Raw genomic sequence first — 55,031 nt, 5'->3', positions numbered from 1 at the left:
CCGGGATTGTTCGAAACGCCGCTTCTGAAAAGCCTGCCCGAAGACGTGCAGGCGGCCCTCGGTGCGTCGGTTCCCTTCCCGAGCCGGCTCGGCCATCCCTCGGAATACGCCGCTCTCGCGCGGCAGATCATGGAAAACCAGATGCTTAACGGCGAGGTCATCCGGCTTGACGGGGCGATCCGTATGGCCCCGAAATAGGGCTAAGCGGCAATTTTATTCATAAATGTCGCGAGGTCGATATCCTTGCCGCTCAGACCGTTGACGTCGTGGGTGGCAAGGGTGACATCGACGCGGTTATAGACATTGAACCATTCAGGGTGATGGTCCATTTTCTCGGCCTTGAGCGCGACCCGGGTCATAAAGGCGAAAGCCTGATTGAAATTGGCGAATTTGAAGGATTTCTGGATCGCTTCCCGCCCCGCGACAAGTGTCCAGCCATCCAGGGAGCCGATCGCCAGATTAATTTCTTGCTCGCTTAGTCTTTCAGTCATGGAAATTCTCCTTCTTTGGGGGTATGACCCCTGCTAACTATGTTGACGCAGACAGCCGTTGTCCAGAGTGAGAGCATATTTCCATGACGAAGATTAGCGAGATCAGCCGGAACTGGTGGCATGAGGAAACGGAAGGCATTGCCTTCACCCATGCCCTTGATATGAAGCTGCTGCATTCTGAGACAAGCCCATTCCAGAAAATAGAGATTTTCGAGCATCCGGTTTTCGGCCGCGTCCTCACGCTGGACGATCTGGTACAGGCCTCTCATGCGGATGAGTTCATGTATCACGAAATGGCGGTGCATGTGCCGCTTCTCGGTCGTGAGCGCGAAAAGGCGGAGGTGCTGATCGTCGGCGGGGGCGATGGCGGAATTTTGCGGGAAGTGCTGCGCCACGACTTTGTCACCCGCGTTGTCATGGTGGAAATCGATGTGCGGGTCGTCGAACTGTCGCGGGAATACCTGGCGATCAACGGAGATTACGACGATCCGCGTGTCGAGCTGATTATCGGCGATGCGGCGGATTACATGCGCAAAGCGCGGGCCGCGGCGGACAGGTTTGATCTGATCATCCTGGACCTGAGCGAGCCGGTCGGCCCGTCGTCAAGCGTCTTCACCTATGGCTTTTGTGAAGATTTTTCCGCCTGCATCAAGGATGACGGTGTTGTGCTGGACAGCGACAGCATATTTGTCGGGAAGGACCGGGCCTATTTTCTTCAGGAGCTTTGCGGTGACAAGGACCAGAACCTCGTCTCGATCATGCAGCGCGAAAAGCTGCTTCCGCATGTCGCCGCCTATCGCTCCATCGTGCAGCTCTATCCCGCCGCCGAGTTCGGCTTTTTTCTCTATAGTCGGGACGGCCATGATTATTCCAACCCGGTGGCATCGCTGACGGCCCGTCACTATAATCCGGAATTGCACAAGGCATCCTTCGCCCTGCCCACCTGGTGGCGGGAAAATCTGGGTTTCTGATGGAAGTCGCGGGATGACGGAAACGCCTCTCACGGTGGATTTTATTTCCGGCGCTATTGATTACCGGCGGCGCCACGGTGGCGGCCGTGGCCAGGCCCTGCCCAAGGCTCTCGGTTTTCGGCCGGGTGTCACGCCGGATATTGTCGACGCCACAGCCGGGCTTGGCCGGGATGCCTTCCTGCTCGCCTCCCTCGGTGCCAATGTCACCCTGATCGAGCGGAATAAGGAAATTCAGAAACTTCTGGAAGACGGAATGGCGCGCGCCGCCACGGCGAGCGACTCCCATGCCGAAATCATTTCCCGCATGATTCTGGTCAAGGGAGACGCCAGGGATATCCTGCCGGAATTACGGCCTGAAACCGTGTTGATTGATCCCATGCATCCGCCGCGCCGCAAATCGGCGCTGGTGAAAAACGAGATGCGGCAGTTGCGGGCCATCGTCGGCGCCGATCCCGATTGTGAAGAATTGATGCGGGTGGCGCTTTCCGCCGCGTCGAAACGGGTGGTTCTGAAATGGCCGCGCCGCGCCGCGCCGATGCCGGGAATGCGATCTCCGTCCCACCAGATTCTCGGAAAGTCGACGCGCTACGAGGTCTTTATGATGGCACCGGCGCGAGAAGATCAAAACTGATTTCTTCGCGATAGATGGCCGCCGACGAAGACAAATGGCTCGAAAACAGCGTGAAGTTTGTTACCGGCAGGGTGGCCGTCTTGAATAGCGCGTGATCGATCAGGAAATGCCGCACCTTCTCGTACGGTGACTTGTGAACCCGGGCAAGCGTGATATGCGGACGGAACCGCCGGTCATCAACAGAGGCGCCGACGGATTCGATAGCCGTGACGATTTTCTGGTGCAACAGGCTGATGGTGGGAGTTGGCCGAATGCCGGCCCAGAGCACTCTGGGGCGCTTGTTGCTGCCGAAGACGCCGACGCCTTCGATATCCATGTCAAAGGATGGAAATTTTATTCTGCCGAGCGCCAGCGAAATATCCATCATCATCGGGCTTTGCACTTCGCCAATGAAGGCGAGTGTCACATGCGCGTTTTCGGCGGTGATCCATCTTGCCTCCGGGATGCCGCCTCGCAGCGCACCGATATTCGCCTTGATGTCTTCCGGCAGCGCGATGGCGACGAAGAGTCGCATTGAACCTGTCCTTTGTGCAGCGGGACCGGTGGGCCCTATTGCTCTATAAATGCGGTCACGAAGGGCAGAATATTGCCAACTATGACGTTGACGCCCTCCGCATTCGGATGAATATAGTCATCCTGATTTAAATTGGGATCGGCAGCAACGCCGTCCAGAAAAAACGGGTAATAACCGGTTTTATAGCGGCTGGCAAGATCCGGAAATATCTTGTCGAACGCGGTGGTATATTCGGACCCCATATTTGGGGGCGCGCGCATTCCGGCGAGCAGAACCGGGATATCTTTTTCCTGAAGAATTTCGATAATCCGGCTCAGATTTCGACGGGTCTCCTCCGGCTCGATCCCGCGCAGGGCATCATTCGCGCCAAGCTCAAGAATGACATAGTCGGCGCCATTGCCGATCGCCCAGTCGAGACGCTGCAAGCCGCCAGCGGTCGTATCGCCCGATACGCCGGCATTCTCGACTGTAACGTCATATCCCTTTGCCTGAAGCGCAGCTTCAAGCCGGGTCACGAAATCCTCCCCGGCAGGCAGCCCATAACCGGCGGTCAGACTGTCACCTATGGCGACGATGCGTTTGGTTTCCTCTGCCATGGCAGAGGGTACGACAGCCAAAATAGTGAATATCAGCGCCAATATGTTGAATTTCATCAGTTACCCGCCATATCCAGACTTCAGGACCTGTTGTATGCCACATAGGAAATATCTTGTCACAAGAACCCATCATCAATTTAAAAGACATCCATCTCACACTTAAGTCAGATGCCGGCCCGGTCAATATCCTGCGTGGTATAGATTTGACTGTACAGCGGGGCGAAACCGTTGGAATTGTCGGTCCGTCCGGATCCGGGAAATCGACTTTGATGTCGATTATGGCGGGCCTAGAGCTGCCAAGCGCGGGCTCCGTCACGATCGCCGGTGAACATCTTGAAAAGCTCGATGAGGATGCGCTTGCACGGTTCCGCCGGGCCAATATCGGGATTGTTTTCCAGTCCTTTCATCTAATTCCAACGATGACTGCGCTAGAAAATGTGGCGATCCCGCTCGAACTCGCGGGGGAGAGGGCCGCCTTCTCCATCGCCGCCGCGCGGCTTTCGGCCGTCGGTCTCGCGGATCGTGCAAGTCACTATCCGGCGCAGCTTTCCGGCGGCGAGCAGCAGCGCGTCGCGCTGGCCCGCGCGCTGTCAACCAATCCGAAAATTCTTCTTGCCGATGAACCGACCGGCAATCTGGATGGGAAGACGGGCGAGCTAATCGTTGAGCTCATGTTCCGCCTCCATGCGGAGGAGGGAACGACCATGATCCTGATTACCCATGACGATACACTCGCCCGCAAATGCACACACCGGGTCCGGCTTGAGGATGGCCATGTGGTGTCCAATGACAAAGTTCGTGAAGAGGCGATCGCGGGTGACTAAAGGACGAAATCCGGAATCAATCGCGCTTGCCATGAAATTTGCCCGGCGGGACTTGCGGGGCAATTTGAAGGGCTTTCGCATCTTTCTGGCCTGCCTCGTGCTCGGAGTGGCGGCTATCGCAGGCGTGGGAACGCTATCGAATTCCATTACGGCCGGCCTGAGGGCAAACGGCCAGGTTATTCTCGGCGGCGATATTGATATCCGACTCACTCACCGTCCGGCGAGTGCGGAGGAACGCCAGTGGATCGGAGACCAAGGGAACGTCGCGGAAGTGCAGACCCTGCGCGCAATGGTCCGGGATTTGAACAGCGACAACAGGACGCTTTCGGAACTCAAGGCCGTGGATCGCGCCTATCCGCTTTTCGGCACATTGAAATTATCGCCTGAATCGGGCAGCGAGGCACCGGCGGACTTGCTGGCCAGCAAAAACGGCCGCTATGGCGCTCTTGTAGAGGCGAGCCTGAGTGAGCGGCTCGGACTTCCCATCGGCGGGCAGATCCGGGTGGGCGAACTCGACGTTGAGGTGCGCGGCATTATTATTTCCGAACCGGACAAGGCGTCGCAGGGGATGGCGCTTGGCCCGCGCACCATCATCTCCTCCGAGGCTCTTGGTAAAACCGGGCTTGTCCAGCCGGGAAGCCTTATCCGCTATCATTACCGCATCGCCCTTCACCCCGGACTGACCGTTCCCGATTTTTACGAAAATGCCAAAGTCGCCTTTCCCGATGCCGGATGGCGCATTCGCGACGCGTCAAATGGCGCGCCGGGAATCAAGCGGTTTGTCGACCGGGTGGCATTGTTTCTGACGCTTGTCGGGCTCACGGCGCTGGTTGTTGGCGGTGTGGGCGTCGGCAACGCTGTGCGCGCCTATCTTGATGGAAAGATCGAGACGATCGCGACCCTTAAATGCCTTGGCGCCAGCAGTTCCTTCATTTTCCGCGTCCATTATCTGCAGGTTCTGTTTCTTGCCATAGCCGGTTCTCTGGCGGGTCTGGTCATTGGCGTCGGCGGCTCCGTTATTGCCGCGCAGTTTCTCGCGAGCACACTGCCGGTACCGCCCAAAATAGTCATCTCTGCCGGACCGCTTCTCTTGGCGGCCGCCTATGGCCTTCTTACCGCGACCCTCTTTACAATCTGGCCCCTGGCGCGGGCGCGAGAGACGCCGGCGGCGGCGCTCTTTCGCGATGTCGTCTCCACCCATAAACGCCCGCGGCCGATCTACCTGGCGGCGCTTGGCCTATGTTTCCTGACCTTGGTCGCCCTTGCCGTGCTGACCAGTCAGGAAATCTGGTTCGCCTTCATCTTCATCGTTTCGATCATCGGTATTTTCGCCGTACTGATCCTTGTCGGTCATGGCGTTCAGCAAGTGGCGCGCAAGCTGCCGCGCTCGAAAATTCCGCCATTGCGGCTTGCTGTCGCCAATCTCCACCGGCCCGGGGCCGCCACGAATAGCGTGGTTCTCTCCATGGGGCTGGGGCTGACACTCTTTGTGACTGTCGCCCTGATCGAGGGAAACCTGACGCGGCAGGTCCAGGAACAATTACCGGAGCGGGCGCCCGCTTTCTTCTTTATCGATATCCAGTCCACCCAGCTTGACGATTTTATCAAAACGGCGGAGGCGGTCCCACTCGTGAGCGAGGTCAATCACGTTCCGAATATGAGAGGCCGTATTGTCCAGGTTGCCGGGGTTCCCGCGGAGCAAGTGACCGTCGCGCCGGAGGCGCGATGGGCGCTACGCGGCGATCGCGGAATTACCTATTCGGCGACACCGCCCGCGGGCGCGACCGTTGTTGCCGGCAATTGGTGGCCGGAAGACTACAGCGGGCCGCCGCTCGTAAGTATGGATCGGGAAATTGCCGAAGGGATGGGCCTCGCCCTCGGCGACAAGCTGACCGTCAACGTCATGGGGCGCGAGATCGAGGCGGAGATTGCAAACCTTCGGGAGATCGACTGGACGACGATGGCGATCAATTTCGTACTTGTCTTCGATCCGCATAGTTTGCAAGGCGCCCCGCATTCGCATCTGGCGACGGCCCGCGCGGACGGGGAGGCGGAGAACAATCTCTTTCGCGCGATCACCGACAAATTTGCGAATATTTCCGTCATCCGGATGAAGGAGGCATTGCAGACGGTCAGCCGCATCCTCGAGCAACTCTCATCGGCTGTTTCGGCGATCTCTTCGATCACGCTGATAACCGGGGTTCTCGTGCTCGCGGGGGCCTTCGCCGCCGGGCATCGCAAGCGCGTCTATGATGCGGTGATATTGAAGGTGCTCGGCGCGACGCGGAAAGATATTTTTGCCACTTTTCTCATAGAGTATGCGCTGCTGGGCCTCGTGACATCCGTTATTGCGGCGGCAACAGGCTGGTTCGCCGCCTATATGGTGATTACGGAAATTCTGGAAGCGAAATGGATCAGCCTTCCCGTCACGATCATCGCAACCATACTGGTCAGCGTTTTCATAACATTGCTGTTCGGGCTTCTTGGATCATGGAGAGCGCTTGGCGAAAAGGTGGCGCCGGCCCTCAGATCAGATTAGCGGATTAGGGAGATACAAAGACTGATCGCCGGAAATCACATGATATCCGGCGATCCATTGGTTGCGGGCCGTTATCCGGCCATCAAGCGACTGAATTATTCGCCTGCGAGCTTCGCGAATTCCTCAGCGGAAAGTTCGCCACTTCCGTCCGCATCCGCCTCGGCAAACTGGTCCTTGCTTACGTCCGGCAATACAGCGACGATTTCTTCGTAGCTGATCGTGCCATTTCCATCGGTGTCAACTGCGTTGAAATCTTGGGCTGCCGCAAACGCCGGCGTGGCGGCCAGAATTGACAGGGCAACAACAGTGATCTGCAGCGTCTTCATTAATGTCTCCATAAAAATAAGGTTTTGCCACCCGGGGACCAGATTTTGGGCGGGCGCAGGACGAACAGCGAAAGAACTTTTCTCGTTTTTTGCTGTGATCCGGGGAGATAATTGATCCCGGATTGTGGCAATTTCATGTTCGAAAATGCCCCGTTAAAAATATTTTCGATGTAAATTAGGGTTTTTAAAACAGTAGTTTAAGGAAATCCACGGGCGGATGTTGCGCGGGGGCGAAAGGACCGATGAAAAAGGCCGCCACGGGGAAGGAGCTTCCCCAGGGCGGCCTCATTCAGGAAGGACTAACCCAGCCCCGAAAAGCTGAAATTAGCTCTTCGTGGCGGCGTTGTATTCTTCCATGGAAAGCTCGCCGTTTTTATCGAAATCGACAGCCGCGAACTGTTCCTTGCTGGTATCCGGCATGACGACGATAAGCTCCTCAAAGGAAACCGAACCATTTCCGTCTTTATCGACTGTGTTGAAATCAGGTGCCGCTGCCATCGCCGGCGCTGCCGCAAGAAGAGTGACGGTGGCGGTCGAAATAAGTAGTTTTCTCATAATAAATCTCCGTTCAATTAGTGTTGGACGGTTCGGCACCGTTGTATCGATGCATGTCCGCCGAACAATCAATCCGCCGGTTTGGTCCTGCGTCTTGATGTTCTGAAAGGAAGATTGCTCCGCCAATATGGCGGCAACATGCCGTGAATTAGGCCTGTTAAAGGAATATTCTGGGCAGCCAGCTATGATTTGCGGCAATCTTGAAGCCGGAAGACAGTAATCAAGGTCTCTATCGAGAGGCCTTTATTAAAAAGCATTAATACCTTATATTAACGCTGATTTTCCTTGAAAATCGGATCGGGAAATACAATATCAAGTGACAAATCAACACCTTTAGAGGGAATTTTAATGGCAACAGACTTTTCTAAGTATCAAGCGACGAGAACTGGTACGCGCGATCAGGCAATGCTCGATGAGGGCCTGCGCAGCTACATGCTGAAGGTCTATAATTACATGGCTTCCGGCCTCGCGCTGAGCGGAATAGCTGCTGCGCTGACGGCGTCGACGCCGGCAGTTTATAATGCTGTGTTCGGCACCCCGCTGCAATGGGTTGTCATGCTGGCGCCGATCGGGCTGTTGTTGGCGATGTCGCGCACGAGCGCGAGCACAACCAAAGTCCTGTATTGGATCATGGTGGCGACCTTTGGCGTCTCCATTTCCTATATCTTCCAGGTATATACAGCCGAAAGTGTGGTGCGGGTCTTCTTTATCACCGCAGCAACCTTTGGCGCCGCAAGCCTTTACGGGTATGTCACGAAACGTGATCTGACGGGCTTTGGCAGCTTCCTCTTCATGGGGCTGATCGGCATTTTCATTGCGATGGTCGTGAATATCTTCCTCGCGTCCACGATGATGCATTTCGTGATCTCCGTGCTCGGCGTGCTGATCTTCACTGGTTTGACCGCCTTTGATACGCAGCGGATCAAGTCCGAATACTATCATGGCCATAGTCAGGAAGTGATGGAAAAGGGTGCGGTCATGGGGGCAGTCTCGATGTATCTGAACTTCCTCAACCTGTTCATGTTCCTGCTGAGCCTGCTCGGCAACCGGAATTAAGGCGGCGAAAACCGCTAAACGGAAAACCCGGCCAGAGGCCGGGTTTTTTGTTGTCTGCTCATCTGAAGCTGATAAACTTGTTTGTCTGCAAACAGCCCTCAAAATCAACGAGAAAGGGATCGTCCTATGCGCATTCTCATTGCCATGATGAAACATGAAACCAATACCTTCTCCCCGATTAAGGCGGACTGGAAAAGGTTTCAGGATTGGGGCGCCCATCTTGGTGAGAATGCCTTGAAGGCGTATGAGGGGACAGGGATGCCCTTTGGGGCCTATGTAGAGCTTGCCAGGGCCATGGGGGCGGAGATCGTTACCCCGGTGGCGGCGGAAGCGATGCCCTCGGGCCCGGTGACGGAGGAAGCCTATAACCGCATGGCGGAACCTATTCTCGAGGCCGTGAGAAGTGGTGTCGATGCGGCGATGCTTGATCTGCATGGCGCTATGGTGGCTGAACATACGGACGATGGCGAAGGCACTCTGCTCGAGAAAATACGCGAAATCGACCCTGACCTCCCCATCGCGGTGACGCTCGATCTGCATTGCAATCTGACCGACAAAATGGTGCGTAACTGTACGGCGCTGATCGGCTACAAGACCTATCCGCATGTCGATATGTATGAGGTCGGCAAACAGATTGGCAAAGTGCTGATTGATGCCATGGATGGCAAGGTCACACCGGTAATGTCCTGGGGAAACGCGCCCCTGTTGAGCCAGACGTTGCGGCAGGGAACGGATGATGAGCCCATGGCGACCCTTATCCGCCTGTGCCGGGAAGCCGAGAAAGAACCCGGCGTGCTTGCGGCGACGGCGTTCGGTGGCTTTGCCCTTGCCGATATCCGCGATTCCGGAAACTCGGTGATCGTCGTAACCGACGGCGACCAGAAAAAGGCGGACGAGGTGCGCGACCGTATTCTTGCGAAGGCCTGGGAGTTGAAGGAGGATTTCATCTATCAGCATACGCCGCTCAAGGAACAGGTCGCGAAGGCGAAGACAATGACGGAGGGGCCGGTCCTGCTGCTCGATCACGCCGACAATTGCGGCTCCGGTGCGACGCAGGACGTTATGACGGTGATCGAGGAAGTTCTAAACCAGGGGCTTGAGGATGTTGCCGTTGCTGCCGTCTGGGATCCTGCGGCGGTCCAGGAAATGCAGAAGGCCGGAATTGGGAACAAAATCACCCTCAAGCTCGGCGGCAAGACCGACATGCCGTCCATCGGTGAGGTCGGGGAGCCGCTTACCGTGACCGGAACGGTCAAGACGCTGACCAACGGGGAATGGATCGTCCGGGGCCCGATGTATACGGGCGTCAAGGTATTCATGGGCCCGACGGCGGTTCTCGATACCGGCAATATGGAGATCGTCATTGTCTCGAACCACCACGAACCCTGGGACACCGGTGTGTTTACCTCTGTTGGCATCCAGCCGGAGTACAAGCGTTACCTGATCCTGAAAAGTCGCATTCACTACCGCGCCGGATTTGCGCCGATCGGCAAGGCGACGCTGACGCTGGACGGCAAGGGCGTCACGACGTCTGACAACAATCTCCTGCGGTACGAAAAAGTCCGGCGGCCCATCTATCCGCTCGATCTTTTGAACGAGGCATAAGTCATGCGCGAGGATATGTTTGGAAATCAGCTGAGTACGGGGTCCGATCAGACCGTCGATGCGACGAACCGGTTCATCGACAGTTACATCGGCTTTGGAACGGATTTCGCGCCGATCTTCGACGCGTCCGACAATGATCCCGATTGTGCGATTGCGGCGGCCTATGCGACGTTGCTCGGGATCTTTATGGAGTCGCCCGACGGGCGCGACATAGCCGGTAAATATTATGCGCGGGCGAAGTCGGCGATGGACAAGGGCACAGAACGCGAGCAGCTTTTCACATCGGCGATCCTCGATATACACGACAATCAACCCGCGAGCCTGCTCAAGAAACTTCGCCGTCTTGTTACCGATCATCCGGGGGATCTTTTCGGCGCCAAACTCGCCCAGAATACTTTTTTCAACATCGGTGACGACGAGACCATGCTCTGGATCGCGGACACTGTGATCGACCGCCACAAGTCATGCGCTTACGCCTACGGGATGCGGGCCTTCGGACGGGAGCAGTCGAGCCTTCTGGACCTGGCCGAGGAAGACGGTCGGCGCGCAACGGAAATGCAACGCAAGGAGCCCTGGGCACATCATGCGGTCGCTCATGTCATGCTGACTGAGGGGCGTCACGATGAAGGCATCAAATGGATGGATGCGTTGTCCAATGAATGGGAAGACCGCAACAGTTTCATGTTTACCCATAACTGGTGGCATCAGGCGCTGTTTTATCTGGAACTCGAGGATTTTAAAACGCCGCTCGCCCTTTATGACGAGAAGGTCTGGGGCGTTGACAAGTCCTACAGCCTCGATCAGGTGAATGCGATTTCGCTTCTCTGGCGGCTGGAACAGCTGGGCGTCGATGTTGGCGACCGGTGGCAGGATGTCGGGGCATATGTGGCGGAACGGCCCCTGATGAACGACCAGCCCTTTTACGACATGCATTATGGTTACGCCCTTGCGCGGGCGGGTCAAAGCGACGCGTTGGAGCGTCTGATGGCAGGAATGGAGAAGATGGCGCGGGAGGCGCCGGAAACAACCCGGGAGGCCTGGGCGGAAGTCGCCCTGCCGTCCACGCGCGGCTTTATTGCGATTGCCCAGGGCGACTATCAGGCAGCTGTTCGCCATTTATCCCGGGCCCGCCTGAAGTATCAGAAAATCGGCGGCAGCCATGCGCAACGCGACCTGTTCGAGCTTGCCTGGATCACAAGTCTTTTGGAGGCCGGGGATTTTGATACTGCGTTACCGGTTCTTGAAGCGCGAGCAAATTTCCGTCAAGATGTTCCCATGGATGCCCGGCTGCTGGCGCGGGCGAGACGCCGCAACTAAAATCGGCGCATTAATGGGAGAGAGTCATGGCCAAGCCGCAAATTGCTGAAAAAGGCGGGAACCGCCGCATTTTTGCCCTGCTTAACGAATATGGCCAGAGCCATCAGAACGGTACGAACAAGCTGATCCACTGGATTGCGGTGCCTGTCATCTTCTGGACGATCGTGGCACTTCTCTGGGTCATTCCCGTCCCCGAATCCTTCCAGAGCGTTCCTTATCTGAACTGGGCGACGATCGCGTTGCTGCTGACTGTCATCTATTATGCCGTTTTGTCCTGGACCCTGGCGATCGGAATGGTGCTGTTTACGTTCCTCTGCTTTGCCCTTATCCAGCTGTATTCAAGCGCGCCGCCCTTCGGGCTTGCCCTTTGGCAGTTTGCCGTCGGCGCCTTCGTGATTGCCTGGATATTCCAGTTTGTCGGCCACAAGATCGAGGGCAAAAAACCCTCGTTCTTCAAGGATGTGCAGTTTCTGCTGATCGGGCCGGCCTGGCTGATGAGTTTCCTCTATCGCAAGCTCGGACTGCCGATCTAGCTTTTCACATGCAGCTTATAGTCCGGCGTCGTATTCAGCGGGCAGGAATAGAGATACTCGCCCTCTGTTAGTTCGACTTCGTAGTCTAGCGTCGTGCCGGTCTCCAGCCCGCCGCCCGAGACGCTGATCTTGTTCAGCTTATGCAGCGGATTGGCCCAGTTATAGTCCTCCTCCCTGATCCAGAAGCCAAGCGAATAGGGGACGTCCTTGTTGGTCACGCGGAAGATATACTTGCCGGGTTTGAGGGTCAGAGCCTCCGATTTCGCGACGCGGTCTGTGCCGGTTTCCGCATTGATTTTTTCACAGTCCGCCTGCTCGGTCGACGTGAAACCATGATCGACGCCGTTTTCTGCTTCAACGATCTGACAGGGAGTTTGTGTCAGATTGATTATCGTGACCTCGTCGCCTGCCGCGAATGTCGAAGACGCAATGAGAGGGGCAAATGTTATGATGGCGACGCCTGTCGCTATCCATGTGCTGTAGGGTTTCATTTTCTTTGTCCCGTTCGATGATTGAGGAATCATTGTACGGGACCACAATGTCGCCAGAGCACGGGAATTAGCAAATCACGCGGTTTCACCCTTGCGTGAGCAGGTCAGTCGTCTTCGATGGCCTTGAACCGTCTCGCGTCGAAAACCTTGAGGACCTGGGCGAGGGTCTGGCCGCGCTTCAGCACACGTCCATTCTGGCTCAGGACTGAATAAGCGCCCTGCTTGGAGGCAAGGCGGGGTTCCTTGTATATGCGGAATAGCGGGCGATCTGCCGTGCGATGAAAAATCGCGAATATGCAGGCGGTCTTGGTCTCTCCGATGGCATAGTCGCGCCATTCCGACTTGGCGACCATGCGCCCATATACCTGCAAAATCTGGCTGAGTTCGGTACGATTGAAGAAGACGTTCGGTTGAGGTATTCCCGATCTGGCGTTTCTGGCCGATCGGGCTAAGTAGTGATCGTCGAAGCTAACAACCTCGCTCATTTTGTCTCCTACGCGTCCTTGGCAATCATTGTCGACCAATGGGCGGAATTCGTCAAGTATTGAGAAATACGCGCGCGCGCCATATGTTCTATGTGGGTTGGCGCTTTAGTGGTTCAACAGGGTGCAAGGAAAAGGAAGTCTCAGATGAGTGAAAAAGTCAAAAAGAGTGACGCGGAGTGGCGGGCGCAGCTTTCACCTGAACAATATCACGTTGCCCGCGAGAAGGGGACGGAACGGGCCTTCACCGGCAAATACCATGACAACAAGGAAGCGGGTACATATCACTGTATCTGCTGCGGGGAGCCGCTTTTCTCGTCGGAAACTAAATTCGATTCCGGAACCGGCTGGCCGAGCTTCTGGGAACCGATGGACGGATCCAAAGTTGGAGAGGTCATGGACCGCAGCTTTTTCATGCGCCGGACAGAGGTGATCTGCAATAAATGCGACGCCCATCTGGGGCATGTTTTTCCGGACGGACCGCAGCCGACCGGTTTGCGCTATTGTCTTAACTCCGCGGCTCTTGATTTCAAAAAAGACGATTAGTCGATCATAAAAGAGAAAGTATCAATCCATGACAGAAGGAAATACGGCGGACATGATCGCCGTGAAAGCCACCGAGGTGGCCCCGCGCACCAAGCCGTCTAATTACCCGGAACCGTTTTTCAGTCGCATGAGTGGACGGGTAAAGCGTCAACTCGGAGACGTGTTTGGCATTTCCAATTTCGGCGTGAACCTTACGCGGCTGGCACCGGGTGCAGAATCGTCGTTGCTTCACCGGCACAGCAAGCAGGATGAATTTATCTACATTCTTGAAGGCTCGCCGACGCTGATTACTGAGGATGAAGAAATTGTTCTGGCGCCGGGTTACTGCGCCGGGTTTCCGGCGGCCGGGATCGCTCATCAGATTGTTAATCGAACGGATATGGACGTTCTCTACCTTGAGGTTGGCGATCGGACGCCCGGCGATGAAGGCAGCTACCCGAAGGATGACCTGCAGGCGGTTCTCGGCCCCGACGGCAAATGGCAGTTCACGCACAAGGATGGCACCCCCTATTAGGAGTGCGGCTGAGCCTTTTTTATCATCTCATCGGAAAAATGACAGGCGGCCAGGTGAGCCTCGCCGACCGGGGTCAAGGGGGGCTTGACCTCCCGGCAGACATCTTGCGCCATGGGGCAGCGGTCACGAAATACGCAGCCCGTGCGCCGCTCTGTCTGGCCGGTTACATTTCCCTTGAGTTTGATGCGCGAGCGTTTTTGGCCTGATCCGGGCTTGGGGACGGCGTCCAGCAGAATACGGGTATAGGGGTGAGCCGGGGTGTTGAACATATCCTCCGTCCGCCCCTTCTCGACGATTTCTCCAAGATACATGACCGCCACTTCGTCACAGAGATATTCGACGACGGCAAGATCGTGGCTGATGAACATGTAGGTGACGCCAAACTCCTTCTGCAGGTCTTTCAGGAGATTGAGAACCTGCGCCTGCACCGATACGTCAAGGGCGGAGACCGGCTCGTCGGCGACGATCAGCTCGGGATGGGTGATGAGCGCGCGGGCGATGGCAATGCGCTGGCGCTGGCCGCCAGAGAATTCGTGCGGATATTTGCTCACATCTTGCGGTTTGAGGCCGACGGATTTAAGGGCCTCCGCGACGCGGCTGTCCTTTTCCTCCTTTGAGATAGGTCCCACCGCTGCCAACGGTTCCGCGACAATCCGGCCAACCGTGTGATGCGGGTCCAGTGAACCGTAGGGATCCTGAAAGACCATCTGGAAATGCCGGCGGAGCGGCCTTAATTGATCGAAGCTGAGACCGACAACCTCTTTGCCGAGAATCTTGACGGAACCGGAATCGGTATCTTCCAGCGCCATGACATTGCGCGCAAGAGTCGATTTACCGCAGCCGCTCTCGCCGACGATCCCGAAGCTTTTGCCCTTTTGGATTTCGAAGGTAACGCCGTTGAGCGCATAGACATGACCGGGCTCCGAAAACAGGCTCTCCCTTGGCAGGCGGTAATGGCGTACCAGATCGCGAACTTCCAGAACGGGGATGCTCCGGCTTTCATCCGTCATGAAAACAGCTCCTCCGTTTTGCGGCTGCGCGCTTCCTGAAGATGATGGCAGGCGACGGCGTGTCGGGGTTCTATTTCCTCAAGTGGCGGTGGGGTATTCCTGCAAATATCCGTTGCAATTGGACAGCGATCCGTGAAGGTGCAGCCCGCGGGCAGGTTGATCAGGTCCGGTACGGTGCCGGGTATGGTCACAAGGCGCATCGTCCGGGCCCGGCCAAGTTTCGGCATGGCCGCGAAAAGCCCCTGTGTATAGGGATGGACGAGTTCATTGAAAATCTGTTCCGTGCCGCCCTTTTCGACGGCGGCGCCGCCGTACATAACCAGAATATTGTCCGTATTTTCCGAAATCACGCCGAGATCATGTGAAATCAGGATGAGTGCCATGCCGTCTTCCTGTACCAGGTTCTGGATCAGTTCCAGAATCTGGTCCTGAATAGTCACGTCGAGGGCGGTTGTCGGTTCATCGGCGATCAGGACGTCCGGTTTGCAGGAAAGCGCGATGGCGATCATCACCCTTTGCCGCTGCCCCCCCGAAAGCTGATGCGGGTAGTTGTCGATCCTGGCTTCGGGATTGGGGATGCCGACACGGTCCATGAGATGCAGCGCTTCCTCCCGCGCGGCACTCTCCGACAATCCCAAATGCAATTGCAGCGGTTCCATTATCTGATTGCCGACGGTATGCACGGGATTAAGGGACGTCATGGGCTCCTGAAAAACCATCGCCAGGCGGTTCCCTCGTATCCGGCACATCTCGGCTTCGGTCTTGTCGAGGAGATTTTCCTCATCGAGAAGGATCTCTCCCCTGGTTTCGCTCAATTCCGGCAAAAGCCCCATGAGCGCAAGGGCGGCCATGGATTTTCCGCAGCCGCTCTCGCCGACAATGCCGAGGGTTTCACCCTTGTTAAGGCTGAAGCTGAGGTCGCGAACCGCCCGTGCGGGGCCGTCATTGGTGGCGAGGATAACCGAAAGATTCTTGACGTTAAGAAGGCTCATCTACCGTTTCCTCGACAATCTTGGATCCAGGATGTCCCGCAGGCCATCACCGAGCAAATTCAAGCCGAAGACGGCGGTTGCAATGGCAAGGCCGGGATAGACCGCCTGCATTGGATCCAGGAACATCAGCGTTTGCGCCTCGTTCAGCATCCGCCCCCAGGACGGTTCGGGGGGTTGCGTGCCAAGGCCAAGGTAGGAAAGCGCCGCCTCGGCCAGGATGGCGATGGCGAACAGGATGGTGGCCTGCACGATAATGATCGAGAGGATATTGGGAAGAATATGCTCAAAAGTGATGCGTAAACGCCCCTTGCCGGACGCGCGGGCCGCCATCACGAATTCCCGTGCCCAGATGGCATTCGCCGACCCCCGGGTAAGACGGGCGAAGACCGGAATATTATAAAGCCCGATCGCGAGAATCGAATTGACGCCGCCCGGGCCGAAAATTGCGGTCAGCATGATGGCCGAGAGAATGGCCGGAAAGGCGAAGGAAAAATCCGAGAGCCGCATGATGATTTCCTCGGTCCACCCGCGCCGCGCTGCCGCGAGAAGGCCGAGGCTGACGCCCATGGAAAGCCCGATGGAAACGGCAACGACCGCAACGACGATGGAATTCTGGGTGCCGGTCATCAGCATCGAGGCAATATCGCGCCCGAAGCGATCCGTCCCAAGCCAGTGATCGGCAGACGGCGGCAAAAATCTGTTGGCGATGGTAATGTCGTAGGCTGACCCGGGGGTCCAGAAGAGCGAAATGGCCGCGCAGACCAGCAGAAATGCCGTCATGATGCCGCCAACCATGAAGCTGCGGCTACGGCGACATCGGCTCAGGAAGGATAGGGAACGCGTGTCACTCATATATCATGCGCCTTCAATCGCGGGTCGACGACGGCGTAGAGGATGTCGACGATGAAGTTCACGGTGATCACCATTGTCGCCAGCAGCAGAATGACATTCTCGACGACAATGGTATCGCGATTATTGATGGCCTTGAGGACCAGCGAACCCAGGCCCGGAATATGAAAAACATTCTCGACGACGACTGTCCCTGTCAGCAGCGCCGAGAACTGGATCCCCGTAACGGTTAGGACGGGAATCAGCGCATTGCGGAGCACATGCCGCCAGAGCGTCGCCCGTTGGCTTAATCCCTTGGCGCGGGCGGTGCGCACATAATCTTCGCGGAATACTTCCAGCACCGAGGATCGGGTGATACGGGCAAGAATGGCGCCGACAACGGTTGCCAGCGCAAGGGACGGCAGCAACAGCGCCTTCAGGCAAACCAGAATGCCTTCATCCCATCCCGGAAATCCGCCGGCGGGCAGCCAGCGAAGCTCGATGGCAAAAAGAATTATCAATAGAATGGCGAGCCAGAAATTCGGAATGGAAATCCCGAGCTGACTAATCCCCATCAAGGTAACATCGCCCGCCTTGTTGTGATTTGCGGCGGCATATAGGCCGATCACGAGGGCCAGGACGATGCTGAGGGCGATCGACATCACGGCAAGCGGCAGCGTGATCAGCATCGCGCCTTCGATCAATTCCCAGATCGGCACCTTGTAGGCGTAACTGTTCCCCAGTTCCCCTTGCAGCAGGCCGGTTATCCAGCTCCAGTAGCGTTCGACCGGTGGCCGGTCGAGCCCGAGTTCCTTGGTTAGGGCGCGTACAGCCTCATCACTTGCATCGACCCCGAGAATGACAAGCGCGGGGTCGCCGGGAAGAATCTCCATGACGAGAAAAATAACCATCGATGCGCCGATGAGGGTCGCAATCAGGGTTAGGACTCGCTTCGCAATAAAAACGCTCATATATTATTTTGGTGCCAACCGGTTAGCGCTATTCAGAAGTTAATTTTGTTTGCGCACAAACAGGGTATCGTCAGAAGAATAAACGGTCAATCTCCTATCCGTAGGAACAGATGACCTCATGCGATAGAATGACGCAGTTTATCTTTTTATCTTGTGATCGCGAAACGGGGAAACTATGCATGGCAAATGACCGTTATAATGCAGAATTTTTAAGCAGCCGTACTAGATGAATAAAATATTCGCACTACTGATCGCTTTTTTTCTGCTGGCCAGTGCAGGGGCCATCGCCCTATGGATGATGGGCGGCCTTCCCTGGAGTGGAGGGAAGACCGGCACCAGTTCCTCTGTCGTCGTTGGCGCGCCGCAAATCGGCGGCTCTTTCTCTCTCGTCAACCACAAAGGGGAGCGAGTAACGGACGAGGATTTCAAAGGAAAGCTTCTCTTGATATTCTTTGGGTTTACCAATTGCCCGGATGTTTGCCCGACTGAAATGCAGACCATTTCCCTTGTCATGGAAGAACTTGGCAAAGACGCGGACCAGGTAATCCCGATTTTTGTGACGGTCGATCCCGAGCGCGATGACGTGGCGACAATGGCGGAATTTGTCGCCGCCTTCCACCCGTCGCTTGTCGGATTAACGGGAAGCGCCGAAGAAATTGACGAAATCAAGCGCAAATATAGGGTTTATGGCGAGAAGCAGGAAAACGGGGATCCTGAATACTATCTTGTCAATCATACATCATTCACCTATCTGATGGATCGAGATGGTTCCCTGATTAAAGTTTTCTCCTACGGTGTGTCACCGGAGGAGGTCGCCGCGACAATCCGTGAGCAGTTATAGCCATTGAGGAAATATAAATGAAATATCTGAAATTATTGCCGGTTCTTCTGTTTATCGGGGTTGTGGCTCTGAATGCCGAATCGGATATGTTCCAGTCACATGCGTCTGAAAAGAAGGGCATGATGGTCACGGACGCCTGGTCCCGTGAACGGCCGGCGAATGCGGCCATGGGGGGCGCATTTGTCACGCTGCACAATATGGAAGGTGAACCGGATCGCCTTGTCTCGGCATCCAGTCCCGTTGCGGACCGGGTGGAGATTCATAACAGCGCGATGAAAGATGGTGTCATGAGCATGTTTCAGGTCGAGGAACTGGTGATCCCGGCCGGCGAAACCGTTGAAATGAAGCCCGGCAGCTTTCATGTGATGCTCATGGGCCTGAAAGAGCCTTTGGCGAAAGGCGCGAAATTCCCGCTGACACTCAATTTTGCACGGGCGGGTGAAATCACCGTGACGGTCTCCGTGAAAGAGGCCGGCGCCATGGAAATGAAGATGCACAAGCATAACTAACGCCCGCGCAAGCATGGCATCAGAAAGGGGCTGCCTGTGCAGCCCCTTTTTTATTCAGAATTCAGCCGTCGCCTTGACGGCGAGTTCCCCGGCGGGGCCGCGAACCCATACTGTGCAGTGATCGTTGCTCTCCGCTTTGCCGCTCAGGGTAAAAGGCGCTGTATCGAAGATCGGGTTGAAATTGCGGAAACTGAATTTCCTGAGTTCACGTCCCCCCATCTTATTCACGGCAAGGCGCATCAACAGAGTGCCGAGCAGAGGCCCGTGAACGATAAGACCCGGATATCCTTCGGCATTCTTGCAATACTCCCGATCATAATGGATGCGATGCCCGTTGAAGGTGAGCGCGGAATAGCGGAACAGCAGGACCGGATCCGGCGTCACGGTTACATCCCATTCGCCATCATCCGGCGCCGCTTGCGGCGATTTGCTCGATCCGCTTGTTTTGCCGGCCGCCTCGCGGAACACGATATCATGCTCCTCCGTCAGGCAGAGCCTCGCGTCTGTCGTTACCTGATGCTCGACTGTTACGAAAACAAGGGCGCCGGTCTGCCCTTTTTTCTGAGACACGCTTTTGACGGTCGATGTTTTCCTGGCCCTCTCTCCGGCGCGGAGCGGTGCATGAAAAGCCAGGCGGCCGCCGGCCCACATGCGGCGGGGAAGATCGACAGGCGGCAGAAAATCACCTTTTATGCCATGGCCGTCCGGACCAATCCTTGACTGACGGTCTGTCGGCAGAAAATACATCCAGTGCCCGCCCGGCGGCACGATATTGGATGCGGGCTCCTCTTCGTCCATGAGGGCCGCGAAGCCGTCCAGTGATTGCTGATGAATTATTTCCTCCCGGGAAATCTGATTTCCAACCCAGTCCTCCAGTTTTTTCATTAGTATTGTTCTCTCGGTTGTTTTTCCTGTATCGATCAGATTAGCATATGTACATTATCGTTCCGGGTAAATAATTCTAACCAAAGTGCCGTCATGTCAGCCAAATCCCAAGTGCATAAGCTATCGGATATCGAATTACGGGCAGACATGGATGTCGAGGCTGCGGCAAAAGCCATTTTCCGGGAATGCGCACATCATCTGAAGGCAAATTTCCACCAGTTCAAGCTGGAGGGGGACCCGATGGCGCTGATGCAGATACGTATCGGCGTGCGCCGCATGCGGGTCGCACTTCATATTTTCCGGACGATTATTCCCAAAGAGGTTCGATCAGGCTTTAACCGCGAATACCGCTATTTCGGAAACCTGCTCGGTGATGCCCGCAATATGGATGTTTTTATGGACGGTACGCTTATGCCGGACATAAAGACAAAGGACTTCAAACGGGTATCCAAAGAACTGTTGCGCCTCGGTGAGGAATTGCGCACTGAAGAGTATGACATCATCATTCATGAAATTTCCGGCGGACATTTTGAGCGCGTTTCCAAATCCTTCGACAAATGGCTGCAGAGCAACTGGTCGTCGAAACTCGGCCGCACGGCGCGGAAAGTGCTGGGCGGGCCGATATCGCCGTTTGCACTCGCCGCGATCGAGGAAGGCAATACCGAACTATTGAACCGGGGCGCCGACGTGGCAAGTCTGTCAGCAAATGAGCTTCATGATCTTCGGAAATATATCAAGCGTTCGCGGTATCATCTGCGCTTCTTTTCCGCTCTTTTCCGCGAGGAAAAAATAGCCGAAGGCTTCAATCTTCTTGTCCGGATGCAGGATTATCTCGGCCATATCAATGATGTGAAGGAAGGCATGATTATTCTTGGCCGCCTAAGCGCGGCCGTCCCGGCGGATTATTTTGCGGAGGCGCTTCGTTTCAACGCGCATGTTTATGGTGATGCAAGCAAGGAAATCGAACATCATCTTTCGGATTTTCTGAAACTCTGGCGGCAATATGAGGCATTCACCCTCGACAAGAAGGACCTTCGCCCGGCCGCCTGAACGCTTATCCTCGCCGGAACGGAAGCGCAAGCATCCAGAGAAAGCTTTGCTTGCGGCTTTTCTGATACTCGTTGAGACCGATTGTCATATCCTGATGCCCCGCAGACGGCTGATCCGTATAGGTGCCGAATAGATAGTCCCACCAGGGCAGGTTAAATCCGTAATTGCTGTTATGCTCGCCGCGGATGATAGAATGATGCACACGGTGCATATCCGGCGTTACGATGAATTTCCGGACGATGCGGTCGATACCCGCGGGTAAGCCTGCGTTGGCATGGTTAAACATGGCGACAGAACTCAACAGGACCTCGAAAATTATCACGGCCGCGACCGGTGGGCCCAGCAACAGGACGACGGCCAGCTTTAGCAGCATCGAGAGAATGATCTCGACCGGATGAAAACGGGCGCCTGTGGAGACGTCGTAATCGATATCCGCATGATGCATCTTGTGAAACCGCCAGAGAAAACTGAAACGGTGAAATATTACATGCTGCCAGTATATCACCAGATCCTGGATGATAACGGCGATTATAACGGCGACTGCTATCGGCAGGTCGATCAGGTTGAGCAGTCCCCAGCCCTTGGCGGTTGCAACGGCGGCAAGACCGACGGCGAGTATCGGAAAAAGAAGCCGGAGTATCAGTGTATTGAAAAACGTGACTCCGAAGTTATTGATCCAGCGCCAGAGCAGGGACACGCTTAACTCGCGTTTAGGTGCCAGCGATTGCCATAGACCGATGACGCCCAACGTCCCGAGGAAGAAGCTCAGGCGAATTGTCGGCTCGTGATTGGTAATATACTCAAGCATGTCGTTTGTCAGCGTCCTCTTGGATCTTCTGACAAGATAGGGTGCATGCCCTTAAAGAACCATTCAAATCGGCGGTCTGGCGAAATTGTGAAGCGCGCCGTCAACCCGCTCCCGCAATTGTGACAACGCGCCGCCTACAGAGTCGGAACTGCGGATTGTCCCGCACCGATCTCGCCCATGTATTTTATGTCCCGGGCAATCTCATCGAGCAGCGGACGGGCGCGATCGAAATCCTCCTTGCGGCCTCCTGCGCGGATGGTGAGACGACCCTCCATGGCATCCTGCTCGCTTCCAAGGGCGGGCGCGTCCATCCAGTGAGCCCCCTTCGCCTCAACCATCTCGGCATATTTCCTTGTTGCGTCGATAGATGTTTGGCCGAGATCGACAACTAATGCGCCTGTCGCAATATTGGACAGGAGACCGTCCTCCCCAGTCAGGAAGGCGTCAATCAGCGACTGTTTCGAAAGCATCAGGAAAATGATGCCGTTCTGTATCTCGTTGTTCACTTCCGCCGGTGTCTTGTACAGATTGACCGCATCGCGCGCCATTTTATAGCGAAGCGCCGGCGACCGGCTCGTCGCATGCACGGTGGCGCCGCGCGCCTTTAGTCGGCGCAACACCGGCCGCCCGACGTCGCCGAGTCCCAAAAATCCCACAGATGTCCCTGATAAACTAGCCATTCCCATTCCCTCTTTTTGTCGTTAAAGGGGATTATTATCGGACGGCAGTGTTTTGGCAAATATTTGTTGGATCAGAGGCGGGCATATCGGACGGCGGAACCGCGTTCAATAGCGGCGGCCGTCAGTCGGTCGACATCAAGACCATGGCGCAGCATTTCCAGCATACGCAGTTCTTCCTGGCTGAGCTGTCCGTCCGACACCGCGACGTCACAGGCGAGCGCATAGGCCGTGTCATAGATCTTTTTGGGCAGCACTGCCCGGATCTTGCGGATGATTTCGTCGAGCTTCTGATCCCCGTTCAGCATGTCGACACAGGCCGCTGCATCGTCGGGGAGGTGGTCTTCCTCATAATCGGCAAAGACGGGAAGCGTACGGACGATTTCTCCGATCGTGAATAACTCCCGATCCGTCATTTCGCGATCTGCCGCGGATACGATAACCATAGTTGAAATAAGGGCAGTATGCAGGTTTAGTGTCGCCATACGACGGTTTCTCCGGTCTGAAATTAAACAATTACCCCCAGAATATGAGGTTCAATCCCGTTAATCCAATGATATTTTTCGCAAAACCTGCTCTTTTTCGGCGATGAAGTTGCGGGTGAGTGCAATCGCCTCCTTGAGACCGACGCGGTGAATTTCCACTTCCGGCGGAAAAGCCGACGCGAGGCGGGAGGGCAGCATGCTGTCCAGCATGACGAAAACGCCGAAGTCATTCTCGCGCCGGAGGAGGCGGCCATAGGCCTGCTTGAGCTTCAAACGGGTCAGTTTGTCGTCATACTTGCTGCCGCCAAAAGCCTTCTTGCGTGCCTTGTGCTTGATGTCCGGGCGTGGCCAGGGAATGCGATCAAAGACGAGCAAGCGCAAGGACCTCCCCGGAACATCGACACCGTCGCGAACGGCGTCCGTGCCGAGCAGGATCGAATTTTCCTCCTCCCGGAAGATATCGACAAGAGTAGAGGTATCGAGCGCGTCCTGATGCTGCGCATAGAGATCGAAACCCGCCGCGGCCAACGGCGCCTTGATATTCTCATGGACGGCCCGCAATCGCCAGATTGCCGTGAAAAGACCGAGCGCGCCGCCGCCGCTGGCAAGGAACAATTCGCGATAGGCGGCCGAAACCTCCTTCATGTGATCCCGGCGGACGTCGGTAACCACCACAATACGGGTTTGCGCCGCGAAATCGAAGGGAGAGGCAAGATGCGCGCGCAGCGGCGGCAAAACCATGTGATGCGCCCCGGTGCGCATGTCCGCGGACTGCCAGCTTTCCGTTTCCTCATAATTATCACGGAGGGTGGCCGAGGTGACCACAACCCCATGTGCCGGTTTGAGGATGACGTCGGCGAACGGCTTAGTCGGGTCGATATAGCTTCTGTAGAAGCCAAGATCCATGTCCCGGCCGGCCAGGCGGTCGATTGCAAACCAGTCGACGAAGCCGTCCGGTGTCGGCTCCTCGATATCTTTCAGCATGGACCGCCACGGCGCGATATTGAGAGAAACGCGCCGGGAAATGCCCTGCACCGCCGCTTCGATACGAAAGCGGGTGGTGCTGTCGAGATCTTCCGCTTCTTCGTCCAGCCTCGTAATTAGGACTTTGCCGAGCGTCGCCATCGGTGTGGATAGGGCGCCAAGCGCCTTGTTGAGCCTGTCGGCCGCTTCGGGCAATCTCGGGATGACTTCGCCGATAGCGCATTCGATGGAATAGGGGCTGTCCGGCTGCTTGCATCTTGCCAGTACCTGCGTGCGGATGAGCGCGAGAAATTCCTCCATCGGGCCGTTGGGGGCGCCGTCGCGGACACGCGCAAGCCAGCCGTCGCTCGGCAGCTTGCGCGCGGCGCGGATCGCTTTTTGCAAGGCCTCTGCGCCCGCCTCGTCATCGCCGATCAGGTCACCGATACGGTTTTCGAGGCCGCGCATCCGGCTTTTGCGCCCGGTATCGTTCCCTGCGACCCAGCGCCTGAGCTCCGCCGTTTCCTGGCCGGTCAAATGGGCGGAGAAGGCGCTGTCGGCGGCATCGAAAAGATGATGCCCCTCGTCAAATACGTAGCGCCTGGGAAGGAAGGGATCGTCGGGCCGCGTCGCCCCGTTGATCATCACGAGTGCATGGTTGGCGATCACGATATCGGCCTTGCGGGCCTTGCGGCCCGATTTCTCGATAAAGCATTTGCGATAATGGGGGCAGGCAGAATAGATGCATTCGCCGCGCCGATCGGCCAGCCGCGTTATGCGCGATCGCCCCTCAAGCTCCAGAAGCCAGCTCGGGAAATCGCCGCCGACCATGTCGCCGTCGCGGGTGGCCGATATCCAGCGGGCGATAAGCCCGAGCGTTATCTGCTCAGTACGGGCCGCCGCGCCGCCCTGAAGCGCCTCTTCGAAATTTAAAAGGCAAAGATAATTCTCCCGCCCCTTGCGAACGACCGCCTTCTCCGATTTTTCCGCCGGATCGTGGTATAGACGGTTCAGCTCATCATCGATCTGCCGTTGCAGGTTCTTCGTATAGGTGGATATCCAGACGGCGGCGCCATTCTTCTCCGCCCAAATACTTGCCGGCGCGATATATCCAAGCGTTTTTCCCGTCCCCGTTCCCGCTTCGGCAAGGACAAGGTTCGGTGCATCCGCCTGGTCGCGCGGCAAAAAGGCATGCGAGGCAAGGGCGCTGAAGTCGGCCTGCTGTGGTCGTGATTCCGCATTGTCGCCGAGCATTTCCTTCAGTCTCTCCCGCGCCTCGAATTCGCTGACGGCGATATCATCCGGCGGCGGCTCGGGGGCGTAGTCCGGCCATTCAGGGAGCGCGCGCCAGGCATCGAGGCCACCATAGCGGTCCCGGCTTTCCGGAAGGCCAAGGGCGGCGAGGACCGCAGGCGCCCAGTTCCAGCCAGCCTGTCCCATCGTCATGGCGATGGCGGAAGCTTCTTTTCTATTTTTACCATTTAAACCGGTTAAAAATTTTAAAATAGAATTTGTCGCCTCGAAAAACAGGAGCGTTTGTTCCTCGGGGTTGCCGGGTGGCGACAGGTTCAGGGCGCGGGCCAATCCTCGCGCGGTTGGCAGGCAGTGTCTGGCCGGAAAAGCGAAGGCGTAAAGCTCAAGAAGGTCGAACGCCGGAAACGGATTAATACCGAGCCGACGCGCATAATTCAGCCGGTGGATGAGCAGGGGAGGCGCATCAACGACCCGTGCCGCTGTTTGCTGCACAGATGTCTTGGCAACTTCGCCATCGGGCGTGAGCCAGTAACCGCCATCGCCGCCGAGTACCAGAACCGGCGCGTCGGGGAGCAAAACTCTCCTGTTTTCCGTTGTGCTGTCGTGATTATCGGCCATTTTTCCCTGTTGCGCGCGAAATTTGCTTTGCGATCGTTGACGCCACTCACTTGTACGCCTACATTCCGCGCTTTCTTAGGATCTATTCTTCCTGTGAGGGTTACGATGTCAACGGACGCGGAAATTGCACTATCAAGCAACTCCTGGGCTTTTGTCGAGGCAAAAAAGCTCGTGGACCGCTATGCGAAGGCCGCGCCCGAAAAAGGCTATGTCCTGTTCGAAACGGGCTATGGCCCCTCAGGCCTCCCGCATATCGGGACCTTTGGCGAAGTCGCGCGGACGTCCATGGTTCGTCATGCCTTCTCGATCCTCTCCGACATTCCGACGCGGCTTATCGCCTTCTCCGATGATATGGATGGCCTTCGCAAGGTTCCCGACAACGTACCCAATCATGACCTGCTGGCGGCCAATCTCAACAAGCCGTTGACGCAGGTGCCGGATCCTTTCGGAACCCACAATAGTTTTGGCGAACATAACAACGCCCGTCTTCAGGCATTTCTGGACCAGTTCGGCTTCGACTATGAATTCCGGTCCTCGACCGAATGCTACAAGTCGGGCATGTTCGATGAAAGCCTGATGCTGGTGTTGAAGAATTACGACGCCATCATCAATGTCATCCTGCCGACGCTCGGACCGGAGCGCCGCGCAACCTATTCGCCCTTCCTGCCGATCTGCCCGCGGACTGGCATCGTCCTGCAGGTCCCGATCGTCAAGCGGGACGAGACGGCGGGCACGGTGACCTATGAAGACCCCGATACGGATGAAGATGTCACAGTTCCGGTTACCGGCGGTCACTGTAAGCTGCAATGGAAGGTCGACTGGGCAATGCGCTGGCATGCCCTTGATGTCGATTATGAAATGGCGGGCAAGGACCTGATTGACAGTGTGACGCTGTCGAGCAAGATCATCCGAATCATGGGCAAGCAGCCGCCGGAAGGATTTAATTACGAGCTTTTCCTTGATCAGGAGGGGAAGAAAATATCGAAGTCCAAGGGCAATGGTATTACGATCGAAGAATGGCTGAAATATGCTTCGCCCGAGAGCCTGTCCCTGTACATGTACCAGAATCCGAAAAAGGCGAAGCGGCTTCATTTCGACGTCATCCCGAAGGCGGTTGACGAATATTTCTCCTTTCTTGAGAAATTTCCGGAGCAGGAGGCGAAGCAGCAATATGCCAATCCGGTCTGGCATATCCATGGTGGACATCCGCCAAGCGAAGGTCTGCCGATTACGTTCGGTATTTTGCTCAACCTCGCGGCGGTCGTGAATGCGCATGAGCCGTCGGTTCTCTGGGGGTTCATTTCCCGCTATGTCGAGGGCGCGACGCCCGTGACCAATCCGGAGCTGGACAAGCTTGTCGGCTACGCGATCGCCTACTATCACGATTTCGTCAAACCGACGAAGCAATACCGCCTGCCGACGGCAAAGGAGCGCAAGGCGCTTGAAGAATTGGTCGTCGCACTTAAAGGGCTGCCTGACGGGGCGGAGGCCGCGGATATCCAGAACGAGGTGTTCCGGGTCGGCAATGAGAACCACTTCGACAACCTTCGTGACTGGTTCAAGGCGCTTTACGAGACATTGCTCGGGCAGTCGCAGGGGCCGCGCATGGGATCCTTCATCGCCCTTTACGGCGTTCAGGAAACCATCGCCCTCATCGAGCGGGTGCTGGACGGAGAGGATCTGGGGGCGGAATAACTCCGCCGCTTCTTTCTAGAAGAGCTGGCTCTCGCGGGCGAAGTCCATATACATCTTTCGCAGCTTTACTGCCACCGGACCGGGTTGTAGTTCCCGATCCTCGATGCGGGTGACGGGCATGATCTTGCCGAAGTTGCCGCTGTTGAAAATCTCGTCCGCGTTCATGACGTCTTCACGCGACATAAAGGTCTCGCAGACTTCGATTCCTGCCGCATCTGCGAGAATCTTCACCCGCTCCCGGGTGATGCCGGCGAGAAAGCACCCGGTTGCCGCCGGCGTGAAGGCGACGCCATCCTTGACCGTCCATATGTTTGAGGTCGCAAACTCCGCAACATTGTCATTGGCATCCATCAGGATCGCATTATCGAAACCGGCGGCGCGTGCGGCGGCGACAGCGCGCCCGGAGTTGGGATACAGGCAGGACGCCTTTGCATCGGTCGGCGCCATATCCCGCGCCGGGCGCCGTTCTTTCGCAAAATGCGCGGAGAAGCCGCTCGCATCCGGCATCGGGCTGTCGTAAACCGCAAGAATGAATTCGGCGCTGTCCGGTTCCGGATCAATAAAGCCACCGCGTGCGAAATACATGGGGCGGATATAAAGCTCTGATTCCTTGGGAAGCTTCCGAACGGCCTGCTTGCAGAGCTCGAGCACTTCGCCGGTTTCCATCGTCGGGTTATAGCCGAGCGCACGGGCCGAGCGCGCCAGGCGGGCGCAATGCTTGTCGAGATCCGGCGCCATACCCTGAATAGATCGGGCGCCATCAAAAACGGTGGACGCCATCCAGAACGAATGATCCATCGGGCCCATGACCCTCGGGCTTTCGTCATACCAGTCGCCGTTATAGAAATAGACACCTGCCATCGCCGGACCATCCTCAATTTGATTATGCTTATCCGATCTCTATCAGATAATTGTCGCGGCAGGCAAGTATCGCTCGGTCCTCCGCGATGAGTTGAGGTGGTTTTTCCTTCTCAAAGACCGACGGTTCCTGTAGTTATGCGGCGGACCCAACCACGAGATCCCAACATGACAACGATCTATCATATGGCTGACAAACGGGAATGGATGCATGCCCTAGAAACCGGTGCGTATCACGGTACCGCTGCGGACAAGGCAGATGGATTTATTCATTTTTCGACCCGTGAAACTGTTGTGGGTTCCGCCGCCAAACATCGCGCCGGGGTCAAAAACCTGCTGTTGATTTCTGTCGATGCGGGGCCCCTTGGAGCCGCGCTGAAATGGGAGCCGGCGCGCGGCGGCATATTATTTCCGCATCTTTACGGCCCGCTTGATCCGGCGCTTGTAAGGGACGCTGTCGAATTGCCGCTTGGCCCCGAAAATCTCCATATTTTCCCCAGGCTCGAATAGGCCGTGAACAGTTTCTATCCCATAATACGCCCGTTGCTTTTCATGCTGGATGCGGAAAAGGCGCATAACCTGTCAATTCGCGCGTTGAAGAACGGGCTTTTACCGCGTGTTGACAACGACATTGACCCCATCCTCTCGACCGAATTGTTTGGTCTGCGCTTTCCGAATCCGGTTGGTCTTGCCGCCGGCTATGACAAGAATGCCGAAGTGCTCTCGGGGCTGGCCGGTCTCGGTTTTGGATTTCTCGAGACGGGAAGCGTTACCCCAAGGCCGCAGCCAGGCAATCCCCGGCCGCGGATTTTCCGTCTGCGCACCGATAACGCGGTCATCAACCGGCTGGGTTTCAATAACAAGGGCCTTGATGTCGCGGCCTGCAATCTCGCAGCCCGCCCGAAACATATCATCGTCGGGGCGAATCTCGGCGCGAATAAGGACAGCTCCGACCGTATCGCGGACTATGTTGAGGGCATGGAGCGTCTGGCGCCGGTTGCAGATTATGTGACGGTGAACATTTCCTCACCGAACACGCCCGGGCTGCGCGCGCTGCAGGGGAAGGCGGAGCTGCAAGATCTGCTTGGTCGAATTGGCGAAAAGCGCCGGGATATCATGGCGGAGGGTGTGGCCTATTTTCCAATCCTTCTGAAAATAGCGCCTGATCTAACGGATGCCGACAAGTCCGATATCGCGGCGACGGTTCTTGAAATGGATATCGACGGCCTGATTATCAGCAATACGACGATTACCCGACCCGCGAGCCTTCGTGACCCGCAAAAATCTGAGGTCGGCGGGTTGAGTGGTCAACCTTTGAAGCCGATCTCCCTAAATGTGTTGAAGGAAATGTATCGGGCAACGCAGGGCCGGAAACCCATCGTCGGTGTTGGCGGCATACAGAGCGCGGAGGATGCCTATGCCCGCATTCGCGCCGGGGCGTCGCTTCTGCAGCTTTATACGGCGATGGTCTACAAAGGGCCTTACGTCGCGGTGGAGATTGCGAAAGGGCTCGCCAAATTGCTTCGCAAAGATGGCTTTTTGAACCTTCAGGATGCCGTAGGCGTCGATACGCCGCTCTAGCCTAGAAACTCGGCGGGGTGCAGGCGCTGACGACGATGACATCTTCTTCGCCGATGGCACGAAAGCGGTGCGGACGGTGGCTTTCAAAGTAATAGGCATCGCCGGCTTTGAGAATTTTCTTGTCGGCCCCGACCGTAACCTCGAGCCGGCCCTTGACGATGACGCCCGCTTCCTCGCCCTGGTGGGACAGCATGCTGCGTCCCGTATCCGCGCCGGGCGCATAGACTTCATGAAGAACCTGCAGCGCCTTTCCCGATAAATCCCGGCCGACCTGCCGGTAGGAGATTTTCCCGTCCGAGATGTCGGTCAGTTCGCTGCTGTCATAAAAGATTTTTCGGCGGGACGTAAAATCATTGGCAAAGAAATCCGCGAGGCCGATCGGAAAACCGTCCAGCACTTTCTTTAACGATCCGACGGCGGGGCTCGTGCGGTTCTGCTCGATCATCGAGATTGTTCCATTGGTGACGCCGGCCCGCTTGGCGAGCTCCCTTTGTGAAAGGCCGTGTTGCTCACGAAGACTCCTCAGTCGTGCGCCGAGATCGAATTCCATTGAAAGCCCCCAAAATATGATTCGATTGATTGTTTAATATATTAAACATGAGAATCGTCACGCTATCAAAAAAATGGCCGAAAACAAGGGGTTTATTTTGATCTTGTGCAAAACATTGATCCCGGTAGGGTAGGGAAAAGCTGAATTCTTGGAGTTTAATAATGTCAGATAATGCCGCCTCCTCACCGAACAACCTTGATGCCTTCTGGATGCCCTTTACGGCCAACAGGCAATTCAAGTCGAACCCGCGCATGCTCGTTGGCGCAAAGGGTATGTTTTACAACAATGCCGAAGGTCAACCCATCCTGGACGGAACCGCCGGGCTCTGGTGCTGTAATGCCGGTCATGCGGAACCGCGGATCGTCGAAGCGGTCAGCAAGCAGATTGCCGAGCTGGATTACGCGCCGGCCTTCCAGATGGGGCATCCGAAAATTTTCGAACTCGCCGCGCGCGTCACGGGAATGTTTCCAAGCGGCCTCGATCATATGTTCTTCACCAATTCCGGATCAGAATCCGTCGATACGGCATTGAAAATTGCTCTCGCCTATCACCGTGCCCGCGGAGAAGGCGCCCGCACGCGTCTTATCGGGCGGGAACGCGGATATCATGGCGTCGGATTTGGCGGTATTTCTGTTGGCGGTATTGTCGCCAATCGACGCACATTCGGGACGATGCTCACAGGGGTCGACCATCTTCCGCACACCCATCTTCCTGAAAAGAATGCCTTCAGCCGGGGCCAGCCCGAGCATGGCGCCGAACTGGCGGATGAACTTGAGCGGCTGGTCACGCTGCATGACGCATCGACCATCGCCGCCGTGATTGTCGAGCCGGTCGCCGGCTCCACCGGCGTGATCCTGCCGCCGAAGGGCTATCTGGAACGGCTGCGCGCGATTTGCGACAAGCACGGCATTCTCCTGATCTTTGACGAGGTAATTACAGGTTTTGGGCGTCTCGGTTCGGCCTTTGCCACCGATTTCTTTGGCGTGAAACCGGACCTTGTGACGCTCGCAAAGGGCCTGACCAGTGGAACAATCCCAATGGGCGGTGTGGTATGCTCCAAGGATATCTATGATGCCTTCATGACCGGGCCCGACAACATGATCGAGCTGTTCCATGGCTATACCTATTCCGGACATCCGGTTGCCGCCGCGGCCGGATTGGCAACTATGGATTGCTACAAGGAAGAAGGGTTGTTCGAGCGGGCGAATGAAATTGCACCCTACTGGGAAGAGGCGGTCCATTCGTTGAAGGGCGCGCCGCATGTGATTGATTTGCGGAACCTTGGACTGATCGGCGCAATTGAGCTCGAATCCATTCCCGGTAAGCCGACGGCGCGGGCGTTCGAAGCGTTCCTGAAATGCTATGAGAAGGGGGTCCTGATCCGGACCACCGGCGATATTATCGCGCTCTCCCCTCCCTTGATTGTTGAAAAGAAGCATATCGACCAGATTTTCGATACCATCCGCACGGTTCTGGATGAGGTTGCGTAACAGCAGCCGGACCGTCTGGTTGTCATTTCAGGGCAGGTAAAGCGGGGGTGGAAACACCCCCGCTTTTTCTTTTCAGTTGACCTGACAATGAAACTGATAATGACTTGCAATAAAATTTATTTCGGTTTATGACTCCGCAAGAATTGAGAATCATTTGCATTATTAACTAAGGATCTGATATGCGCTTCAAACTTTCCATGCCCCTGGTCCTCGCGGCATTGGCATTGAATTCGACGGCAGCCCCTGCGCTCGCCGAAGAAGTGAATCTGTACTCTTCGCGGCAGGAAAGCCTCATTCGTCCTATTCTGGACGAGTTCGAGAAGGATACGGGCATCAAGGTAAATGTGGTCTTTTCCAAATCCGGGATGCTTGAACGGCTGAAATCAGAAGGGGATAACAGCCCTGCCGACGCTATTCTGACCGTTGATATCAGCCGCATAGCCGCCCATGAAAAAGCCGGGGTCCTGCAGCCGATCCAGTCGGAAAAGCTGAATGCGAACATACCGCCGCATTTCCGGGATCCCGATGGTCAATGGTATGGTCTGTCCGCCCGCAGCCGTGTGCTGTTCTATTCGAAGGACCGGGTAAAGCCGTCCGACCTGTCGACATATGAGGATCTGGCCGATCCAAAATGGAAGGGCCGTATCTGCGTCCGCTCCTCCAGCAATGCGTATAACCAGTCTCTTTTGGCGTCCATTGTCGTGCATGATGGCGCCGAGGCTGCGGAGAAATGGGCGCAGGGAATAAAGGATAATCTCGCCCGCAAACCGCAGGGCGGCGACCGTGATCAGATCAAGGCTGTTGCGGCAGGCGAATGCGATATAGCGATCGCCAATACCTACTACTATGGCGCCATGCAGAATTCCGACGACGCGGCCCAGGTGGAAGCAACGGAGAAAGTTGCTCTTTTCTGGCCGAACCAGGACGGTCGCGGGGCGCATTTCAATATTTCCGGCGCCGCCGTCACTAAGTCTGCAAAGAACAAGGACGCGGCGATCAAGCTGATCGAGTATCTTTCCGATACCAAAGCGCAGGAATTCTACGCCTCCACCAACTACGAGTTTCCGGTAAAACCCGGCGTGGAGCTGGATGCAACGGTTAAGAGCTGGGGCACATTCAAGGCGGACGAAGTCGGGCTCGACAAGGTTGCCGATGCGCAGGCTGACGCCGTCAAGATTTTCGATCGCGTCGGCTGGCGGTAAGTATTTTAGGAAGAGTAAGAAAAAGGGGCCGGATGGCCCCTTTTTTGTGTCTCCGCTCTATTTTGAGAAAGCGTCGCGCAGGGCCGCAACGCCCTCATTTACACATTCCGCGGCCTTGTCAATTGCGCCGCCAAGATTGAGGAAGCCATGGATCATTCCTTCGTAATGGGTATGAACGGCATTGCCTCCTTCTCGGTTCATGCGTTCGGCATATTCAATCGCCTCATCCTGCAGGGGATCGAAACCGGCGGTCTGGATCAGGGCGGGCGGCAGGCCTTTCAGGCTATCGGCCAGCAGAGGCGATGCGCGCCAGTCCTTGCGGTCTTCGTCGTTTCTCAGATAGTGACCCTGGAAATATTCCATGAGAGGCTTGGTCAGGAAATAGCCTTCCGCGAATTTCTGATGGGAGGGCGTTGACATCTCCATGCGGGTTGCCGGATAGATCAGCCACTGGAATGTCGGCATATAGCTCTTCTCTTCCCGCGCGATTAGGCACACAACGGCAGAGAGGTTGCCACCGGCGCTATCGCCGCCAACGGCGATTTTCGCGGGATCTCCGCCATGCCCGCCAATATGCGCCGCCGTCCAGTTCAGCGCGGCAACGGAATCCTGAACCGCCGCAGGGAAGCGATGCTCGGGCCCCATGCGATAATCCACCGAAACCACGACAAACGGCCCTGAATTTGCGATCAGACGGCACAGGCTGTCGTGGGTATCGCGGCTGCCGATGACCCATCCGCCGCCGTGGTAATACACCAGAACCGGCAGGCTTCCCGACATTCCGACCGGATGATAAATCCGGATCGGAATATCGCCAAGCGGCCCCGGAATATCCAGGTCCATCGTCTTGCCGATGTCGACATCCTTGAACGTCAAAGTCAGCGCCCTCGTCTCATAGGCCGCCTTCGCTTCGGTCGGCGTCAGTTGATCGAGTGAGGGCAGCCCTTTCTCCTCCGCGACGTCGAGTACCCATTTCGCTTGTGGATCTAGCGTCATTCCCTGTCTCCTTTTTATTTTCTCTTTTATTTCCTGAGGGCTTTTTCAACGAAGTGAAGTCGATCCTGACCCCAGAAGAGTTCATTGTCGATGATATAGGTGGGCGCCCCGAACACTCCCCTTTCAATCGCTTTCTTCGTATTATTTTCGTAAAGTGCCGTGATTTCCGGACTCTCACTTTCCTTGAAGAGCCGTTCCCCGTCGAAACCCGCTTGATTGGTGATATTTATCACCGTCGCTTCATCGGCGATGTTCCCCTCTTCCAGCCAGACGAGTTTCAGAAATCGGCCCGCCAATTCTGTCGCGTCTCCGCCATCCCGGGTGACCGCCGTTACGATCCGCGCCGCCGTTTGTTCCGATGCCGGAAAGAACTTGGGATGGGTGTTGATCGGGATGCCGAGTTCCTCTCGCCAGCGGGCCAATTCCATCAGGCGATAGCTCTGACGCTGAGGGCTGCGCTTGGCAAGTGGAAGGCCGCCGGTTTCGCCGAACACCGTTCCGAAATTGACGGGAATAACATTAATTTTCGCATCATTCTCCCGCGCCATCCGAACGAAGCGGTCATGGCCGAGGCAGGCCCAGGGAGAAATCAGGGTGAGATAGTAATCGATGGATTTTGTCACTGGCAGTTCCGGTTCTTGTTGTTGTTGACTGCCAGGAGTGTAAGGGTCAATGCTGCCGATTGGGAAGCAGTTTTTCCATCAGATCTTCCAGCGACAGGCCATCCTCCCATCCGTAGATCGTCGCAATCCTATCTATGAGACGTTGGCGAAAGTTATCGCGATCGGCGCGCGGATGATAATGTTCGGCCTTGCGATGTTCCTCCATCGCGGTGCGGAACGCGCTGTAGAGATAAGGCGGCAATTCCGCCCTGTCATACAGGCGCTGGAAACCAAGATAACCCCGACCCGACGTCAGGGAGACGACACGTTTTTTCGAAATACCGGACGCATGGCCGAGCGCTGCCGCGAAGAAAGAATGATTGCCCATGATCAGAAGGCGCAGCATCAATGTTGCCGTCAGCCGACCTTCACGGGCGAGAGCGAGGCTTTTCTTCTTCTGCTCATGGTCCGTCATTCGTTGATCAAGGGTCTTCGCAAGGGCCTTTTCCCGCGCATTCAGGATCTTGCGCACCGAGGTCGATTCCGAGACCGGATTTCTATCGAGGAGAATCTGTTTATATTCCTCAGAAATAAAATCGAAAAGCCGGTAGACAATTTCAGAGGGCAGGAAAGGCCGGTGAACGAGAAGCTCCTGTATGGGGTCAATGTCGCCAAACCGGCCGAGAATATGGTTGTAGGCCACTTTTCCAATGATGGCGGTCTCGTTCTGAAGGCAGGCCTTGATAGCGGAATAACATCCGACCTCGGCAATCCAGGCGGTCGACTTGACGCCGAGATGAGGGCGCCCGGCAATGGCGGTTTGCTTGATATTCGTGGCATTTTGCAGAATAGCCCACAAATCTTCATCCGAGAGCACCGGCGAATGAGTGACGATGGGAAGCGATATTTCATCCACGTCGCGCGCAAGTTTCATGGCAATTTCATGTGAGAGGAACTCGCAGTCCTTCACGGCATCGACGATCGCCTGACGGACGGCGACGTCGATGTCTTCGACGAAATAATCGATGATGGCCTGGGTCAGCGCAAGATCTTCATCGGCCATGTTTTGCGCGGCAAATCCTTCAGCCGCGGCACGGGCTGTACTGACCCGCGTCGGCGTCGGCATCTTGGCGAACAATTCGGCGATACGATCGCCGTAAAGTGTGGAATCAACCAGCATGGACGTCATTAGCCTGAAGCTTAAAAGAAAAATTGTACCGGATTCTGGTTAACAGGGCGTTACCGCCGCCAAAATACGGCGGTCACTGATGGCCGCCTGTTAAACTATCCCGCGAATTTCTCTGAATTGCCGGACGGCGAAGCTGTCCGTCATACCGGATACAAAATCGGTGATACCAAGCAGCCAGTCATACCGCGGCACGGGTTGGTCCTTTCCGTCCGGAAAGAGCGTCATAAGGACTGTCGAACGGGGAGGCATGGGTATATTCGACTGGATGAATTTTTCCCAGTCAAGGTTGGCGTCGTAAAAAGCCTCGAGCAGAGTGGTCAGGATTTCCGCGCCGCTCAACTCCGCCTGAATTCTTTCCGGATGGCGATATATTTCTCGCTGGCAAAGCGCATAGATCTCGTCAAATATCTTCGCCCGCCGTGAATGGTGTAGCAAATCACCTTTGAAATTACCTGCCAGAATTTCCCCTTCGCAATCCTTGAAAATATCGGAAGTCTCGCCGATCAGACGACCGATGCATTTGGCGCGGAGATAGGATATGCGTTCGGACGGATCTTCCACCTCGGCATAGCGTTTCGGAGGGCTTCCGAGGATACGGATCATCAAATCCTCGGTTTCCTTGTAATCGAGACGACCGAGCTTATAGCCGTCTTCTATATCGACAATGCTGTAACAGATATCGTCCGCCGCCTCGACGAGGTAGGTGAGAGGATGACGGCTCCAGTAATCCTCGCTTCCCCGCTGCAGGAGCTCCAGCTCGCCGGCGATTTCACGAAACGTATCGCGTTCGGACTGCATGACACCGAATTTCTTGCCGCCGCTGTCGCCGGGCAAGGTATCCCCGACAATTGACGTCCTCGGGTATTTCATAAATGCGCCGAGTGTCGCGTAGGTCAGCCTCAAGCCGCCGGAGTTGCGCCAGTTCTGCAACTTGGTGAGAATGCGAAAGCCTTGCGCATTCCCCTCGAACATTTCAAGGTCGCGTTTCTGCGCCTCGGTCAATCCCTCGGAGCGTTCGGCGGCGCCGTCGCCATTTTTAAACCAATGCCTGATGATTTCCTCGCCGAAATGGCCGAAAGGCGGATTCCCGATATCATGGGCGAGGCAGGCGGCCGAAACGATATGGCCGAAATCAGCAGGGCTGTAGTCGCTTCCCTTGAGATGCCGGTCGATAATGACCTGTCCGGCATTGGCGCCGAGGGAGCGTCCGACGGAGGCGACCTCCATCGAATGGGTGAGGCGCGTCCTGACATAATCGCTCTCGGCGAGGGTATGGACCTGGGTCTTGTCCTGCAGACGCCGGAAGGCGGAGGAAAAGACAATGCGGTCCTGATCCTTATGGAACGGGCTGCGCGAGGCAATGACAGGATCGTCGTGATCCTGCCCATACCGCCGGGTCGAAAGAAGCTTGTTCCAGTCCATCATGATGTAAAGCTACTTCATAACTGTTTACTATAGAATGAATATTTGTCGCCGGTCGGTAAAAATCAATTGCGATTTCCCGGTCCGTCTTAACACCACCCCGGATAGGCGAGGATCAGATCGCCGAGCATTTCGCGGTTGTTGCGGTCCATGGACTGGATAATCCTGGGAATACTGCCAAGGCCTTCACCGAACAGCTCATCCGCTATTTGTCCCTGCCAGAGAGCGACGAGGATCATTAGCATCCGCCGTTGGGCGTGCGATAGTTTCAGCCCGCCGATATCCGCCAGATCCTGTCTGATTGCATCGACATTGGGCATCAGATCGTAATGGCTGGCGGCGGTCTCGAGTGATCCCGTATTGGAAATAAAATATCGCTCGAGCTGATTATAACGGATGACGTCTTTCAGGATCGTGGTGAAGGCATGGTCGTCCAAAATGTCCTCCAGGGTCGGGCGGAAAAGTCGTGCGGGCCAAGGTAAATATATTCGCCACTGCTTGCAAACGGAGAAAACATCCCTAGACTATAAGGTGATATTCCCTCCTTACCTTGAGGGAGTGTTCTCAGGGCAGGGTGAAAGTCCCTACCGGCGGTAAAGAACAGAATTCTGTTCAAGCCCGCGAGCGCCCGCAGACGCGGGGTCAGCAGATTCGGTGCAAATCCGAAGCCGACGGTGATAGTCCGGATGGAAGAGAACAGGAAAAAGAATGGGCGGATTGGCGTGTGCCGATCTGCGTCTTTGTCCTATCTGCCTTGGGTTTTTGTCAACTTGAAGAAACAAGGCCCAAAAATGAAAAACAAAAACACCAATTCTGACAAACAAACCCCGGACATTCGTAAAAGCTTTGACCGCATCGCCATCATACAGGCGAACTGGCACTTGGATATTGTCGGCGAAGCCGGGAAATCCTTTATAAATGAGCTGGTAAACTGCGGTTATGATCGGGATCTGTTTGACATTCACGATGTTCCCGGCAGCCTCGAAATTCCGCTGATGGCGCAGAAACTGTCACAAACCGGCCGTTATGATCTGATCATGGCGGCGGGCCTGATCGTCGATGGCGGCATCTACCGCCATGACTTCGTCGCGCGGACGGTTCTTGATGCTATGATGCGTGTCCAGCTTGATACCGGCGTGCCGATTCTCTCCGTCGTCTTGACGCCCCATAACTTCCAGGAGACGGATGCTCATCGGGAATTTTTCCGCAAGCATTTCGTGATCAAGGGGCAGGAAGCGGCGAGAGCCTGCCGTCAGACCCTCGAAAATATGCGCGGCCTCAAGGAAGTTAGGCTCGCATCGTGATGTCAGACGATACGGGACCTTTTGTCGCCCCAGTATCTGTCTTTCAGTAGCCGCTTGTAGAGTTTCCCCGTCGGATGGCGGGGAAGCTCCGCATCGAAGTCGACCGACCGCGGACATTTGACATGGCTGATATTGGCGCGGCAGAATTCGATCAGCTCCGTTTCCAGATCCTCTCCGGCAAATTTCATGTCCACGGGCTGAATCACCGCTTTCACCTCTTCGCCGAATTCCTCGTTTGGAACGCCGATCACGGCGGCGTCATAGACCTTCGGATGGGTGAGCAGCAAGTCCTCTATTTCCTGCGGATAGATATTCACGCCGCCGGAAATAATCATATAGGTCTGCCGGTCGGTAAGGTAAAGGAAGCCTTCCTCGTCCAGATACCCGACATCTCCAAGCGTGCTCCAGCCCTTGTCGTTGAAACTCTGGGCCGTGCGTTCCGGATCGTTGTGATATGAAAAATCGCGTCCGTCCGAGAAATAGATCGCACCTGCTTTGCCTGCGGGCAGCTCCGTCCCGTCTTCATCGACAATGTGAACGACGCCGATAATGGCGCGCCCGACGGTGCCGGGATGGGCGAGCCATTCCTGCGGCGCGACGGCGCAATAGCCGTTACCTTCCGTCCCGGCGTAATATTCATAGAGGATGGGACCCCACCATTCCATCATCTGATGCTTCACCTTCTCCGGGCAGGGGGCTGCGGCGTGAATGGCCACCTGAAGGGAGCTGACATCATATTTTTTTCGCACGTCTTCGGGAAGTTTGAGCATCCGGACGAACATGGTCGGTACCAGCTGGGAATGGGTGATCTTGTATTTCTCAACCAGCCGTAAATATTCCTCCGCGTCGAAATGCTCCATGATGACGCAGGTCGCGCCAAACCGCTGTGAGCGCATGTTATAGCGAAGCGGCGCGGCATGATAGAGCGGGGCGGGGGAGAGATAGAGCGTCTTGTCCGTGACTTTGTAGCTGTTTTTCAGGATGTTGTAGAGATTGTCCTCGGTTCCGATAGGGTTGCCGATTTCCTTTGGCTTGATCCCCTTTGGCCGGCCCGTCGTCCCGGACGAATACAGCATGTCGGAGCCTTCGCATTCGTCGGCAAGGGGCGTCGTCGGAAAGTTTTCAACGGCCTCTTCATAAGACGTATAGCCGGGGATCGTCCCGTCGATCATCAGCTTTTCCCCAACGTTGGGCAAGCGGTCCAGAAGCTGTGCCGCAAGGTCCGACTTGTAATGGGATGTGATGAAAATACGCGCGCCGCAGTCATTGATAATATAGGCAGCCTCTTCCACTGTCAGCCGCGTGCTGATGGCGGTGTAATAAAGCCCGGCCCGTTGGGCCGCCCAGCATATTTCGTAAAATTTCGGGTTGTTTTCAAGAATGAAGGCGACATGATCGCCAACCTTCAACCCTTTTGAGCGGAAATATTGGGCGCCTTGATTTGACCGCTCGTCAAGTTCCTTGTAGGTCGTCGTCGCACCACTGCCGGCCATTATGATGGCCGGTTTGTCCGGCATTGTTTTTGCGAATTCACGTATATGCATAGCCTGTTTCTTTATTCTTGTTTTTTGTCGTGCCCGGCCGCGTATCAGGGTTTAGAACAGAGAATACCCGAGGAAACCATACTGTCAATTTCTGTGTCGGAGAGGCCGATTTCCTTCATGATTTCGCGGTTATGCTCGCCGAGTCTGGGCGCGTGACGCCGGACGCGACCGGGAGACGCCGAAAATTCCGTATGTATCGCCGGATAGGTCAGGCGCCCCTCTGTCGGATGCTCCATTGTTTGCCAGAAGCCGGTCGCTTTCAAATGTTCGTCTTCCAGAAGATCTTCCGGACCATTGATGGGAACCGCTGGAATGCTGGCGGCATCGAGGTCGGCTAGCCATTCGGCGGATGTCCGCGTCTTGATAATGTCACTCAGCACTTCATAAACCGCATCGATATTGTCGAGGCGTGCCTCGATATTGCTAAAGCGTGGATCCTCCATCAGTTCCGGGCGGCCGGCCATCTCGAAAAATGCGCGCCATTGCTTGTCGACATAGGGGAGCACGCCGATCATGCCATCCTTGGTTTCGTAGGGATGCCGGTTCGGTGAAATCGCGCGCGGATAGCCGATTGGCCCCAGAGGCGGGTCGAAGTTGCCGCCATAAAGATGCTCAAGCATATGAAACTGCACCATGGTTTCGAACATCGGGACGTTGACCTCCTGCCCTTCGCCCGTTCGTTCCCGGTGAAAGAGGGCCATCGTCAGGGCATAGACCGCCGTGAGCGCCGTCGCCTTGTCGGCAATCACCGTCGGCATATAGCCCGGCCTTCCCATCAACTTCGATTGCGTGGCGGCAAGACCGCTTACCCCCTGAATCATGTCGTCATAGGCGGGTTTGTTCGCATAGGGTCCTTTTTGACTAAAGCCGAAGGCGCCGCAATAAACGATATTCGGATTGACCGCCCGAATATCATCATAGGTAAGCCGCAGTCGCTTGATGGCCGAGGGGCGCATGTTATGGAGCAGCACATCCGCCGTTTCCACCAGCTTGAGGAATGCCGACCGGCCGTCACTTGACTTAAGATCGATCCCAAGCGCCCGTTTGTTCCGGTTGGCATTGAGATAGACGGCAGCCATTCCCGGTGAGCGGCGGGGGCCGAGATCCCGTGTCGTGTCTCCTTCCGGGCCTTCCACCTTGATGACGTCTGCTCCCATATCCCCTAATATCTGGGCGGCGTAGGGGCCCAGAAGCACCGATGTGAGATCGATAACACGCACGCCGGTCAGAGGGCCGTCATTGGCTTTGGTCATTGGTTGCGATCCTTCAAGGAAGTTTTTTAGTAGGACTTCGGCATGCCAAGCGCCTTTTCGGCAACGTAGCAAAGGACGAGTTGCGGGCTGACCGGAGCGATCCGGCAGATCATCACTTCGCGCATCAGCCTCTCAACCGTGAACTCCTTCGCATAGCCCATTCCGCCGTGGGTCATGACGGCCTGAGTGCAGGCCTTGAAACCTGCTTCCGCACCGAGATATTTCGCGGCATTGGCGTAGGTTCCGGCTTCGAGGCCCGCATCGTAATTTGACGCGGCCTTCATCGCCATCAGATAGGCGGCTTCCAGTTCCATCCAGTTCTCGGCGAGCGGATGCTGGATCGCCTGGTTCATGCCGATGGGGCGGCCAAATACCTCCCGTTCCCGCGCGTATTTGGCGGCGCGGGCGAGGGCGTTCTTGCCGATGCCGATGGCTTCGATCCCGACAAGTACCCGCTCCGGGTTCAGGCTGTGCAGGAGATAGTGAAATCCCTTGCCTTCCTCCCCGACCAGGTCTTCCGCAGGCACCGGCAGGTTATCGATAAAAACCTCGTTGGAATCGACGGCCTTCCGGCCCATCTTGTCGATCACACGGACGTCCATATGATCCCGGTTCATGTCCGTGAAGAAAAGCGAAAGGCCGTCTGTCGCCTTCTTGCATTTATCTTTGGGGGTCGTTCGCGCGAGAAGCATGATCTTGTCGGCTTCCTGCCCGGTCGTTGTCCAGATCTTGCGACCGTTTACAAGATAGCCGTTTTCCGTCCGTTCCGCCCGGGTTTCAAGGGCCGTCGTATTCAGGCCGGCATTGGGCTCCGTCACCCCAAAGCAGGATTTGATTTCCCCTTTGATGAGGGGCGGGAGCCAGCGGTTCTTCTGCTCCTCATTGCCAAAAACGACGATGGGATGCGGACCGAAGATATTGATGTGGATTGCCGATGCTGCTGACATGCCGCCCGGAGACCGTGCGACTTCATGCATCATCAGGGCTGCTTCGGTAACGCCAAGGCCGGCGCCGCCGAATTCTTCCGGCATGGTGATACCGAGCCAGCCCGCCTGCGCCATGGCGGCGTGAAAGTCGAAGGGAAAATCTCCCGTTCGATCTTTCTCACGCCAGTAGTTGTCATCGAAACGGGCGCACAATGCTGCGACATTCTCAGAAATCGCCTGCTGCTCTTCTGTCAGCGTGAAATCCATTTACCTACTCCTTGTTGTTTTTGATATTGGCAGGAGGCCGGACTATGTCGTCGAAATCAGTTTAGCATCGTTTGCGGCAGCCAAGTAATGAGCCACGGAAAGGCGATGAACAGGGCGATCGTCAGGACATCGGCAACGAAAAACGGACCGATTCCGCGGAACACATCGGCGAGCGGTATATCCGGTCTGACGCCGTTGACCACGTAGCAGTTCAATCCGATCGGCGGCGTGATGAGGCATATCTCCACCATCTTCACGACGATGATGCCGAACCAGATCGGATCGTAGCCGAGTGCGATAACGGCGGGATAGACGACCGGCAAGGTCAGCAACAGCATTCCGATGGCATCCATAAACATGCCGAGAATAGCATAGCCGCAAAGGATCAGGATGATAATGGCCGTCGGCGGCAGCGGAAGATGAAGAATCCAGTCCGCAAAAGCTTCGGGCAGCCCTGAAAATCCGAGGAAGCGGACGAAAACCAGAACGCCCCAGATGATCGAGAAAATCATCACCGACAGCTTGGCGGTTTCAAACAGCGCGTCTTTCAGTTCCTTGGTGCGCATGCCATGGAAAAAGGCTAAGATCAGGACGACGAATGCGCCGAGGGCGCCGGCCTCCGTCGGTGTCGCCCAACCGCCGTAGATCGCACTGAAAATGATGCCGATGACAGCGACGATGGGAAGCGTGCCCGGGAGTGATCTCATTCGATCGCCGAAGGTAAAACCGCGAACGGGAGGGCCAAGCTTCGGATTGACGGTGGCGCGCCCCATAATTATCAGCGCGTAAATCAGCGCGGAAACGATGCCGGGAATGAAGCCGGCGAGCAACAACGCGCCGACTGATTGCTCGACAATAATTGCGTAGATAACCAGAATGGCGCTCGGCGGAATGAGGGACGCCAACGTACCGCCCGCGGCAACCACGCCTGCTGCCAATCTCTTATCATACTTGTTTTCCAGCATTTCCGGAATGGCCACACGGCTGAAGACGGCGGCGGTCGCGGTACTCGCGCCGGACACAGCGGCAAAACCGGCGGCAGCAAACACCGTGGCAACGGCAAGGCCGCCCGGAACCCAGCCGATCCATTTTTTTGCAGCGTCAAATGCGGAGGTCGTAATGCCGGCATGGAAGGCAAGAAACCCGATGAGAATGAACATCGGCAGAACGCTCAGAGAATAGAGCGTCGCCTTGGAATGGGGGATGGTGCCGACGATGCCGGTGCCGGCACTCCAGCCGATGATGGACACAATACCGAGCATGCCGACGACCGTCGCGGCAATATAGACCCGTACGCCCAGAAAAACCATGACGATCAGGGCAGCCATGCCGATCACGCCGGAGACGAGAGGATCGAGCTCCATCACTTTTTACCCTTTTTAATATAGGTTTCATCAAACTTGGCGGCCTTGGCAGCCTCTTCGCCGAGCGCATCTTCAATTTCGTGGCGGGCAATGGCGGTTACATCCTCGATGACCGGTACAGCGATGATCTGTGAGCTTGGATGAACGAAAAGCCGCACAAATCCGATCAGTTGTAACGCGAACCGGACCCAGAGGATGCAGAAGGCGACGGGAATGACCAATTTTGCCGGCCAGATCGGAATTCCGATGTCAATCGTCGAATCCCCTAATTCATACGCCCTCAAAAAATGCAGCCAGCTCGTATCAATCAAGATCGTGATGACAACAAGTCCAACCAGGGTCGCCAGCGATTCAAAGAAATACAAGAGCCGCCCGTTTAGCTTGGCCATGAATAGGTCCATGCGCACATGTCCGCCAAGGCGTTGACAATATGCGATTCCGAAGAAAGCAAAAATAACCATGCTTTGTTCGATGTAATCGATATATCCCGGAATGGGCTGATTAAGGAGTTTCCTGCTGAATACCTGTGTGACACCAATGATCATCACAAAAAATATTGCGAGAGCGGAAAAGCCATTCAGTACATCTTCGAGTTTGGAAAACCCGCGGTCAAAGGCGGCAAAAGCCGACTTGAACGCCGATCCCTTAGGCGGATTTGCTGATGTCATGATTTTTTCTTATGTTGAAAGAGGGTCTGGCGTACCAGACCCTCTATCGAAAAAGTTAATTGGTGGCGGCTTCTTTGGAAGTCGTCATGATCAACTCAAGAAGATGATCTCCAGGATAACCGTCGGCATTCATTTTGGCGACCCATTCATCCCAGACCGGCTTTGCCCCGACTTCGCGGAATCTTGCGATTTCTTCTTCGGAGTAAGTGATCGGCTGAATTCCCTTTTCCTTCATAAGCGGGAAGTTTTTCGCGTCGGCCGCTTCATAGGCAGCGTAAAGAGCTTCATAAGCCGAAGGTTTGGCTTCCTCAAGGAGCTTCTGATACTGCGGCGGCAGGCTTTCATAGGCCGGAATATTGACAACAACCGGGCAATTGTTGGCACCTGGAGACATGTTCGCCGTATACCATTTGCCAACGTCTGTCAGACGATATGCGACATGAGCATAGGTGAAAGGAAAGGACGCTGCTTCCACAGTGCCGCGCTCCAGCGATGTGTAAACTTCCGGTGCCGGCACGGTTGTCGGGACAGCGCCGAGTTTCTTCATGGCTTCACCAATTCCGCCCAGAGCACGGACACGCTTGCCCTGCCAGTCCTCAAGCTTCAGCGGAGGCTCACCAACACCTGTGAATTCATATTGCGGCAGTAGGGAGCTCATAAGCAATTTAGCATCCCAGCGGGCCAGATCATCGGCAACGGCCGGATCGGCATAATATGCCTCATGCACCTTGCTTTGCACTCTCAGGTTCGGAAAGGGCAGAAACGGAAGATCCAATCCGGAGAGGGTCGGATTCTTCGCGGGATGGTATGCAGAGCAGAACATCGCCATCTGAAAGGCGCCAAGCTTGATGCCGTCCAGGTTTTCCTTCGCCTTGGACAGGGCTTCACCATAATGGACCTTGATATTGAATTTTCCACCGGTGCGTTCGGCGACATAGTCTCTGATCGCTTCAACACTTGCCGTAAATGCTCTTTGTTTGCCCCAAGTCGAGACATTCCAGTTGACTTCCGGCCCATCCACCATTTCGGCGGCGGACACGCTGAACGTCATCATCGATGCGGCGGAAATTGCAGCAATCGACATGATTGTACGTTTGATCATTTTCTAGTTCCCTCCCATTAGGAATTATTTACCGAGTTCATGGCTTTCGTTTTTTTAATTGCCATTAATGAAAATCATTATCACATATTTGTTCACCCGCGGGCTACAAAAAACTAAATACCGATCTTACGTCGTGCCGTAAAGGGACTCGACGATGATATTTTTTCCAAAGTTGCCTGAATATTTGTAAACATATCGAATTTGTCACGGACCTTGTTGGCCGGAACAATTGCTATCAGAGGGTTTCAATGTCGCCGTCTCGCCCATCCGTCATTATCATCGCCCATGGCTCCAGCAGATCTGATGGCGCGCAGGAAGCGGCTATGGAGCATGCGCTTACGCTTCGGCAAAGCAATCGCTACGGCACCGTCGACTTTTTCTTTCTGGCCCGTGACCAGGCCATTCCCGACCTGCCGCCCGGAGAAATTTTTCTGCTGCCCTTCTTTATGAGCAATGGATATTTCGTAACCCGGCGAATTCCAGAACTTTTCAACCTAACAGATGGGCAACGTATCGGGGGAGAGCGCCGGCTCTTTCAGTGCGAGGCCCTCGGCACCGACCCGGAACTCGCGGGTATCCTTTCCACCATGGTGCGGGATATTTGCCGCGACAACAGGTACCGAACGGCGGATGTCCATGTCGTGCTGGTGGCGCATGGTTCGGAAAAGTCCCGCGCGTCGGCCGACGCCGCCTATCTGCAGCAGCGCGCGGTCGAGGCGAGAGGAGAATTTGGCGATGTTTCAGTCGCATTCTTGAGCCAATCACCATTTCTGGATGAGTGGCTCGCGGCGTTATCGGAAAATGGCCCACCTCTGGTACTGGTCGGATTATTCGCGGCCGAGGGGCCGCACGCGGCCGAAGATGTGCCGGGCGCCATTGAGGATTGGCGGAAAAAGTCGAGATCCGTTCGCGCTGTCCATTATGCGGGGGCCGTGGGCGCGCGCCCTGAAATTGTCCGGCTGATTCAACATAGTATTTCCCGTCGTGCCGCTGCGGAGGGATGAATTCGGCATATTGCCTGGAAAACGGACCGCAAATAACGCTAAAGACAGCGGCTCTTTGATCTGTTAAAAACCATCGGAAAGATTTTGAGCTTTATCCGCTGACCGGGTTTGGCGCATGTTTGATTGAAAAAATGAGGTCCTTAAAGGATGAACGATCGTAAACCGTCCAAGGCAGTCCGTAAGAATATCTCGGCAACTGTGAAGTTTTTTGACGAGGCCAAGGGTTTTGGCTTTGTGTCTCCGGCCGATGGATCGCCGGATGCATTTGTGCATATTTCTGTCCTACAGAACACCTCCTATCACGAATTGCGTGAAGGGATGCAGATCCTCTGCGATCTTGCCGACGGCGACCGCGGCCAGCAGGTTGTTGCCATTCATGAGCCTGAAGAGGATGAGGAGGTTGCCCCTGCCAGCGATATAGAGATTACAGGTGTCGTGACGACTTACGTGCCGGAGCATAAATACGGATTTGTAACGCCTGATGGCGGTGGGGAGGATGTTTTCATTCATACCAACATGCTTGAACGCTCCGATATTAATCCGGAGGAACTCAAACTTAAGACGAAGGTTAAATGCGTTGTGCGGATGGGTTTGAAAGGTCCGATCGCGGATTCGCTGGAAATTCTCTAGAAACGCGGGGCGAATATGACAAGAACGGAAACATTACGTGTGCAACGGTATCTGCGTGAGAAATTTGGCAACGATGGCTTTAACGTCAAGGAGCGCCGACCGTCAGACGGAACAGCTGAAGTAATGCTGGGCGACGAGTTTATCGGCGTCGTCTACAGAGACGAGGATGAAGGCGAGGTTTCCTTTGCCTTTCATATGACTATTCTCGATATGGACCTGCCCCCGACGTCATAGTCTGCTTTCTCAGGCTGACAGTTTGTCCACGCTCACCGATAACTGCCGGATTTCCCTTTTGTTAACTATGAGCTTTTAAACTGGTTCCATGAGTTCAATCGACCGCATAGGAAAGCTGGCGCTTGCATTCTTTTTCTCGATCATTTCGTCTGTATCCGCAGGAAATGCAGACATGATTGAGCTCGAGATTGCCGGGGATCCCGGACTTTCCTTCTCCGGGGATTGCAGTATTACGATCGGAAAGCTGCCCGAAAAACGCTATCGCATTCAGGGGGAAGCGCCGGCTAAATACTGGCTGCCCGGCGACGCGATCCGGTGCAGCCTTGCAAAGACCGGAATTTCCGGGCGACTGATCGCAAGAATTTCGCGGCACGGAGTTGTGGAAATACAGCAGGCGACGATTCCGCCACTGCGATGGGTCGGCATTGCGAGTTCGGGGCCTTGGGGGGAGGCGAAAGGAACGGCAAGCGCCGCGCGCCCGCTCTGGCAATAGTCAGACGCCTAATTTCCCGTCGCGCAATTGCCATGCTCGATCTGCACCGTCGCATGATCGATTTCAAATTCCGAGAGCAGGAAAACATTAATGGCACGGAGGGTTGTTTCCAGATCGGCGGACGGTTCGGTCTGCACATGCATGGTAATGATCGGCTTTTCGGCGGTCAGCGACCAGGCATGCATATGGTGGACGTCGAGTATCTGCGGCAGGTAGGCGATCAGCTTTTCCCGGATCAGCTCCATGTCGAGATGATCCGGCGTTCCCTCCAGGAGGATATGGCCAGACCGGCGTACAAGGCCATAGGCGCTTTTAAGAATTATCACCGCGACCAGAATGGATAGGATCGGATCGGCGGCCATCCAGCCGGTGAAGAGGATGATCACAGCCGCAGCTATGGCGGCGATGGATCCCAGCAGATCCCCCATGACATGCAAGAGCGCCCCCTGCATATTGACGTTCTCGCGGTCTCCCCTGTGAAGTAGGTAAAAGCCAGCGATATTGATTACGAGTCCGCCGCAGGCCACCACCAGCATCGGCCCGCCCAGCACATTACCCGGATATATCAGGCGGTCAATCGCCTCTATCACGATCCAGCCGGCGATAAAAAACAATGTCAGCCCGTTCGTGAAGGCCGCAAGTATCTGAAAGCGGTGATAACCGTAGGATCGCTTGCTGTCCGCGGGCTTGGAGGCGAGTCGAAAGGCGAACCAGGCGAGACCGAGGGCCGCAGTGTCGGACAGCATATGCCCGGAATCGGCGATCAGGGCGAGAGACCCTGCGAGCAGTCCGCCAAGGGCCTGCAGGATCATGTAACCGCCGGTCAGGCACATCACCCAGAAAATTCGCCGTTCGCTATCCGCCGTCACCTTCGGTGTGTGGTCGTGAGTATGATCATGTGCCGAATTGTCACCGTCGGCGTGAGAATGAGAATGCGCCATAAATTTCGTTGTTTTTCAAAGAAGCGTTATTTAAGGAGTAGACAAGTTTCACTCCGGTATTGTCCATAGAAAACTTGACATAAAGTTGTAACATGCCGCGATTATTGTCCAAATTAAAGCCCGGTCGCACAAGGATGCGACGCGGATGTATTAGGCTGTGAGAATGGTGATTAAATGACGGTTCGGATCGGTATAAATGGCTTCGGCCGCATGGGCCGCCTGTTTCTACGCGCGGCGCTTGAACAGGCGATGGTGAAGGACGGGGCACCGGCTTTCGAGGTGGTCCATATCAATGAAGTTAAGGGCGGGCTTGCCACGGCGGCCCATCTCTTGGAATTCGACAGCGTTCATGGGCGTTTCGGTATCCCCGTTGATTGCGACGGCGACCGGCTGAGGGCAGGCGCCTTTACCATGACATATTCAGAGTTTGCCGATCCCGCGGAAATCCCCTGGAATGAGCGGGGCGTCGATGTCGTCATTGAATGCACCGGCAAATTCAAATCGCGCAAGGTCCTTGCGGACTATCTCTCCGGTTCTGTTCAGAAAGTGATTGTCGCGGCGCCCGTGAAGGATGCTGATCTGAATATCGTGATGGGCGTTAATGACCATTTGTATGACGCCGCGTCGCATCATATTCTGACGAACGCCTCCTGCACGACAAATTGTCTTGCGCCGTTGATCAAGGTAATGCAGGAGAATATCGGTATCCGGCACGGCATGATCACGACGATACATGACGTGACCAACACGCAGGTGATCGTCGATGCGCCGCATAAGGATCTCCGCCGCGCACGTTCCGCGTTGAATTCCCTGATTCCGACATCCACGGGCTCGGCCAAGGCGATCTCGATGATCTATCCGGAGCTTTCCGGAAAACTGAACGGCATAGCTGTTCGCGTGCCTCTGTTGAATGCGTCGATTACGGATTGCGTGCTGGAGGTTGAAAGGCCGACGACGGTCGAGGAAGTGAACGGCTATTTCGAAGTTGCAAGCCGCACCACTCTCGAAAATATTCTCGGCTTTGAGACGCGTCCGCTGGTCTCAGCGGATTTTCTGAATGACAGGCGTTCGGCCATACTGGACGCTCCTTCGACGATGGTGGTGAACGAGACGCAGGTCAAGCTGCTGGCCTGGTATGACAATGAAATGGGATATGTCTGGCGGCTACGGGAGTTGGCCGAGAAAGTCGCGGGAAGCTTGCGATGAGGGCACTGCGTGACTATGCGGTTGTAACAAGCGCCTATTGGGGCTTGACGCTGACCGACGGTGCCCTTCGGATGCTCGTCCTCCTGCATTTTCATACGCTTGGGTATACCCCGATCGAGCTTGCGGCGCTTTTCGTTCTCTATGAATTCTTCGGGGTCGTCACCAATCTTATGGGCGGCTGGATTGCCGTAAGGCTTGGCCTGCGCTTCACGCTCTACGCCGGACTATGGCTGCAGATCGCCGCGCTGTTCATGCTGTCGCAACTGGATGCCGGCTGGTCGAAGGAATTCTCCGTACTATACGTGTTTCTCTCGCAAGGCCTTTCGGGGATCGCCAAGGATCTCACGAAAATGAGCGCGAAATCCTCGATCAGAATACTCGTTCCCGATAACAGTAATTCCCTCCTGTTCAGATGGGTAGCGGCGCTGACGGGCTCCAAGAATGCCCTGAAAGGATTAGGTTTTTTCCTGGGCGGCGTTTTGCTCTCAAGTGTCGGATTTGAAGATGCGCTGGTACTCATGGGGGCGGGGCTGATCGTGATCTTGGTCCTCTCCTATTTGTTGCTGCGTCGGCTCGAAGGTGAGGTGAAATCAAAACCACCCTTTTCGCGGATCTTCTCGAAAACCCGGGATATCAATTTTATAGCGCTGGCCCGTTTTTTCCTGTTCGGCGGACGGGATATCTGGTTTGTCGTCGGTGTGCCACTTTTCCTTCAGGAAGTGCTCGGCTGGGGGTTTACAGAGATTGGAACCTTTATGGCGGCCTGGGTTATCGCCTACGGGTTTGTTCAGGCGATCACGCCGCGCTTTATCCGGAAATCGGCCGATGGGTTGACGTCGGAGATTCGGGCCGCTTCACGCTGGGCGGCCGCCCTTGCCGTTGTCCCTTTGCTGATTGCCGGGATTATCTATTTTGGCAGCCTCTATGCAAGTCCCGCCGACAGATTTCTCATATTTGCCGCGGCGATCATCGGCGGGCTTGCCGTTTTCGGAATATGTTTCGCCATCAATTCATCGCTCCATTCCTATCTTATCCTGGCGATCTCCGAGGTGGAGAACACCACGCTTAATGTCGGGTTTTACTATATGGCGAATGCCGGCGGGCGCCTGATGGGCACACTTTTTTCCGGTCTGCTGTACCAGGCAGGCGGCGTCGAAGCCTGTCTTGCCGGATCTGCGGTGATGATTGCCGCCTCTGCGGTTTTTGTCCGGGATATCGGACGCAAAGAGACAATTGCGAAGGTTTCATAATTTTAAGTGTTGAAACCATAATAATGGACAATAGTTGCCGCATTTCAGTCAATTTTTATACCTAACTTCCTTCAAATATTTATATTTTAGGAGTTGAAAACTTTAGTAAACCCCCTATTTCAGGGTAACGAATGGCAATTCCTATTGTTTGCAGTTCTGCGACGTACTAGTATTAACCATAGTTGGGGCAAATTGAGTTGCGCCATTAACAAGGGTTGAGGGGAAGATAATGAAACACACGATTAAATTCGCAATGATTGGCGCCGCCTCGCTCGTGCTCGCTGCATGTGGCGGAAAACTGGAGCAGGCCGAGCGGCTGAGCCCCAGCGGCACCGAGTTCCAGCAGGCGCTTTATGCCGGCTATATCGAGCTTGCTAAATCCGAATATCAGGAAGGTGACTATATCGATTCTGATCGCTTTGCTGAAAAGGCAATGGCCGCGACGCGCGGGGAACAGGTTGATCCCTATCATCCTGAAGAGTGGAAGCTTCCGAAGGACCGTGAACCGGTTCTTGCTGGCGCTCGTGAGCGTTTGATGGCGGCTCTCGGTGCAGGTGCTGCTGAAAAGCTGCCGTTGCAGGCGGCCAAAGCGCAAACCAGCTTTGATTGCTGGGTGCAGGAGCAGGAAGAAAACTTCCAGCCGAAAGACATTGCCGCGTGCCGTGACGCTTTTGTTCTTGCGATAGAAGAAATCGAAAAAGCCATGGCGCCTGTGGTTGTTGTTGAGGAAAAAGTTGTCGTCATCGAGAAAAAGAAGCCCATGATGATGGCGCCGAAATCCTTTGAAGTGAATTTCGACTTCGATTCGGCCACGCCGCTGCCTGGCTCTGATGCAGAAATCAAGGCTGCTGCGGAATATATGAAGGAATTCAAGGATCCGCAGATTACGATCGCCGGTTACACCGATACGGTCGGTAGCGTTGAATATAACGACAAGCTCGGTGAACGCCGTGCCGAAGCTGTTGCCTTCATGGGCATGGATATGGGCATGGAGCCGAAGCGTATTATCATGCGCTCCTACGGTAAGAAGGACCTGAAAGTCCAGACCGCAGATGGTGTCAAGAACGCGGCTAACCGTCGTGTGGTAATCACCGTCGAAGGCAAGTAATCTTGACGAACTGACGGGGCGGGGTGCATAGTTGCACCCCGCCTTTTTTTATGCCTATTCGGGGGAACTCATGGCCAAAAAAATCTTAAGCATTGCTCTATTGTCCCTGTTCGCGCTCGGGCTTGCCGCCTGCGATCCGGAAGTCGGAAGCAAGGAATGGTGTGAAGCCATGAAGGAAAAGCCGAAAGGTGACTGGTCCGCCAATGAAGCGGCCGACTTTGCCAAGAATTGCGTGTTGACGTCAGATTGATATCGCTAAATCCCCGTCGCCGCCGGACGGTGACGGGGGCTTATTTTTCTCTGGCGCGAAAAAAAGCTCTCTGCTAAACCCGGGAAACGGTCCCGTAGCTCATCAGGATAGAGCGCAAGATTCCTAATCTTGAGGTAACAGGTTCGAGTCCTGTCGGGATCGCCATCCAGCCCGAAGGGAAACGGGTATAATCCGGCCGCGACGTCTAGCCAATATGTTTTTTGACGGGCGGCAGATCGACGAATTTCCCGGGCCGTTTCTCGGCATTGGCTTTCATCGCCTCGAAAATTTCCTCCCGCTGCAACATGCTGGCGTTCCAGATCGCGATGTAATCCAGACCGTCCTGGACCGTATGATCGCGAGAATAATTCATCAGCCGCTTGCATCCCATAATCGCGAGCGGCGCTTTGCTGGCGATTTCTGCCGCAATCTCCATCACGCCTTTCATCATGGCCGTGTGATCTTTGAAAACACGGTTGACGAGGCCGACTTCCTTCGCTTCGCCCGCCGTCATGCGCCGCCCCGTGTAGGCGAGTTCCCGCGCCACGCCATCCGCAATGAGTTTCGAAATGCGCGGAAATGTGCCCACGTCAGCGGTCATACCGATATTCGTCTCGAAAATCGTTATGAAGGCATCCTCCGTCGCATATCGCATATCGCATGCCGTGATTAGGTCGACGCCGCCGCCGATACAGCCGCCTTGGATGGCAACGAGGACCGGCACGCGGCAGTCTTCAAGCGCCGTGAAGGACTGCTGCATATTCTTGACGGTCCCGTAAAAGTCGGCGCCTGAGCGAATGCGCGCGGCTCTTTTCTCCGACGGATCGGTGATCTCGGCCTGCTGAAAGGAACTGACGTCAAGACCGGACGTAAAGTGCGGACCGGTCGAGGAGATGACAATCACCCTCGCTTTCGCATTATCGTCGATATCCCGGATAATTGCGGGCAATTCCGTCCAGAATGCCGGCACCATGCTGTTCCGTTTGTCCGGCCGGTTCAAGATGATATGGGCGATGTCATTGGCGATCTGAACGTCGAAGCAGCTATGGGTCACGATGAAAGTCCCTTTCCAATAAGAGGATTATTATTGTTTCCGGTCATCTTACGGCGATATCGGCCGGGTTTCAAATGCCTTGCGTTATGCCGCTATGCGAAGGCCTTTTACAAATCCGAGAAAACGGGCATGATGTGCGCATAAAGCGATTTCCGCGCCAAGACGGACAGGCTAAAAGAAGAAGAAGGAACAAGCGAATGGCCCCCTCCTATGAAAACGGAGAAAACCCGTTTGACTTCGACCATCGCTATCATGGTCCCCATTATACCGAAGATCATCATGCCTGGCGCGCGGCGCTTCGTGCCTTTGTCGATCAGGAGATCATCCCCCATGTGGACGACTGGGATGAGGCGGGAGAGTTTCCGCGGGACCTTTACAAAAAGGCGGCAGCCGTTGGGCTTTTGGGGCTCGGCTATCCGGCGGAATATGGCGGTACGCCCGTTGACGCGTTTTTCAATATTATCACCTCTGAAGAATTGGCCCGTATCGGCGCCGGCGGTATCAACGCAAGCCTGATGGTCCACAGCATCGGCCTGCCGCCGATTTTCGCGACCGGTTCGGATGAGATGAAACGCAGGATTGCGCCGGCAGTGCTCGCGGGCGAAAAAATCCATGCGCTCGCGATCACCGAGCCGTCAGGTGGCTCCGATGTCGCCAACCTCAAGACACGCGCTGTCGCCGATGGCGATGACTATATCGTCAACGGATCGAAGATGTTCATAACAGGCGGTATGCGCGCCGACTATTACACCGTGGCAGTCCGCACCGGCAGCGAAGGGAAGGACGGTGTCTCCCTGCTTCTGATAGAGCGCGATCGGCCGGGATTCACCCGCACACCGCTCAAAAAGCAGGGGTGGTGGGCGTCCGATACGGCGGCGCTTTATTTCGATGATGTCCGGGTTCCGAAAAGTAACCTGATCGGAAAGGAAAACCGGGGTTTCATCGGCATCATGACCAATTTCAACA

At 55.6% G+C, this 55,031-nt stretch carries 60 protein-coding genes, 1 tRNA gene and 1 riboswitch (2 of these 62 cut by a window edge); of the genes, 30 read left to right on the top strand and 31 right to left on the bottom strand.

All coding sequences use genetic code 11. The annotated features are described in order from the left end of the window. A protein-coding gene (locus GQF03_RS13580) for a 3-hydroxyacyl-CoA dehydrogenase (RefSeq protein WP_161339838.1) crosses the window boundary here: on the top strand, window positions 1-198 show its final stretch. The gene continues 564 nt to the left of window position 1, outside the view; the window shows 198 of its 762 coding nt (coding positions 565-762); its start codon lies off the left edge, out of view; the stop codon is at window positions 196-198. 2 nt (window positions 199-200) lie between these two features. Here GQF03_RS13580 and GQF03_RS13575 read toward each other — a convergent pair whose 3' ends face one another. After that, complete coding sequence (locus GQF03_RS13575) at window positions 201-491, bottom strand: 4a-hydroxytetrahydrobiopterin dehydratase (RefSeq protein WP_161339837.1); 291 nt, start codon at window positions 489-491, stop codon at window positions 201-203. A gap of 83 nt (window positions 492-574) precedes the next feature. On the opposite strand from GQF03_RS13575, the gene GQF03_RS13570 reads away from it, so the two are divergent. Beyond that, window positions 575-1,462 carry a spermine/spermidine synthase domain-containing protein gene (locus GQF03_RS13570; RefSeq protein WP_161339836.1) on the top strand — a complete coding sequence of 296 codons (888 nt, stop codon included), beginning with the start codon at window positions 575-577 and terminating at the stop codon, window positions 1,460-1,462. Between the two features lie 13 nt (window positions 1,463-1,475). Then, window positions 1,476-2,093, top strand: coding sequence for a class I SAM-dependent methyltransferase (locus tag GQF03_RS13565; RefSeq protein WP_161339835.1), 618 nt, complete (start codon window positions 1,476-1,478; stop codon window positions 2,091-2,093). Here GQF03_RS13565 and thpR read toward each other — a convergent pair. Next, the gene (gene thpR / locus GQF03_RS13560; RefSeq protein WP_161339834.1) at window positions 2,059-2,607 is read right to left on the bottom strand and encodes an RNA 2',3'-cyclic phosphodiesterase; all 549 of its coding nucleotides are present in this window, start codon (window positions 2,605-2,607) and stop codon (window positions 2,059-2,061) included. The two genes, GQF03_RS13565 and thpR, sit on opposite strands and share 35 nt — an antisense overlap. A 35-nt stretch (window positions 2,608-2,642) precedes the next feature. After that, a complete protein-coding gene (locus GQF03_RS13555) occupies window positions 2,643-3,260 on the bottom strand; it encodes an arylesterase (protein WP_161339833.1) in 618 nt (205 codons plus the stop codon). 56 nt (window positions 3,261-3,316) lie between these two features. Between GQF03_RS13555 and GQF03_RS13550 the strand changes: the two genes are divergently transcribed. Together GQF03_RS13550 and GQF03_RS13545 are read left to right on the top strand one after the other, a co-directional pair. Next, entirely contained in the window at window positions 3,317-4,027 is a 711-nt protein-coding gene (locus GQF03_RS13550; RefSeq protein ID WP_162858488.1) for an ABC transporter ATP-binding protein, read from the top strand. After that, window positions 4,020-6,566, top strand: a complete 2,547-nt coding sequence (locus tag GQF03_RS13545) for an FtsX-like permease family protein (RefSeq protein ID WP_206375997.1) — start codon at window positions 4,020-4,022, stop codon at window positions 6,564-6,566. The genes GQF03_RS13550 and GQF03_RS13545 overlap by 8 nt, the downstream gene beginning before the upstream one ends. A 95-nt stretch (window positions 6,567-6,661) precedes the next feature. Here the strand turns inward: GQF03_RS13545 and GQF03_RS13540 are convergent, their stop codons facing one another. Both GQF03_RS13540 and GQF03_RS13535 read right to left on the bottom strand, forming a co-directional pair. Beyond that, the gene (locus tag GQF03_RS13540; protein ID WP_161339832.1) at window positions 6,662-6,892 is read right to left on the bottom strand and encodes an EF-hand domain-containing protein; all 231 of its coding nucleotides are present in this window, start codon (window positions 6,890-6,892) and stop codon (window positions 6,662-6,664) included. A gap of 324 nt (window positions 6,893-7,216) precedes the next feature. Next, on the bottom strand, window positions 7,217-7,447 hold the full coding sequence (locus GQF03_RS13535; protein WP_161339831.1) for an EF-hand domain-containing protein: 231 nt from the start codon (window positions 7,445-7,447) through the stop codon (window positions 7,217-7,219). Window positions 7,448-7,795: 348 nt separating this feature from the next. Here GQF03_RS13535 and GQF03_RS13530 point away from each other — a divergent pair, with 348 nt between their 5' ends. The 4 genes from GQF03_RS13530 to GQF03_RS13515 all read left to right on the top strand — a co-directional run bounded on the left by GQF03_RS13530 (window position 7,796) and on the right by GQF03_RS13515 (window position 11,958). Next, window positions 7,796-8,503 (top strand): Bax inhibitor-1/YccA family protein, encoded by a 708-nt coding sequence (locus GQF03_RS13530; protein ID WP_161339830.1) that lies wholly within the window; start codon window positions 7,796-7,798, stop codon window positions 8,501-8,503. A 126-nt stretch (window positions 8,504-8,629) separates the two neighbouring features. Continuing rightward, window positions 8,630-10,108: a M81 family metallopeptidase gene (locus GQF03_RS13525; protein ID WP_161339829.1), complete on the top strand. Its 1,479-nt coding sequence runs from the start codon at window positions 8,630-8,632 to the stop codon at window positions 10,106-10,108. Window positions 10,109-10,111: 3 nt separating this feature from the next. Next, complete coding sequence (locus tag GQF03_RS13520; protein WP_161339828.1) at window positions 10,112-11,425, top strand: tetratricopeptide repeat protein; 1,314 nt, start codon at window positions 10,112-10,114, stop codon at window positions 11,423-11,425. A gap of 26 nt (window positions 11,426-11,451) precedes the next feature. After that, window positions 11,452-11,958 (top strand): Mpo1 family 2-hydroxy fatty acid dioxygenase, encoded by a 507-nt coding sequence (locus GQF03_RS13515; RefSeq protein WP_161339827.1) that lies wholly within the window; start codon window positions 11,452-11,454, stop codon window positions 11,956-11,958. Here GQF03_RS13515 and GQF03_RS13510 read toward each other — a convergent pair. Next, on the bottom strand, window positions 11,955-12,449 hold the full coding sequence (locus tag GQF03_RS13510) for a hypothetical protein (protein WP_161339826.1): 495 nt from the start codon (window positions 12,447-12,449) through the stop codon (window positions 11,955-11,957). The two genes, GQF03_RS13515 and GQF03_RS13510, sit on opposite strands and share 4 nt — an antisense overlap. Before the next feature lie 104 nt (window positions 12,450-12,553). After that, window positions 12,554-12,934: a DUF2794 domain-containing protein gene (locus GQF03_RS13505; RefSeq protein ID WP_161339825.1), complete on the bottom strand. Its 381-nt coding sequence runs from the start codon at window positions 12,932-12,934 to the stop codon at window positions 12,554-12,556. A 144-nt stretch (window positions 12,935-13,078) separates the two neighbouring features. Between GQF03_RS13505 and msrB the strand changes: the two genes are divergently transcribed. After that, the gene (gene msrB / locus GQF03_RS13500; protein WP_161339824.1) at window positions 13,079-13,477 is read left to right on the top strand and encodes a peptide-methionine (R)-S-oxide reductase MsrB; all 399 of its coding nucleotides are present in this window, start codon (window positions 13,079-13,081) and stop codon (window positions 13,475-13,477) included. A gap of 28 nt (window positions 13,478-13,505) precedes the next feature. Next, window positions 13,506-13,991: a cupin domain-containing protein gene (locus GQF03_RS13495; RefSeq protein ID WP_161339823.1), complete on the top strand. Its 486-nt coding sequence runs from the start codon at window positions 13,506-13,508 to the stop codon at window positions 13,989-13,991. Here GQF03_RS13495 and GQF03_RS13490 read toward each other — a convergent pair. The 4 genes from GQF03_RS13490 to GQF03_RS13475 are packed head-to-tail and all read right to left on the bottom strand — an operon-like array spanning window position 13,988 to window position 17,792. Next, window positions 13,988-15,001 carry an ABC transporter ATP-binding protein gene (locus tag GQF03_RS13490; RefSeq protein ID WP_161339822.1) on the bottom strand — a complete coding sequence of 338 codons (1,014 nt, stop codon included), beginning with the start codon at window positions 14,999-15,001 and terminating at the stop codon, window positions 13,988-13,990. The genes GQF03_RS13495 and GQF03_RS13490 overlap by 4 nt on opposite strands. Continuing rightward, window positions 14,998-15,993, bottom strand: a complete 996-nt coding sequence (locus GQF03_RS13485; protein ID WP_161339821.1) for an ABC transporter ATP-binding protein — start codon at window positions 15,991-15,993, stop codon at window positions 14,998-15,000. Before GQF03_RS13485 ends, GQF03_RS13490 begins: the two co-directional genes overlap by 4 nt. Then, a complete protein-coding gene (locus GQF03_RS13480) occupies window positions 15,994-16,845 on the bottom strand; it encodes an ABC transporter permease (protein ID WP_161339820.1) in 852 nt (283 codons plus the stop codon). Further along, the gene (locus GQF03_RS13475; RefSeq protein WP_161339819.1) at window positions 16,842-17,792 is read right to left on the bottom strand and encodes an ABC transporter permease; all 951 of its coding nucleotides are present in this window, start codon (window positions 17,790-17,792) and stop codon (window positions 16,842-16,844) included. The genes GQF03_RS13480 and GQF03_RS13475 overlap by 4 nt, the downstream gene beginning before the upstream one ends. A 226-nt stretch (window positions 17,793-18,018) precedes the next feature. Between GQF03_RS13475 and GQF03_RS13470 the strand changes: the two genes are divergently transcribed. Continuing rightward, on the top strand, window positions 18,019-18,633 hold the full coding sequence (locus GQF03_RS13470; protein WP_161339818.1) for an SCO family protein: 615 nt from the start codon (window positions 18,019-18,021) through the stop codon (window positions 18,631-18,633). A gap of 17 nt (window positions 18,634-18,650) precedes the next feature. Further along, window positions 18,651-19,142: a copper chaperone PCu(A)C gene (locus GQF03_RS13465; RefSeq protein ID WP_161339817.1), complete on the top strand. Its 492-nt coding sequence runs from the start codon at window positions 18,651-18,653 to the stop codon at window positions 19,140-19,142. Between the two features lie 54 nt (window positions 19,143-19,196). Here GQF03_RS13465 and GQF03_RS13460 read toward each other — a convergent pair whose 3' ends face one another. Next, entirely contained in the window at window positions 19,197-20,027 is an 831-nt protein-coding gene (locus GQF03_RS13460; protein ID WP_161339816.1) for an HTD2 family dehydratase, read from the bottom strand. 93 nt (window positions 20,028-20,120) lie between these two features. On the opposite strand from GQF03_RS13460, the gene GQF03_RS13455 reads away from it, so the two are divergent. Further along, window positions 20,121-21,077: a CHAD domain-containing protein gene (locus tag GQF03_RS13455; protein ID WP_161339815.1), complete on the top strand. Its 957-nt coding sequence runs from the start codon at window positions 20,121-20,123 to the stop codon at window positions 21,075-21,077. 4 nt (window positions 21,078-21,081) lie between these two features. Here the strand turns inward: GQF03_RS13455 and GQF03_RS13450 are convergent, their stop codons facing one another. From GQF03_RS13450 to GQF03_RS13435, 4 genes are all read right to left on the bottom strand, one after another. After that, on the bottom strand, window positions 21,082-21,885 hold the full coding sequence (locus tag GQF03_RS13450; protein WP_161339814.1) for a sterol desaturase family protein: 804 nt from the start codon (window positions 21,883-21,885) through the stop codon (window positions 21,082-21,084). Between the two features lie 134 nt (window positions 21,886-22,019). After that, window positions 22,020-22,565 (bottom strand): NAD(P)-dependent oxidoreductase, encoded by a 546-nt coding sequence (locus tag GQF03_RS13445; RefSeq protein WP_161339813.1) that lies wholly within the window; start codon window positions 22,563-22,565, stop codon window positions 22,020-22,022. Window positions 22,566-22,636: 71 nt separating this feature from the next. Beyond that, entirely contained in the window at window positions 22,637-23,047 is a 411-nt protein-coding gene (locus GQF03_RS13440; protein WP_161339812.1) for a tellurite resistance TerB family protein, read from the bottom strand. A gap of 60 nt (window positions 23,048-23,107) precedes the next feature. After that, window positions 23,108-25,882, bottom strand: a complete 2,775-nt coding sequence (locus tag GQF03_RS13435) for an ATP-dependent DNA helicase (RefSeq protein ID WP_161339811.1) — start codon at window positions 25,880-25,882, stop codon at window positions 23,108-23,110. Between the two features lie 105 nt (window positions 25,883-25,987). On the opposite strand from GQF03_RS13435, the gene GQF03_RS13430 reads away from it, so the two are divergent. Beyond that, window positions 25,988-27,577: a lysine--tRNA ligase gene (locus GQF03_RS13430; RefSeq protein ID WP_161339810.1), complete on the top strand. Its 1,590-nt coding sequence runs from the start codon at window positions 25,988-25,990 to the stop codon at window positions 27,575-27,577. Window positions 27,578-27,592: 15 nt separating this feature from the next. Here GQF03_RS13430 and GQF03_RS13425 read toward each other — a convergent pair whose 3' ends face one another. Continuing rightward, window positions 27,593-28,438, bottom strand: coding sequence for a branched-chain amino acid aminotransferase (locus GQF03_RS13425; RefSeq protein ID WP_161339809.1), 846 nt, complete (start codon window positions 28,436-28,438; stop codon window positions 27,593-27,595). A 165-nt stretch (window positions 28,439-28,603) separates the two neighbouring features. On the opposite strand from GQF03_RS13425, the gene GQF03_RS13420 reads away from it, so the two are divergent. Both GQF03_RS13420 and GQF03_RS13415 read left to right on the top strand, forming a co-directional pair. Beyond that, window positions 28,604-28,945: a DUF952 domain-containing protein gene (locus GQF03_RS13420; protein WP_161339808.1), complete on the top strand. Its 342-nt coding sequence runs from the start codon at window positions 28,604-28,606 to the stop codon at window positions 28,943-28,945. 3 nt (window positions 28,946-28,948) lie between these two features. Then, on the top strand, window positions 28,949-30,016 hold the full coding sequence (locus GQF03_RS13415; protein WP_161339807.1) for a quinone-dependent dihydroorotate dehydrogenase: 1,068 nt from the start codon (window positions 28,949-28,951) through the stop codon (window positions 30,014-30,016). Between the two features lies 1 nt (window position 30,017). On the opposite strand, the gene GQF03_RS13410 is transcribed toward GQF03_RS13415, so the two are convergent. Next, window positions 30,018-30,566, bottom strand: coding sequence for a cupin domain-containing protein (locus tag GQF03_RS13410; RefSeq protein ID WP_161339806.1), 549 nt, complete (start codon window positions 30,564-30,566; stop codon window positions 30,018-30,020). A 161-nt stretch (window positions 30,567-30,727) separates the two neighbouring features. Here GQF03_RS13410 and aptA point away from each other — a divergent pair, with 161 nt between their 5' ends. Beyond that, entirely contained in the window at window positions 30,728-32,056 is a 1,329-nt protein-coding gene (aptA, locus tag GQF03_RS13405; protein ID WP_161339805.1) for an omega-aminotransferase AptA, read from the top strand. A 179-nt stretch (window positions 32,057-32,235) separates the two neighbouring features. Continuing rightward, window positions 32,236-33,258 carry a Fe(3+) ABC transporter substrate-binding protein gene (locus GQF03_RS13400; protein ID WP_206375999.1) on the top strand — a complete coding sequence of 341 codons (1,023 nt, stop codon included), beginning with the start codon at window positions 32,236-32,238 and terminating at the stop codon, window positions 33,256-33,258. Between the two features lie 57 nt (window positions 33,259-33,315). Here GQF03_RS13400 and GQF03_RS13395 read toward each other — a convergent pair whose 3' ends face one another. The 5 genes from GQF03_RS13395 to GQF03_RS13375 all read right to left on the bottom strand — a co-directional run bounded on the left by GQF03_RS13395 (window position 33,316) and on the right by GQF03_RS13375 (window position 37,904). Continuing rightward, window positions 33,316-34,254, bottom strand: a complete 939-nt coding sequence (locus GQF03_RS13395) for an alpha/beta hydrolase (protein ID WP_161339804.1) — start codon at window positions 34,252-34,254, stop codon at window positions 33,316-33,318. Between the two features lie 26 nt (window positions 34,255-34,280). Beyond that, window positions 34,281-34,877, bottom strand: a complete 597-nt coding sequence (locus GQF03_RS13390) for a DsbA family protein (RefSeq protein ID WP_161339803.1) — start codon at window positions 34,875-34,877, stop codon at window positions 34,281-34,283. Between the two features lie 46 nt (window positions 34,878-34,923). Then, on the bottom strand, window positions 34,924-36,036 hold the full coding sequence (locus GQF03_RS13385; RefSeq protein WP_161339802.1) for a DUF2336 domain-containing protein: 1,113 nt from the start codon (window positions 36,034-36,036) through the stop codon (window positions 34,924-34,926). A gap of 99 nt (window positions 36,037-36,135) precedes the next feature. Continuing rightward, window positions 36,136-37,470 carry a deoxyguanosinetriphosphate triphosphohydrolase gene (locus GQF03_RS13380; RefSeq protein ID WP_161339801.1) on the bottom strand — a complete coding sequence of 445 codons (1,335 nt, stop codon included), beginning with the start codon at window positions 37,468-37,470 and terminating at the stop codon, window positions 36,136-36,138. 86 nt (window positions 37,471-37,556) lie between these two features. Then, window positions 37,557-37,904: a hypothetical protein gene (locus tag GQF03_RS13375; protein WP_161339800.1), complete on the bottom strand. Its 348-nt coding sequence runs from the start codon at window positions 37,902-37,904 to the stop codon at window positions 37,557-37,559. Between the two features lie 119 nt (window positions 37,905-38,023). Then, window positions 38,024-38,169, top strand: a riboswitch (FMN riboswitch). 89 nt (window positions 38,170-38,258) lie between these two features. Between GQF03_RS13375 and GQF03_RS13370 the strand changes: the two genes are divergently transcribed. Next, a complete protein-coding gene (locus GQF03_RS13370; protein WP_161339799.1) occupies window positions 38,259-38,771 on the top strand; it encodes a 6,7-dimethyl-8-ribityllumazine synthase in 513 nt (170 codons plus the stop codon). Between the two features lie 2 nt (window positions 38,772-38,773). Here GQF03_RS13370 and GQF03_RS13365 read toward each other — a convergent pair whose 3' ends face one another. From GQF03_RS13365 to dctP, 6 genes are read right to left on the bottom strand one after another with little or no spacing between them, the layout of a single operon-like run. Continuing rightward, complete coding sequence (locus tag GQF03_RS13365) at window positions 38,774-40,315, bottom strand: AMP-binding protein (protein WP_161339798.1); 1,542 nt, start codon at window positions 40,313-40,315, stop codon at window positions 38,774-38,776. A gap of 44 nt (window positions 40,316-40,359) precedes the next feature. Next, complete coding sequence (locus tag GQF03_RS13360) at window positions 40,360-41,568, bottom strand: CaiB/BaiF CoA transferase family protein (protein ID WP_161339797.1); 1,209 nt, start codon at window positions 41,566-41,568, stop codon at window positions 40,360-40,362. A 26-nt stretch (window positions 41,569-41,594) separates the two neighbouring features. Continuing rightward, window positions 41,595-42,761, bottom strand: coding sequence for an acyl-CoA dehydrogenase family protein (locus GQF03_RS13355; RefSeq protein ID WP_161339796.1), 1,167 nt, complete (start codon window positions 42,759-42,761; stop codon window positions 41,595-41,597). 56 nt (window positions 42,762-42,817) lie between these two features. Next, window positions 42,818-44,125, bottom strand: a complete 1,308-nt coding sequence (locus GQF03_RS13350; protein ID WP_161339795.1) for a TRAP transporter large permease — start codon at window positions 44,123-44,125, stop codon at window positions 42,818-42,820. Then, window positions 44,125-44,793, bottom strand: coding sequence for a TRAP transporter small permease (locus GQF03_RS13345; RefSeq protein ID WP_161339794.1), 669 nt, complete (start codon window positions 44,791-44,793; stop codon window positions 44,125-44,127). The genes GQF03_RS13350 and GQF03_RS13345 overlap by 1 nt, the downstream gene beginning before the upstream one ends. A 55-nt stretch (window positions 44,794-44,848) precedes the next feature. Beyond that, window positions 44,849-45,895 carry a TRAP transporter substrate-binding protein DctP gene (gene dctP, locus GQF03_RS13340; protein WP_162858487.1) on the bottom strand — a complete coding sequence of 349 codons (1,047 nt, stop codon included), beginning with the start codon at window positions 45,893-45,895 and terminating at the stop codon, window positions 44,849-44,851. Between the two features lie 248 nt (window positions 45,896-46,143). Between dctP and GQF03_RS13335 the strand changes: the two genes are divergently transcribed. From GQF03_RS13335 to GQF03_RS13320, 4 genes are all read left to right on the top strand, one after another. Further along, a complete protein-coding gene (locus GQF03_RS13335; protein ID WP_161339793.1) occupies window positions 46,144-46,899 on the top strand; it encodes a CbiX/SirB N-terminal domain-containing protein in 756 nt (251 codons plus the stop codon). 147 nt (window positions 46,900-47,046) lie between these two features. Then, window positions 47,047-47,529 carry a cold-shock protein gene (locus GQF03_RS19205; RefSeq protein WP_161339792.1) on the top strand — a complete coding sequence of 161 codons (483 nt, stop codon included), beginning with the start codon at window positions 47,047-47,049 and terminating at the stop codon, window positions 47,527-47,529. Window positions 47,530-47,544: 15 nt separating this feature from the next. Beyond that, complete coding sequence (locus GQF03_RS13325; RefSeq protein WP_161339791.1) at window positions 47,545-47,763, top strand: DUF3126 family protein; 219 nt, start codon at window positions 47,545-47,547, stop codon at window positions 47,761-47,763. 172 nt (window positions 47,764-47,935) lie between these two features. Further along, complete coding sequence (locus GQF03_RS13320; protein ID WP_161339790.1) at window positions 47,936-48,256, top strand: hypothetical protein; 321 nt, start codon at window positions 47,936-47,938, stop codon at window positions 48,254-48,256. Window positions 48,257-48,264: 8 nt separating this feature from the next. Here GQF03_RS13320 and GQF03_RS13315 read toward each other — a convergent pair whose 3' ends face one another. Beyond that, entirely contained in the window at window positions 48,265-49,197 is a 933-nt protein-coding gene (locus tag GQF03_RS13315) for a cation diffusion facilitator family transporter (protein ID WP_161339789.1), read from the bottom strand. A 174-nt stretch (window positions 49,198-49,371) separates the two neighbouring features. On the opposite strand from GQF03_RS13315, the gene GQF03_RS13310 reads away from it, so the two are divergent. From GQF03_RS13310 to GQF03_RS13290, 5 genes are all read left to right on the top strand, one after another. Beyond that, window positions 49,372-50,403 (top strand): ArsJ-associated glyceraldehyde-3-phosphate dehydrogenase, encoded by a 1,032-nt coding sequence (locus GQF03_RS13310; RefSeq protein ID WP_161339788.1) that lies wholly within the window; start codon window positions 49,372-49,374, stop codon window positions 50,401-50,403. Beyond that, window positions 50,400-51,653 (top strand): organoarsenical effux MFS transporter ArsJ, encoded by a 1,254-nt coding sequence (gene arsJ / locus GQF03_RS13305; RefSeq protein WP_161339787.1) that lies wholly within the window; start codon window positions 50,400-50,402, stop codon window positions 51,651-51,653. The genes GQF03_RS13310 and arsJ overlap by 4 nt, the downstream gene beginning before the upstream one ends. A 229-nt stretch (window positions 51,654-51,882) precedes the next feature. Beyond that, a complete protein-coding gene (locus GQF03_RS13300; RefSeq protein ID WP_161339786.1) occupies window positions 51,883-52,761 on the top strand; it encodes an OmpA family protein in 879 nt (292 codons plus the stop codon). 70 nt (window positions 52,762-52,831) lie between these two features. Beyond that, entirely contained in the window at window positions 52,832-53,011 is a 180-nt protein-coding gene (locus GQF03_RS13295; protein WP_161339785.1) for a DUF3012 domain-containing protein, read from the top strand. A gap of 88 nt (window positions 53,012-53,099) precedes the next feature. After that, window positions 53,100-53,176 (top strand) — tRNA-Arg (locus GQF03_RS13290). A gap of 40 nt (window positions 53,177-53,216) precedes the next feature. Here the strand turns inward: GQF03_RS13290 and GQF03_RS13285 are convergent. After that, window positions 53,217-54,065, bottom strand: coding sequence for a crotonase/enoyl-CoA hydratase family protein (locus GQF03_RS13285; protein WP_161339784.1), 849 nt, complete (start codon window positions 54,063-54,065; stop codon window positions 53,217-53,219). A gap of 197 nt (window positions 54,066-54,262) precedes the next feature. Here GQF03_RS13285 and GQF03_RS13280 point away from each other — a divergent pair, with 197 nt between their 5' ends. Further along, window positions 54,263-55,031, top strand: partial view of an acyl-CoA dehydrogenase family protein gene (locus GQF03_RS13280; protein ID WP_161339783.1) — the 5' portion only. Its footprint extends 419 nt past the window's final position; only the first 769 of its 1,188 coding nucleotides appear in the window; it begins with the start codon at window positions 54,263-54,265; its stop codon lies beyond the right edge, outside the window.

Source organism: Sneathiella chungangensis (assembly GCF_009882935.1).
In the GTDB taxonomy this organism is placed as follows: Bacteria; Pseudomonadota; Alphaproteobacteria; order Sneathiellales; family Sneathiellaceae; genus Sneathiella; species Sneathiella chungangensis.
This window is presented reverse-complemented; position numbering and strand designations above follow the sequence as displayed.

Coding starts and splice junctions, on each gene's coding strand:
- GQF03_RS13555 (WP_161339833.1), bottom strand. CDS start 3,260: ATGAAATTCAACATATTGGCGCTGATATTCACTATTTTGGCTGTCGTA.
- aptA (WP_161339805.1), top strand. CDS start 30,728: ATGTCAGATAATGCCGCCTCCTCACCGAACAACCTTGATGCCTTCTGG.
- GQF03_RS13315 (WP_161339789.1), bottom strand. CDS start 49,197: ATGGCGCATTCTCATTCTCACGCCGACGGTGACAATTCGGCACATGAT.
- GQF03_RS13410 (WP_161339806.1), bottom strand. CDS start 30,566: ATGGAATTCGATCTCGGCGCACGACTGAGGAGTCTTCGTGAGCAACAC.
- GQF03_RS13420 (WP_161339808.1), top strand. CDS start 28,604: ATGACAACGATCTATCATATGGCTGACAAACGGGAATGGATGCATGCC.
- GQF03_RS13380 (WP_161339801.1), bottom strand. CDS start 37,470: ATGATGGACTGGAACAAGCTTCTTTCGACCCGGCGGTATGGGCAGGAT.
- GQF03_RS13450 (WP_161339814.1), bottom strand. CDS start 21,885: ATGCTTGAGTATATTACCAATCACGAGCCGACAATTCGCCTGAGCTTC.
- thpR (WP_161339834.1), bottom strand. CDS start 2,607: ATGCGACTCTTCGTCGCCATCGCGCTGCCGGAAGACATCAAGGCGAAT.
- GQF03_RS13515 (WP_161339827.1), top strand. CDS start 11,452: ATGGCCAAGCCGCAAATTGCTGAAAAAGGCGGGAACCGCCGCATTTTT.
- GQF03_RS13525 (WP_161339829.1), top strand. CDS start 8,630: ATGCGCATTCTCATTGCCATGATGAAACATGAAACCAATACCTTCTCC.
- GQF03_RS13355 (WP_161339796.1), bottom strand. CDS start 42,761: ATGGATTTCACGCTGACAGAAGAGCAGCAGGCGATTTCTGAGAATGTC.
- GQF03_RS13385 (WP_161339802.1), bottom strand. CDS start 36,036: ATGCTGGTTGATTCCACACTTTACGGCGATCGTATCGCCGAATTGTTC.
- GQF03_RS13335 (WP_161339793.1), top strand. CDS start 46,144: ATGTCGCCGTCTCGCCCATCCGTCATTATCATCGCCCATGGCTCCAGC.
- GQF03_RS13480 (WP_161339820.1), bottom strand. CDS start 16,845: ATGAGTGACACGCGTTCCCTATCCTTCCTGAGCCGATGTCGCCGTAGC.
- GQF03_RS13540 (WP_161339832.1), bottom strand. CDS start 6,892: ATGAAGACGCTGCAGATCACTGTTGTTGCCCTGTCAATTCTGGCCGCC.
- GQF03_RS13505 (WP_161339825.1), bottom strand. CDS start 12,934: ATGAGCGAGGTTGTTAGCTTCGACGATCACTACTTAGCCCGATCGGCC.
- GQF03_RS13345 (WP_161339794.1), bottom strand. CDS start 44,793: ATGACATCAGCAAATCCGCCTAAGGGATCGGCGTTCAAGTCGGCTTTT.
- msrB (WP_161339824.1), top strand. CDS start 13,079: ATGAGTGAAAAAGTCAAAAAGAGTGACGCGGAGTGGCGGGCGCAGCTT.
- GQF03_RS13465 (WP_161339817.1), top strand. CDS start 18,651: ATGAAATATCTGAAATTATTGCCGGTTCTTCTGTTTATCGGGGTTGTG.
- GQF03_RS13495 (WP_161339823.1), top strand. CDS start 13,506: ATGACAGAAGGAAATACGGCGGACATGATCGCCGTGAAAGCCACCGAG.
- GQF03_RS13310 (WP_161339788.1), top strand. CDS start 49,372: ATGACGGTTCGGATCGGTATAAATGGCTTCGGCCGCATGGGCCGCCTG.
- GQF03_RS13435 (WP_161339811.1), bottom strand. CDS start 25,882: ATGGCCGATAATCACGACAGCACAACGGAAAACAGGAGAGTTTTGCTC.
- GQF03_RS13510 (WP_161339826.1), bottom strand. CDS start 12,449: ATGAAACCCTACAGCACATGGATAGCGACAGGCGTCGCCATCATAACA.
- GQF03_RS13430 (WP_161339810.1), top strand. CDS start 25,988: ATGTCAACGGACGCGGAAATTGCACTATCAAGCAACTCCTGGGCTTTT.
- GQF03_RS13440 (WP_161339812.1), bottom strand. CDS start 23,047: ATGGCGACACTAAACCTGCATACTGCCCTTATTTCAACTATGGTTATC.
- GQF03_RS13565 (WP_161339835.1), top strand. CDS start 1,476: ATGACGGAAACGCCTCTCACGGTGGATTTTATTTCCGGCGCTATTGAT.
- GQF03_RS13350 (WP_161339795.1), bottom strand. CDS start 44,125: ATGGAGCTCGATCCTCTCGTCTCCGGCGTGATCGGCATGGCTGCCCTG.
- GQF03_RS13395 (WP_161339804.1), bottom strand. CDS start 34,254: ATGACGCTAGATCCACAAGCGAAATGGGTACTCGACGTCGCGGAGGAG.
- GQF03_RS13455 (WP_161339815.1), top strand. CDS start 20,121: ATGTCAGCCAAATCCCAAGTGCATAAGCTATCGGATATCGAATTACGG.
- GQF03_RS13400 (WP_206375999.1), top strand. CDS start 32,236: ATGCGCTTCAAACTTTCCATGCCCCTGGTCCTCGCGGCATTGGCATTG.
- GQF03_RS13570 (WP_161339836.1), top strand. CDS start 575: ATGACGAAGATTAGCGAGATCAGCCGGAACTGGTGGCATGAGGAAACG.
- GQF03_RS13575 (WP_161339837.1), bottom strand. CDS start 491: ATGACTGAAAGACTAAGCGAGCAAGAAATTAATCTGGCGATCGGCTCC.
- GQF03_RS13325 (WP_161339791.1), top strand. CDS start 47,545: ATGACAAGAACGGAAACATTACGTGTGCAACGGTATCTGCGTGAGAAA.
- dctP (WP_162858487.1), bottom strand. CDS start 45,895: ATGATCAAACGTACAATCATGTCGATTGCTGCAATTTCCGCCGCATCG.
- GQF03_RS13425 (WP_161339809.1), bottom strand. CDS start 28,438: ATGGCAGGTGTCTATTTCTATAACGGCGACTGGTATGACGAAAGCCCG.
- GQF03_RS13295 (WP_161339785.1), top strand. CDS start 52,832: ATGGCCAAAAAAATCTTAAGCATTGCTCTATTGTCCCTGTTCGCGCTC.
- GQF03_RS19205 (WP_161339792.1), top strand. CDS start 47,047: ATGAACGATCGTAAACCGTCCAAGGCAGTCCGTAAGAATATCTCGGCA.
- arsJ (WP_161339787.1), top strand. CDS start 50,400: ATGAGGGCACTGCGTGACTATGCGGTTGTAACAAGCGCCTATTGGGGC.
- GQF03_RS13460 (WP_161339816.1), bottom strand. CDS start 20,027: ATGAAAAAACTGGAGGACTGGGTTGGAAATCAGATTTCCCGGGAGGAA.
- GQF03_RS13490 (WP_161339822.1), bottom strand. CDS start 15,001: ATGACGGATGAAAGCCGGAGCATCCCCGTTCTGGAAGTTCGCGATCTG.
- GQF03_RS13300 (WP_161339786.1), top strand. CDS start 51,883: ATGAAACACACGATTAAATTCGCAATGATTGGCGCCGCCTCGCTCGTG.
- GQF03_RS13445 (WP_161339813.1), bottom strand. CDS start 22,565: ATGGCTAGTTTATCAGGGACATCTGTGGGATTTTTGGGACTCGGCGAC.
- GQF03_RS13520 (WP_161339828.1), top strand. CDS start 10,112: ATGCGCGAGGATATGTTTGGAAATCAGCTGAGTACGGGGTCCGATCAG.
- GQF03_RS13320 (WP_161339790.1), top strand. CDS start 47,936: ATGATTGAGCTCGAGATTGCCGGGGATCCCGGACTTTCCTTCTCCGGG.
- GQF03_RS13475 (WP_161339819.1), bottom strand. CDS start 17,792: ATGAGCGTTTTTATTGCGAAGCGAGTCCTAACCCTGATTGCGACCCTC.
- GQF03_RS13535 (WP_161339831.1), bottom strand. CDS start 7,447: ATGAGAAAACTACTTATTTCGACCGCCACCGTCACTCTTCTTGCGGCA.
- GQF03_RS13485 (WP_161339821.1), bottom strand. CDS start 15,993: ATGAGCCTTCTTAACGTCAAGAATCTTTCGGTTATCCTCGCCACCAAT.
- GQF03_RS13530 (WP_161339830.1), top strand. CDS start 7,796: ATGGCAACAGACTTTTCTAAGTATCAAGCGACGAGAACTGGTACGCGC.
- GQF03_RS13470 (WP_161339818.1), top strand. CDS start 18,019: ATGAATAAAATATTCGCACTACTGATCGCTTTTTTTCTGCTGGCCAGT.
- GQF03_RS13360 (WP_161339797.1), bottom strand. CDS start 41,568: ATGACCAAAGCCAATGACGGCCCTCTGACCGGCGTGCGTGTTATCGAT.
- GQF03_RS13365 (WP_161339798.1), bottom strand. CDS start 40,315: ATGCATATACGTGAATTCGCAAAAACAATGCCGGACAAACCGGCCATC.
- GQF03_RS13370 (WP_161339799.1), top strand. CDS start 38,259: ATGAAAAACAAAAACACCAATTCTGACAAACAAACCCCGGACATTCGT.